Origin of the sequence: Micromonospora sp. CPCC 205561 (genome assembly GCF_036906775.1) — a bacterium.
Classification (GTDB): domain Bacteria; phylum Actinomycetota; class Actinomycetes; order Mycobacteriales; family Micromonosporaceae; genus Micromonospora.
Genome location: NZ_JBAKHV010000018.1, coordinates 1 through 56,432, shown reverse-complemented (window position 1 = coordinate 56,432; position 56,432 = coordinate 1). Strand labels below are relative to the sequence as shown.

The window sequence follows — 56,432 nt, the reverse complement described above, 5'->3', positions numbered from 1 at the left end:
TGCCCCGCGGCCAGCCCCTTCACGATCAACGTCGCACTCATCAACGCGCACCCTATCCGCCCCCACCCCCGCCCCCGCCCTCCGCCGTCCCCCGCGATCTTGCAGTTCGCGCCCGGGCAGATGGGATGAATGCCGCGGAGGCGGGGCCGAAGGTGCAAGATCGCGAACGGGGATCCGGGGGCACGCGGCACACTGCTCAGGTGGTGACGACTCTGGCGATCGACTGTGGCGGCGGCGGGATCAAGGCGTCCGTGCTGGACGGGGCGGGCACGATGCGGGCCCGGCCGCTGCGGGTGCCCACGCCGTACCCCCTGCCGCCGGCGCTCTTCGTCAAGACGCTGCTCGACCTGGGCGGCCGGCTGCCCACGGCGGACCGGCTCACCGTCGGCCTGCCCGGGATGATCCGGCACGGGGTGGTGGTGGCCACCCCGCACTACGTGACCCGCTCCGGCCCCCGCTCGAAGGTCGACCCGGACCTGGTCGGGCAGTGGTCCGGGTACGACGCGCGGACCGCGCTCGCCGAGGCGTTCGGGGTGCCGGCGCTGGTGCTCAACGACGCCGAGGTGCACGGGGCCGGGGTGGTGGCCGGGACCGGCTGCGAGCTGGTGCTGACCCTCGGCACCGGGCTGGGCAGCGCGCTCTTCGACGGCGGGGTGCTCGCACCGCACCTGGAGCTGTCGCACGCCCCGGTGCGCTGGGGCACCACCTACGACACGTACGTCGGCGAGCCGGAGCGGCGGCGGCTCGGCGACGCGTTCTGGTCCCGCCGGATCCGGCAGGTCGTGGACGGGCTGCGGCCGGTGTTCCGCTGGGACCGGCTCTACCTCGGCGGAGGCAACTCGCGGCTGATCCGCCCCGAACAGCTCGCGCGGATGGGCGACGACGTGGTGGTGGTGCCGAACACCGCCGGCATCGTCGGCGGCGTCCGCGCCTGGGAGCTGGCCGCCGGCCGGCACGACGCCTCCGCCTGACCCCGCGCGATTCCCGGCCGGGAACAGTCGCGGTACGGCGGGTGTTGTGCCAGCGTCGGTGAAGTGGCGACGGGACACGAGGGGGTGGGTCGAATGGATCTTCTGGCCGAGTACCGGCGGGCGACCATGTTCTTCGAGGCCGGAGACCCGAACGGAGCGGCCCGGCTGCTGGAGCCGATCGTCGAGGCCGAGCCCGGCAACGCCTCGGTACGGCAGCTGCTGGCCCGGGCGTACTTCCAGTCGGCCCAGCTCAACCGGGCCGAGGCGCAGCTGCGGGAGCTGATCGACCGGGACCCCGCCGACCACTACGCCCACCACGTGCTGGGCCGGACGTTGGAGCGGCTGAACCGGCACGCCGACGCGCTGCGGCACCTGCGTATCGCGGCGGCCATGCACAGCGGCAACGACGACTACCGCACCGCCCTGGACCGGGTGCGGACCCGGGTGGAGGGTGGTCGCTGACGGCACCCGGACACGCGGCGGGCGGGGCAGCTCTGTCGAGCCGCCCCGCCCGCCGCGTGTCCGCCGCCGGAGCGCGCGACGCGGGCCGTCGGGGGTGATCAGGACCCCATGGACCCTAAAACTGCCGCGTGACGTCCATGGCGTCCTGATCACCGGGGCGCACGTGCGGTGCCGTCGCAGGACGGCCCCGGCCGCGCGTTCGCGCGCGGCCGTGAGCCCGCGTTCCCGCGGGCGCGGCGTGGCTGGGCGGGCGCGTCCCGGCCGGGCGGGCGCGCGGGGGCGGGCGGCCTACCATCGGCGTCATGGGACGTGAGCCGCCGGCGGGTGCGCGATGAAGCTGAAGCTGGACCTGCACGAGATCTTCAACAAGGGCCAGGACATCGACCGGGCCCTGCGCGGGATCATGGACGAGGCGGTGGCGAAGAAGGCCACCCTCGTCGAGATCATCCCCGGCAAGGGCTCCGGCCAGCTCAAGAAGCGGGTGCTGCGCTTCCTCGACCAGAAGGACGTCAAGCAGCTCTACCACCGCGTCGAGAAGGACTCGAAGAACTTCGGCCGCCTCTTCGTCCACTTCCGGTGGAAGTAGTGACCCAGGACAGAGCTGACGACGACGCGCCGCTCTCGGCGGACGAGCTGCTGGACGTCGTGGACGAGCACGACCGGGTGGTGGGCCGGGCCCGGCGCGGCGACGCGTACGCCCGCAGGCTCCGGCACCGCTGCGCGTTCGTCCTGGTGCGCAACGCGGCGGGGGAGGTCTTCGTGCACCGGCGCACCGAACGGAAGCTGGTCTTCCCGTCGCGGTACGACATGTTCGTCGGCGGGGTGGTCGGCGCGGGCGAGTCGTACGACGAGGCGGCGCGGCGCGAGGCGCGGGAGGAGCTGGGCGTGCCGGGGCTGCCCGACCCCACGCCGCTGTTCACCTTCCTCTACGACGCGCCGGAGCACACCTGGTGGTCGGCAATCTACGAGGTCCGCTGCGACGTGCCGGTCGACCCGCAGGCCACCGAGGTCGCGTGGCACGCCTTCCTCAGCGAGGAGGAGCTGGGCCGGCGGCTCACCGAGTGGGACTGGGTGCCCGACGGCGTGGCGGCGTACCGCCGGCTCCTGGCGTGGCGGCGCGAGGAACCGCGCCCGGAGCGGTAGCGCCGCCGAGGGCGGCGGCGCGGGCCACGGAGGGAACGTCGGGCCCGCGCCGCCGCGCCGGCTACAGCGGGTAGGTGCGGGCCACGGCGAGCATCTCCGAGCTGTGCGAGCCCACGATCCCCACGCCGGGCGGGCGGGGCCGGAAGCCGGGCAGGGCGTCCAGGCCGTCGCTGGCGTCCATCGCGCGCAGCGCCACCGGCCCCGCCTTCGGCGCGACGGTCAGCGTCACCTCGATCCCCTCCGGCGGCGGGGCGTGGAAGACCAGGCCGAAGCCCCAGCGCCCCTCCCGGGCCTCCACCGGCACCGCCCGGCCGGCCACCTCCGCCCGCAGCACCGTCGCCGTCGCCGCGTCCACGTGCAGGGTGGTCAGGCGGACCTGGCGCTGGGGGACGAGCCGCAGGCGCAGGGTGCGCTCGGTGCCGGCGGTCGTCTCCGCGAGCACCTCCAGTTTCGGAGCGGGAAGGTCCGCCGCCTGCGCCGGGCCGGCGCGCAGCTCCGCGTCGCCCAGCCCGGGGAAGTCGGCGACCTCGGTCACCCCGTCGACGTAGCCGTCGGTCCAGGGCTGTGGGTCCTCCTCGTGGCTGAGCCAGCGGGCCTGGCCGGTGCCGGCGTCGAGGGCGTACATCAGGTGGGTGGGCGCGGGGTGCGCGGCGTCGAAGCGGTCGACGGCGAGCCCGACCCCGGCGAGCACCACGGCCGCCAGCGCGGCGGCGACGGCCGGCAGCGCGCCGAGCCGGCGTGCCCGGAGGGCGGCCAGGCCGCGCTGCCCGCCGGCCCGGGGGTGCAGCAGGTCGAGCACCGGCAGCGCGGCCAGGCCGAGCAGCACCGCCACCAGGGCCGCGACGCCGCCCATCGCCATGCCGAGCGCCGGGAAGAGCAGGACGACGGTGGGCAGCAGGATCACCACGGCCACCGCGGCGGCCAGGGTCGACGCGAGCACCGGCCACGGGCCGTCGATTCGCGCGTGCAGCGCGGCCAGCCCGGCCAGCGCGCCGGCCAGGGCCGGCAAGGTGACCAGGTACGCCCCGCCGGGCACCAGCACGGCGAGGAGTACGCCGAGCACGGCCAGCCAGCCCAGCCCGCCGATCGCGAGCGCGGCCGGGCCGACGCGGCGGCGGGTCAGCGCGTACCAGGCGGACAGGACGGCGGCGGCGAGCGCCACCACGGCCAGCCGGTACCAGGTCGGCCGGTACGGGTCGAGCAGCTCGGCGTAGCCGGGGCGCAGCGCGGTGATCCCCGCCCAGAGCAGCTGCGCGGCGAGCGGGGCCGCCACGAGGGGCAGCAGCGTCAGCCCGAATCCGACGGCCAGCCGCCGCCCGGTGACGCGACCCCGCCGCCGGGCGAGCCAGCCGAGAGCCGCCACGGCGGCGAGCGCGAGCAGCGCCAACGGCAGGACCAGCCAGCCGGGGTAGCGGACCAGCCCGCCCGGGACCGGGAAGTAGGTGGCGTCGTGGCCGGCGTCGAGCGCGGTCAGGTCGACCCGGCCGAACTCGCGGGCGAGGCCGAGAGCGTTGTCGCCGTGGTGCTGGAGGCTGGCCCGGTCCACGGCGGCCGGGGTGTCCAGCGGGGTGTGGTAGATCGCCGCGCCGTCGATGTATGCCGAGTTCAGCCCGACGAAGTCCGCGTCGAGGAACGCGGTGAAGTCGGTGTCGTTGGGCAGGGCGCGGTAGATCTCCACGGCGAACGAGGTGCCCACGGGGTGCGGCGCGGCCCGGCCGAACGCGGCCACCAGGGCGGCGTTCTCCCGCGAGGTCTCGAACATGATCACGGGGCCGGTCGAGCCGCGAGCCTCCAGGTTGAGCACCACGCCGCCGTCGGCGGCCAGCGGGTGACCGGACGCGAACGCCGCCGCGCCGCAGAGGCACGCCTCCTCGGCGTCGGTGAGCACGAAGACGATGTCGTTGCGCGGCCGGGGGCCGGTGGCCAGCGCGCGGGCCACCTCCAGGATCGCGGAGGTGCCGGCGGCGTCGTCGTTGCCGCCCGGCCCGGACTGCACGGAGTCGTAGTGCGAGACGAGGAAGACCTTGCCCGTGGGGTCGGTGCCGGGCAGCCGGGCCACCACGTTGCGCACCCGGGCCAGGGTGGTCCCGCCGGCCGCCCCGCTGAGCTGGCCGGCCTCGGGCGCGACGGTGTCCTGCACCTCGGTCTCCAGGCCGAGGCCGCGCAGCGTTCCCTCGACGTGCGCCCGGACCTGGTCGTTGGCGGGGCTGCCGGCCACGTGCGTCCGGGCGGCGACCACCTCGACGTGCTCGTACGCCCGGGTGGCGCTGAACTCGCCCGGCGGCGCGTCCGCCGGGCGCGGTGCCGGGGTGCGCAGGTCGAGCAGGGTGCCGGCGCCGACGGCGACGAGCGCGACGAGCGCCGCCGCGGCGGCGGCCGCCCGGCGACGTGGCCGGGCCAGCGCGTGGTCGGCGGCGCTGGTGGGGGATGCGCCCACGGGGTTCTCCTGGGGGACGGGACGGGGTGGGCACCCATCCTGCACCCCCGGTGGCCGGCGAGGAGAGTCGCGGGGGCGCCCCGGACGGAGCCGCACCCTTTTTGTCCCTTGCCGTGCAGTGATCCGGCCCATCTCCGCCGCGTCCGCGCCCGCGGTGTTGTGTGGGACCGTTGTCTAATACAGGATCAGCAGGGCACTCGGAAGGAGTCAGACATCACCAGCGACCTCCCGCGTCTCGCGGCGGTGGCCCGGCCGCACCGGGGGACCGGCATGGCTGGCTCCCCTGTCGTGCCGTACCCGCACGGCGGCATGGGGCGGCACCCCAACCTGCCTCCCGGCGAGCGGTTACGGGTGCTGCTGGTCGAGGACGACGAGGGCGACGCCTTCCTGGTCGGTGAGCTGCTCGCCGAGACCAATTCGATGATCGACCTGCTGGTGGCGACCAGCCTCAGCGAGGCGCGGCGGCGGGTGATGGGCGTGGACTGCGTCCTGCTCGACCTCGGCCTGCCCGACGCGCAGGGCCTCGACGGGCTGCGCCAGGTGCTGGAGATGTCCAGCGGCGCCGCGGTCTGCGTGCTGACCGGCCGCACCGACGAGCACCTCGGCATCGTCGCGGTCGCCGAGGGCGCCCAGGACTACCTGGTCAAGGGGCAGGTCGACGGGGTGCTGCTGACCCGGGCGCTGCGCTACGCGGTGGAGCGCAAGCGGGCCGACGAGAACGCCCGCCGGCTGCGCGAGGTCGAGCTGCGCCAGGCCGAGTCCGCGCGCCTCGAACGGGGCCTGCTGCCCCAGCCGCTGATGACCACCGACGTGGTCGCGGTGCACACCTTCTACCGGCCCGGCCGGCACGCCGCCCTGATCGGCGGGGACTTCTTCGACGTGGTGCAGACCCGGCCCGACCGGCTCGACCTGATCGTCGGCGACGTCTGCGGCCACGGCGTCGACGAGGCGGCGCTCGGGGTGGAACTGCGGGTCGCCTGGCGGGCGCTCATCCTGGCCGGCGTCCCCGACGACGAGGTGCTGCCCGCGCTGGAGCAGGTGCTGATGAGCGAGCGCCGGCTCCAGGAGATCTTCGCGACCGTCGCCACCGTGCGGCTGGACCTCGACGCCAACCGGGCCACCGTCCGGTTGGCCGGGCATCCGCCGCCGCTGCTGCTCGCCGGGGGCAAGGTGGTGCCGGTTCCGGCACCCGGCGGCCTGCTGCTCGGCGTACGACCCCGCCGGCCCGTGGCCTACGACCTGGAGTTCGACACCGATGACTGGTCCCTGCTGATGTACACCGACGGCCTGATCGAGGGCCGGGTCGGTGAGGGCGACGAGCGCCTCGACGTGCCCGGCCTCAGCGGTCTGCTCGCCGACCCGGCGACCCTCGCCGTGTCGCTCGCCGAGCTGCCGGCCTGGCTGGTCGGGCGCGCCGAGCAGATCAACGGCGGCCCCCTCGCGGACGACGTCGCCATGCTGCTGGTCAGCCGGGGCGGTGGCCGGTGACGGGCATCCGCGACTGGACCCTGCGCCAGCGCGTCGTCACGCTGCTCACCGTCGTCGCCGTCCTCCTGATCGCCCTGGCGGGTGGCGCGGTGGCCGTGGCGGCGAAGAACCGCGCGCACGTCGACGCGATCCTCGACAAGACCGGCCCGCTCCGGGTGCAGGTGCAGGAGGTGCTGAACGCGCTACTGGACCAGGAGACGGCGGTCCGCGGCTACGCGGTCAGCGGCAACGAGGCCGACCTGGCCCCGTACGAGGCCGGGCGGAAGCGGGAGCAGGACCTGGTCGTCTCGATGCAGCGGCTGCTCGGCGACTACCCGGAGATCCGGCAGGAGCTGAGGGTCGTCGAGGAGCGGGCCGAGGCCTGGCGCCAGGCTGTGGCGGTGCCGGTGATCACCACGACGCAGCGGAGCGGCACCGCCGCCGGGCAGGCGCTCGTCACCGGCGAGGCCCGGGAGCGGTTCGACGAGGTCCGCGCGTCGCTGGACCAGCTCGAGTACGAGATCTTCGAGGCCCGGCAGAAGAGCGCGGAGGACGTCCGGCGGACCAGCAACCTGCTGGTCGTACTGCTGATCGTGGCCGTCGCGGTGGTGGTCGTCGCCGGCAGCATGCTGCTGGTCTCCCTGGACAAGATGGTGATCCGCCCGTTGACCGGGCTCGCCGACCAGATCCGGGAGGTGGCCGAGGGCGACTACCAGCACGGCATCACCGGGTCCGGCCCGCCCGAGTTCCTCCGGCTCGCCGACGACGTGGACGCGATGCGGCGCAAGATCGCCAAGGACCTGACCGAGGTGCGGGAGGCCCGGGAGCGCATCGAGTGGGTCAACAGCCAGCTCCAGAAGCAGGCCGAGGAGCTGACCCGCTCCAACCGCGACCTGGAGCAGTTCGCGTACGTCGCCTCGCACGACCTGCAGGAACCGCTGCGCAAGGTGGCCAGCTTCTGCCAGCTCCTCCAGCGCCGCTACGCCGGGCAGCTGGACGAGCGGGCCGACCAGTACATCGCCTTCGCGGTCGACGGCGCGCAGCGGATGCAGCGCCTGATCAACGACCTGCTCGCCTTCTCCCGGATCGGCCGGCTCACCACCGGCTTCACCGAGGTCGACCTGAACAAGGTCATGGGCGACGTGGCCGGCCAGACCGAGGCCGCCCGGCAGTACGCGGACGCGGAGCTGACCTGGGACGAGCTGCCGGTCATCCGCGGCGAGGAGCCGTTGCTGACCAACCTGCTGGCGAACCTGGTCAGCAACTCGATCAAGTTCCGTCGCCCGGACGTGCCGCCGAAGGTGCACGTCTCGGCCCGCCTCGTGGGCGACGAGTGGGAGATCAGCTGCCAGGACAACGGCATCGGGATCGAGCCGGAGTTCGCCGACAAGATCTTCGTCATCTTCCAGCGGCTGCACGCCAAGGACGCGTACCCGGGCACCGGGATCGGCCTGGCCATCGTCAAGAAGATCGCGGAGTACCACGGCGGACGGGTCTGGGTGGACACCGACACCGAGGTGGGCACGGCTATCCGCTTCACCCTCCCGGCGCTGCCCGAGGACGTCGAGGCGGCGGCCGCGGCGGCCGACGAGCCGGCGCCCGGGCCGGACGCGGCCGGCGACGGCGGCGAGCCGACCGACGCGGCCGGAACGGACGTCCCGGAGCAGACCGGTGGACGCGCCGACGAGACGGACGCCACGGACGAGCCCGAACGGGCGCCGGCAGGCGGTAGAACGGGTGACATGAGGGAGACGGTGGGATGACCGCGCCGGCGGACGGCAAGAGCCCGATCGAGGTCCTGCTCGTGGAGGACGATCCGGGTGACGTGTTGATGACCCAGGAGGCGTTCGAGGAGCACAAGCTCCGCAACCGGTTGACCGTCGTCTCCGACGGTGCCGAGGCGCTGGCCTACCTGCGGCGCGAGGGCCAGTACGCCGACGTGGTGGCGCCGGACCTGATCCTGCTCGACCTCAACCTGCCCCGCCGAGACGGGCGGGAGGTGCTGGAGGAGATAAAGAAGGACGAGCAGCTCTGCCGGATCCCGGTCGTGGTGCTGACCACCTCCCAGGCCGACGAGGACATCCTGCGCAGCTACCAGCTGCACGCGAACGCGTACGTGACCAAACCGGTGGACTTCGAGCGCTTCATCTCGGTGGTACGGCAGATCGACGAGTTCTTCGTCAGCGTGGTGAAGCTGCCGCCGCGTGGCTGACACCCTCCTCGACGACGTCGCCGGTCTGCTGCGCGAGACCGCCGACCAGGTCGTGCTGCCGCTGTTCCGCAAGCTCGACGACGCCGACATCAGCGAGAAGGCACCGGGTGAGCTGGTCACCGTCGCCGATCGCCGCGCCGAGGAGATGATCTCGGCGACCCTGCGCCGGATGCGTCCCGGCTCGGTGGTGGTCGGCGAGGAGGCGGTCGCCGACGACCCCGCGCTGCTGGAGCACCTGCGCGGCTCCGGCGACGTCTGGCTGGTCGACCCGGTCGACGGCACCTCGAACTTCGCCGCCGGCCGGCGGCCGTTCGCGCTGATGGTGGCGTTGCTGACCGACGGGGAGCAGGTTGCCGCGTGGGTGCTCGACCCGCTCGCCGGGACGCTGGCCGTCGCGCGCGAGGGCGAGGGGAGCTGGCTCGACGGGCGGCCGGTGCGCACGGACGAGGCCGTGCCGGCGCTCGACACGCTGCGCGGCGCCGCGATGACCCGCTTCCTGCCGCCGGAGTCGAGGGCGCGGGCCGAGGCGGGCGGCGAGCGGCTCGGCGAGGTGCTCCCCGGCCAGCACTGCGCCGGCCGGGAATACCTGGACGTGCTGACCGGCGACCAGCAGTTCGTGCTCTTCTGGCGCACCCTGCCGTGGGACCACGCCCCGGGCACCCTGCTGGTGCGCGCGGCCGGCGGGACCGCCCGGCGCTTCGACGGCGCCGACTACCGCCCGGCCGACGACGGCCACGGCCTGCTGGTCGCCGCGAACGACGAGGTCTGGGCGGAGGTACGCGAGGCGCTGCTCGGCGCCGGGTGACGTCGGGGCGACACCGCGTCGAGGTTCTGCCGCCCGGGGGTTCGCGGGCCCGGGCGGGAGCGCCCGATCCGGTATCCTGACCGCCGGTCTCCGCCAGCAGGCCGCCGATGGGCGCCGGCGGAGGCCGCCGCCGCGCGGTGCTCTCGCCTCGGGGCCGGCGGCCGACGGAAGGATGCCTTCGTGCCCAGGACCGTGCCCGTCGGGCGGCGTGGCCGCCCGCTGATCACCCTGCCGGCCGGGCGTGGCCGCCCGCTGATCACCCTGCCGGCCGGGCGTGGCCGCCCGCTGATCACCCTGCTCATGGCCGTGACGCTGCTCCTGGTCGGCGGCGCGGTGCCCGCGTACGCCGAGCCCAACGAGGGCGGCACGAAGAAGCTCCGCGACGCGCTGGAGGCCACCGCCAAGGCGCACATCGAGGCCAAGGGGAAGCTGGACAACTCCAAGCGCCGGCAGAAGCAGCTGGTCGGGGAGCTGGCCACCGTGGAGGGCCGCCTGGGCGAGCTGACCGCCCGGGTCGGCGAGGTGGCCGCCCAGTCCTACCGGCTGGGCCGACTGACGCCCGTCTCGATGCTGCTCAACAGCGCCTCGCCGGAGGCGTTCCTGGAGCGGGCGGCCAGCCTCGACCTGATGGCGCAGCGCGACGGCAGGCGGCTGCGCGACCTGACCGAGGCACGCGAGCAGGCCCGGCAGGCCAAGATCGCCATCGACACCGAGGTCCGCGAGCAGCAGAAGCAGCTCGCCGTCATGGCGAAGAAGAAGAAGGAGGCCGAGGCGGCGCTCGCGGCGGTCAGCTCGGGCAGCAGCGGCGGCTTCAGCGGCGCCAGCTCCTCCTCGGCGAAGCCGGCCCCGCGCAACCCGGACGGCTCCTGGCCGTCGGAGTCCTGCTCGGTGAACGACCCGACCACCTCGGGCTGCATCACCCCGCGCACGCTCAACGCCCTCCGGCAGACCCAGAACGCCGGCTACAAGCGGCACGTCTCCTGCTACCGCAGCGGCGGCTCCGGCGAGCACCCCAAGGGCCGGGCCTGCGACTTCTCGGCCGCCGCCGGCGGGTTCGAGGACGAGACCGCCACCGGCGGGGACAAGGCGTACGGGGACAGCCTCGCCGCCTGGCACGTGCGCAACGCCAGCCGGCTCGGCGTGCTCTACGTGATCTGGTACCGGCAGATCTGGCACCCCGGCACCGGCTGGCGGGCGTACGGAGGCAGCGGCAGCCCCGCCGCCGACCACACGAACCACGTTCATCTCTCGATGTACTGACCCGCCGGCCCAGTTTCACTGCGTACCATCGCGCGGGTGAGCTCCCCATCCTCCGACGTCACGGTCCCGCCGGCCCCGCCGGCGGCCACCGGCGCCCGGGCCCTGCCCAACGGCCTCGCCGCGTTCCTGGTCTTCTTCTCCAGCGGCGCCGTCCTGGTGCTGGAGACGGTCGCGCTCCGGCTGGTCGGGCCGTACGTCGGCGTGACCCTCCAGGTGACCAGCTCGGTCATCGGCATCGCCCTGGCGGCCATCGCCTACGGCGCGTGGACGGGCGGCTGGCTGGCCGACCGGCGTGACCCGCGGGGCCTGCTGGCCCCGGCGCTGGTGCTGGCCGGCATCGCCACCGCGGTCACCCTGCCCGTCGTCCGGTACGCCGGCGAGGTGCTGCGCGGCGGGGCGGCCTCGGCCATCCTGCTGCTCGTGGCCCTCGCCGTCTTCGTGCCGGCGGCCCTGCTCGCCGCGGTCACCCCGCTGGTGGTCAAGCTCCAGCTCGCCGACCTGCGGCGCACCGGCCAGGTGGTCGGCCGGCTCTCGGGCATCGGCACGCTGGGCGGGATCACGGCCACCCTGGGCACCGGTTTCGTGCTCGTCGCCGCGCTGCCCAGCACGGTGATCCTGTTCGCGCTTGCGGCCTCGCTCGGGCTCACCGGGCTCGGCCTCGGGGTGTGGCTGCGCCGCCAGGCCTCCGCGGGGCTGCCGGGCCGGGCCCGCGCGAGGGCCGCCCTGGCCGTGCTCGGCCTGGTCGGTGCCGGGCTGACCACGGTCGCCCCGAACCCGTGCGACATCGAGACCGCCTACCACTGCGCCAGCGTGGAGGCCGACCCGGGCCGGGGCTCCGGCCGTACCCTGCTGCTCAACTCGGCCCAGCACTCGTACGTGGACCTGGCCGACCCCACCCACCTGGAGTACGCGTACACCCGGTGGATCGGGGCGGTGGCCGACGTGGTCGCACCGAAGGGGCGGCGGCTCGACGCGCTGCACCTGGGCGGCGGCGGGTTCACCGTGCCCCGCTACCTGACCGCCACCCGCCCGGGCACCGACAACGTCGTGTTCGAGATCGACGGCGGGCTGGTGGAGCTGGGCGAGCGGCAGCTCGGCGTACGCCAGGGGCCGGACCTGCGGGCGGTGGTGGGTGACGCCCGGATGCTGGTCGCCGGGGAGGCCACCGACAGCCGCGACCTGGTGGTCGGCGACGCGTTCGGGCACCTGGTGGTGCCGTGGCACCTGGCCACCCGGGAGATGGCCGCCGAGGTCCGCCGGGTGACCCGGCCGGGCGGCGTCTACGTGCAGAACGTCATCGACTACCCGCCGCTGCGCTTCATCCGCAGCGAGCTGGCCACCGTCGCCGCCGAGTTCCGGCACGTCGCGCTGATCGCCCCGCCGGCGGCGCTCGCCGGGCAGGAGGGCTCGAACTTCCTCATCGTCGCCTCCGACGCCCCGCTGCCGGCGGCGGCGGTCCGCGCCCGGCTCACCGAGCTGCGCGAGGGGGCCAGCCTGCTCGTCGGCGCCGACCTCACGGCTTTCGTGGGCGAGGCGCTGGTGCTGACCGACGACTACGCCCCGGTGGACCAGCTCCTCGCGACCGCCTGATCGGACGACACCGGTGACCGATTCCGACCGTCGAGGTGTAGCCGGGGTCGTCCGGGGCAACAAGGACCTTCATGGGTGGACCGATCCGGGACGGCGCACAACTGCTGGGTGAGCGGTACCGGCTGATCGAACAGCTGGGGGCGGGCGGAATGTCCGTGGTCTGGCGCGGCTACGACGAGGTGCTCGGCCGCCAGGTGGCGGTCAAGGTGCTCGCGTCCCGGCTGGCCAGCGACCGCGCGTTCCGGCACCGGATCCGGATCGAGGCGCAGGCCGCGGCGCGGCTGTGCCACCCCAACATCACGAACGTCTACGACTACGGCGAGTCCGAGCAGGTCGGCCTGACCGTGCCGTACGTCGTCATGGAGCTGGTCGACGGCGAGTCGCTGACCGGGCGGCTGCGCCGGGGGAGCCTGCCCTGGCGGGAGGCGGTGACGATCGGCGCGGAGGTGACCTCGGCGCTGGCCACCGCGCACGCCCGGGGGGTGGTGCACCGCGACGTCACGCCCGGCAACGTGATGCTCACCGCCAACGGGGTGAAGGTGGTCGACTTCGGCATCTCGGCGCTGGTGGGGGAGAAGGAGAAGGGGCCGGACGGGGCGCTGCTCGGCACGCCCGCGTACCTCGCCCCGGAGCGGCTCGACAACGGCCAGGTCTCGCCGGCCACCGACGTCTACGCGGTGGGGCTGCTGCTCTACCGGATGCTCACCGGCCGGCTGCCCTGGCAGGCGAGCACCACCACCCAGATGCTGCGCGCGCACATGTACAGCGACCCGGAGCCGATGCCGCCGCTGCCGGGGCTGCCCGACGAGGTCCGCGAGCTGGTGGGCCGCTGCCTGGCGAAGAGCCCCGGCGACCGGCCGGGCACCCCCGAGGTCGCCCGCACCCTCGCCGAGGCGGCCGGCATGCTGGCCGCGGTCCCGGTCTCCCCGGCGGCGGGGCCCGGGGACGCGGTCGCGCTGGCCGCCGCCGGCACCACGATCCTGCCCTGGTCCGCGGCCACGGACGCGCTGCCGTTCTCGGGCACCCGCCGACGGCGCGCGGTGACGCGGCGTCGGCGGATCGAGGCGGGGGTGGCCGCCGCCGGACTGGTGGCGGTGACCGCGGCGATGTGGGGGGTCACCTCGCACAGCCCCGCAACCGGCGGCGTCGAACAGCCGACGGAGGCGCGGATGGGCGCGGGCGACCCGACGTCCTGCCGGGTCGCGTACACCCTGCGCAAGGACTCCGGCCGGGACTGGGCCGCCGAGCTGACGCTGACCAACACCGGCGCGCGGGAGCTGCGCGACTGGCGGATGAGCTTCACCTTCCCCGGCCAGCAGACCGTGACGCAGGCGACGCCCGTGCCGGCGCGGCAGCAGGGGCGGACGGTGCTCGTGGAGCCGGCCGCGCAGCGTACCGCGCTCGCCCCCGGCGCGTCGGAGAAGCTCAGCCTGGCCGGCCGGCACCCGGGCGCCAACCCCCTGCCGGTGGAGTTCCGGGTGGGCGACGAGACCTGCGCGGTGCAGGTCTCCGGGGTGTCCGGTACGGCGCCGAGCACCGCGCCCACCAAGGCGCCCGCCACCAAGACACCGGACACGGGGGCGCCGGTGACCAAGTCCTCGACGAAGAGGACCGGGACCTCCGCCGGCAGTTCCGGCGGCGGCTCCGCGGGATCCAAGGCCAAGTCCGACAACTCCGGCAAGGGGAAAGGGTCGGGTGGTGGAAAAAAAGTAAGCCAGGAAAGGGAAAGGGACGAGGACGATGATGACGACGGCGGCGACGACGACGACTGAGCCCGCCGGGGTCAGCTGAGCGCCGCGAACCGCTGCACCTGCTCGATGTCCCCCTCGACGATGAGCATGCTGCCGGGGGCGATCACGGTGGCGTCGGTGGCGTACCGGAAGCGTTCGCCGGGCAGCTTCACACCCACGATCCGCACCCCGTAGCGCTCGGTGGGCGTCAGCTCCGCGAGCGGGTGCCCGGCCATCGCGTCGGGAGCGCACACCTTGGCGATGGCGAAGTCGTCGCCGAACTCGATGAAGTCGAGCATCCTGCTGACGATCAGGTGGGCCACCCGCTCCCCGGTTTCCGCCTCGGGAAAGATCACGTGGTGGGCGCCGACCGAGTGCAGGATCTGGGCGTGCTTCGTCGAGGTGGCCCGGGCCCAGACCTGCGGCACGCCCAGCTCGGTGAGGGCCAGCACCGTCAGCACGCTCGCCTCCAGCGAGGCGCCGATGGCGACCACCACCCGGTCGAAGTCCGCCACGCCCAGCTGGCGCAACGAGCCCTCCTCCGTGGCGTCGGCCTGCACGACGCGGTCGAGCTGGGCCGACCACCGCTGCACCTGGGCCGGGTTGCGGTCGATCGCCAGCACCTCGTGGTCGAGGCCGCCCAGCGCGCCGGCCAGGTGGCAACCGAACCGGCCCAGCCCGATCACGACGATGCCGCCGCCCGTCTTCCTAGCCGACAATGGGTTGCTCCTCCGGGTAGCGGTACAGGCGCCGGCGGGTGTTCAGGGCGAGCGCCGACCCGAGGGTCAGCGGGCCGATCCGGCCGACGAACATGAGGACGATGAGGGCGAGCTGGCCGCTCTCCGGCAGGTCGGCGGCGACCCCGACGCTGAGGCCGGTGGTGGTGAGCGCCGAGGTGACCTCGAACAGCGCCGCGTAGAGGGGCACCCCCTCGGTGAGCAGGATCAGCAGCACCGTGCCGCAGGCCGCCAGCGCGACGCTGAGCAGGGCGACGGTGATCGCCTGCCGCTGGCTGGCGGTGGCCACCCGGCGGTGCCCGACCGTCACGTCCGGCTCGCCCCGCAGCTCCGCCCGGATGACGAAGGCGAGCAGGAAGAAGGTGGTCACCTTGATCCCGCCGGCCGTGCTCGCGCTGCCGCCGCCGATGAACATCAACGCGATGACCAGCGGATAGCTCTCATATTCCAGCTCTTCGACGTCGAGGACGTTGAACCCGCCGGTGCGGATGAACGCGTCCTGGGCGAACGCCACGAGGAGCTTGTCCGGCCAGGCGTAGCTGCCCAGGGTGCGCGGGTTGGCCCACTCGATGGCGAGCAGGCCCAGGAAGCCCACCACCAGCAGCGTCAGGCTGCCCCAGACCGTCAGCTTGGTGGCGACCGCCCACCGGGAGGGCCTGCGCCACTCCCGCGCCGCCTCGAACAGCGCCGGGAAGCCGAGCCCGCCGACGATGGTGCCGATCGCCAGCGGCACCGTGACCCACGCGTCGGTGGAGAAGCCGACCAGGTTGTCGGTGTAGAGCGCGAAGCCGCCGTTGTTGAAGGCCTGGACCGCGTGGAAGACGCCGCTCCAGAGCGCCCGGCCGAACGGATAGTCGTAGGTGAGCCAGAGCCGGGCCGTCAGGACGGCGGTCATCACCGCCTCGCAGACCAGCGCGAGGCCCGCGATGCGCAGCAGCAGCCGGCGTACGTCGCCGATGCCGAACTCGGCGGTCTCGGCCTGCACCAGCAGCCGGCTGCGCAGCCCCAGCCGGCGGGCCACCACGAGGATCACCAGGGTCGCGCCGGTCACGATGCCGAGGCCGCCGACCTGGGTCAGCACGGTGATCATCGCGAGCCCGAACCCGTTCCAGTAGTTCGGGGTGTCCACCACCGCCATACCGGTCACGGAGACCGCCGAGGTCGCGGTGAAGAGGGCGGTCAGGAACGGGGTGTACCGGTACTCGCCGGTGGCCCAGGGCAGCATCAGCAGCCCGGTCCCGAGCAGGATCGTCACCAGGAAACCGAACGGCACGAGCCGTACGGGGTGACGAAGAAGCCGGCGCACCAGACAATCTTCCTTTTCTGCCACGTTCCGGGTGTGGAAACGGGCATCCCGAGGGTTCACCCGCCGGCCAGGCGCCGACCAACTCGCCGTCAACCCGGGCCTGTCTGCTGAGGCGGATTCCTCGACGAACAAGGAGACGGCGTTGCGACGTACCCTTTCCGCCCTGGCGCTGGCCGGCACCCTGCTCGCGGCCGCCGTGGCCGTGCCGACGGTGACCGCCTCGGCCGCCCCGACGCCCGCCGCGGAGCGCGCCCGGCCGACGGACCGCCCCCTCGTGATCGCCCACCGGGGCGCGAGCGGCTACCGGCCCGAGCACACCCTGGAGGCCTACCGGCTGGCGATCCGACAGGGGGCCGACTTCATCGAGCCGGACCTGGTCGCCACCCGCGACGGCGCGCTGGTCGCCCGGCACGAGAACGAGATCAGCGGTACGACCGACGTGGCGGCCCGCCCCGAGTTCGCCGGCCGTCGGGCCACGAAGACCATCGACGGGGTCGCGGTCACCGGCTGGTTCACGGAGGACTTCACCCTCGCGGAGCTGAAGACGCTGCGGGCCAAGGAACGGCTGCCCCAGGTGCGCGTCGCCAACACCGCCTTCGACGGCCGCTTCCAGGTGCCCACCCTCCAGGAGGTCATCGACCTGGCCCGCGCCGAGGGACGGACCCGGGGGCGGACGATCGGGGTCTACCCGGAGACCAAGCACCCGACCTACTTCGCCTCCATCGGTCTGCCGCTGGAGGAGCCGCTGGTCGAGGTGCTGCGACGCAACCGGCTGACCCACCGGAACTCGCCGGTGATCATCCAGTCCTTCGAGACGGCGAACCTGCGCAGGCTCGACCGGATGACCGACGTCCGGCTCGCGCAGCTGCTCGACGCCACCGGCCGCCCGTACGACTTCACCGTCGCCGGTGACACCCGCACCTACCGGGACCTGGCGCAGCCGGCCGGCCTGAAGTGGATCGCCCGGTACGCCGACGGCGTCGGCGCCCACAAGAACCTGATCGTCCCGCGCGACGCGGCCGGCAGGCTGCTCGCCCCGACCACCCTGGTACGCGACGCGCACCGCGAGCGCCTGCTCGTGCACGCCTGGACGTTCCGGGCGGAGAACCAGTTCCTCCCGGCCGACCTGCGCATCGGCACCGACCCGAACGCGCGCGGCGACATCCAGGCCGAGTACGAGCTGTTCCTGAGCCTCGGCCTGGACGGTGTCTTCACCGACCACCCGGACACGGCCGTCGCCGCCCGCGAGGGCCTCGCCCGGCGCTGACCCGGCGCTGACCCGCCCCCGCCGCCCCCGCCGCACCCGCCGGCCCGCCACCCCTCGTCCTGCGGGGGTGGCGGGCCGGCGGTGTCGTGAGCTCCGGTTGACGCCGGCACCGAGGCGGCGGCCCGGTGCCGGTCCTTTCGAGCTGATGTCGCAGACGATTCAGGGCATCGGCCCGGCCGGGGGTTCCCCGGTCGCGGGTGCCGGTGGCGCGCGGCGACACAGAAGCGCTTTCGTCGATGGCCGGCGCGGCCATCGGGGACCTCGGTCGTCACGGTCGCGGGCGCGCCGCTGTAACGCCCGGCCATCCCGCCCCGGTTACTTGTGTGTTTCGCCCACATAGCCCGTGGGTGACGTCACTTCTAGCGTGAGCCGACAAATGAGTTCCCTACCTCCGAGTCCTCACGTGGAGTCGCAATGACGGTCCGGACGACGCGGCGGGTGTTCCTCTCCGCCGCCACGATGATGGCCGCGGCGCTCGCCGCCACGGCCTGTGGCAGCCCGCAGGAAACCGCCTCGGGCGGTGGCGACGGCGCCGCCCCGGTGAAGGTTGGCCTGGTGTACTCCCAGTCGGGAGCCCTCGCCAGCTACGGCAAGCAGTACATCGAGGGCTTCAGGGCCGGCCTGGACTTCGCCACCAAGGGCACCAACAAGGTGGGCGACCGGGCCGTCGAGGTCACCGAGGTGGACGACGCGGGCGACCCGGCGAAGGCGGTCTCCGCGGCGAAGGACCTGATCGGCAAGGGCAACAAGATCATTGCCGGCTCGACGGCCTCCGGCGTCGCCCTCCAGGTCGCCCCGATCGCCGCGCAGAACAAGGTCCTCTTCATCTCCGGGCCGGCCGCCACCGACGCGGTGACCGGAGCGAACAAGTACACGTTCCGGTCCGGACGGCAGTCGTACCAGGACGTGGTCACCGCCAAGTCGTTCATCGGCGACCCGGCCGGCAAGAAGGTCGTGGTCTTCGCCCAGGACGGCGCCTTCGGCGACGCCAACGAGGCGGCCGTGAAGGCCGTCATCGGCGGTGCGGGCGCGACCGTCAGCAGCGTCCGGGCGCCGGCCAGTGCCACCGAGTTCACCCCGTTCGCCAGCCAGATCAAGTCCGCCAAGCCGGACCTGCTCTTCGTCGCCTGGGCCGGCACCACCGCCCCCGCGATGTGGCAGACGCTCGACCAGCAGGGCGTGCTCTCCTCCACCACGGTCGTCACCGGCCTGGACATCCGTGCCTCGTGGCCGACCTTCGGCGCCGCCGGCAGCAAGATCTCCTTCCTGTCGCACTACTTCGACGGGGCCTCCGACAACGAGGCCGTGAAGGCGCTGAAGGCCAAGGTCGGCACCGCCGACCTGTTCCACCCGGACGGCTTCGCCGCCGCACAGATGGTCGTCCGCGCCATCTCCGAGGGCGGCGACGACGTCGAGAAGATGGTCACGGCGCTGGAGGGCTGGAGCTTCGACGGGGTCAAGGGCAAGATGACCATCCGCGCCGAGGACCACGCGCTGCTCCAGCCGATGTTCCAGGCCAAGCTCTCCGGCAGCGGCACCGCGTTCACGGCCACCGCCCAGAAGGCGCTCACCGGGGACGAGTCCGCGCCGCCGGCCGTGGCGATGAAGGGCTGACATCAGATGCTCGCCACCCGCGGTCTGACCTGGCGGATCGGTGAGGTCGCCATCGTCGACAGCGTCTACCTCGATCTGGCGCCCGGGGAGTTCCTCGGCGTCATCGGGCCCAACGGCGCCGGCAAGACCTCGCTGTTCAACCTGATCACCGGCATCCGCCGGGCCACGGAAGGTCGGATCACCCTCGACGGGGAGGAGATCGGCTCCCTCCCGCCGCACCGGCGCGCCCGCCTCGGGCTCGGCCGTACCTTCCAGGCGTCCTCGGTCTTCGGTTCGCTCACCGTGCGGGAGAACGTCCGGCTCGCCGTGCAGGCGCACCGCGGGGGCTCGATGAAGCTGTGGCGGCGGGCGGCGGCCGACCGGGACGTCGCCGCCGCCGCCGACGCGGCGCTCGACCGGGTCGGCCTCGCCCACCGGGGTACGGCCCTGGCCGGCACCCTGGCCCACGGCGAGAAGCGGAAGCTGGAGATCGCCCTGCTGCTCGCCGGGGAGCCCCGGGTCATGCTGCTCGACGAGCCGATGGCCGGGGTCAGCGCCGAGGACGTGCCGGAGCTGGTCTCCGTGATCCGCTCGCTCACCGGCGACAGCGGCCGGTCGGTGCTGATGGTCGAGCACCACATGGACGTCATCCTGGAACTGGCCGACCGGATCGCCGTGATGCACCACGGCGCGCTGCTGGCCTGCGACACCCCGGAGACGGTGATGGCCAACCCCACCGTGCAAGAGGCCTACCTGGGGGAGTCGCTGTGAGCGCGAGGAATGAGCCGGGTCTGCGAGTCCCGCAGTCGCGAACGAAGGGCGGCTCTGTGAGCGCGAGGAATGAGCCGGGTCTGCGAGTCCCGCAGTCGCGAACGGAAGGCGGCTCGTGATGGAACCCGTTCTCAGCGTGGAGAACCTGTCGGTCCGCATCGCCGGGCTGCACATCCTCCAGGGGGTGTCCTTCACGGTCGCCCCGACCGGCGTCACGGTCCTGCTCGGGCGCAACGGCGTGGGCAAGACGACCACGCTGCGCGCGATCGTCGGCCTCACCCCGCCCGCCGGCGAGGTGCGGGGCGCCGTCCGGATGGGCGCGCAGAGCCTGCTGGCCCGACCCACCCACCGGCTGGTCCGCGGCGGGCTGGGCTACGTGCCGGAGGACCGGTGCGTCTTCGCCGGCCTCACCGTCGCGGAGAACCTCCGGCTCGCCGAGCGGCGCGGCAGCAGCCCGGCGTACGACAAGGTCTTCGCGCTCTTCCCGGAGCTGGACCGGCGCGGACGGCAACGGGCCGGCTCGCTCTCCGGCGGGCAGCAGCAGATGCTCGCGATCGGCCGGGTGCTGCTCAACGACAACCGGCTGCTGCTGGTGGACGAGCCGACCAAGGGGCTCGCGCCCAAGGTGGTGACCGAGGTGGCCGAGGTGCTGGAGCGGGTCGCCGAGTCCGTGCCGGTGCTGCTGGTCGAGCAGAACCTGGCCGTGGTCCGGCGGCTCGCCCGGGACGCGGTCGTGCTGGCCGCCGGGCGGGTCGCCTGGACCGGCGACGCGCAGGAACTGCTGCTGGAGACCGCCCTGACCAGGTCGCTGCTGGGCGTGGGCTCGGCGGAGGGGCACGCGCCGGTGCCGAAGAGTGAGCTCGCGGGCCCCGCGGGCGTGAGGAAGGACCGGCACTGATGGACACCGTCATCCTGTTGACGCTGACCGGGCTCGGCCTGGCGGCGCTCTACTTCCTGGTCGCCAGCGGTCTCTCCCTGGTCTTCGGCCTGGCGGACGTGCTCAACTTCGCGCACGGCGTCTTCCTCGGCGTGGGCGCCTACGGGACCTGGTGGGCGGCGGGCAACCTGCCCGGTGCCGGGTCGGACGGCTTCGGCTTCGTGGTCTCGGTCGCCTTCGGGGTGGCCGCCGGCACGCTGGTGGCGGTGCTGGTCGAGCTGGTGCTGATCCGCCCGCTCTACTCGCGCACCATCGAGCAGGTGCTGGTCACGGTCGGCCTCTCGCTGGCCGGCGTGGCGCTGCTCCAGGCCACCTGGGGCGCCGACGCCCGGCCGTTCCCGCGCCCCGAGTGGACCAGGCAGGTCACCTCGATCCTCGGCGCGAACGTGCCCAACGGTGGCCTGCTGCTGATCATCGCCGCGGTGCTGGTGCTCGGCGCGATCCTGGCCTTCCTCCGCTGGACCCGCTACGGCCTGGTGATCCGGGCCGGCGTGGAGAACCGGGAGATGGTCACCGCGCTCGGCATCGACGTGCGCAAGGCGTTCACCCTCGTGTTCGCGATCGGTGGGGCGGCCGCGGCGCTGGCCGGCGCGCTCGGCGGCGTCTACTTCGGCACCGTCTCGCCCGGCCAGGGCGGCTCGCTGCTGATCTTCGCGTTCATCGTGGTGGTCATCGGCGGCATGGGCTCGGTGGTCGGGTCCGCGTACGCGGCGGTCGCGGTCGGCCTGACCCAACAGTTCGTCAACTACTACGGCACCTCGGGGCTGGGCGACATCTGCGTGGTCGCGTTGCTGGCCGTGGTGCTGCTGCTGCGCCCGCAGGGCATCGCCGGAAAGGTGGCAACGGCATGACCGAGGTCAAGAGCCCCGAGGTTCCGCCGCCGCCCGCGGCGGTGCCCGACGAGCTGACCCCGGGGCGGGGACGCTGGCACGGGCTGCGCCCGTACCTGCCGCTGGCGGCGCTGGCGGTGGCGCTCATCCTGCCCTACTCCACGCTGCACCTGCCGGGGATCTTCGAGGGGGCGCTGAACTCCCCGGGCACCCTGCAACTGCTCGCCGTCTGCCTGGTCTTCGGCGGCCTGGCCGCCGGGTACGACCTCCTCTTCGGGCGCACCGGGATGCTCTCCTTCGGGCACGCCCTCTACTTCGCCGCCGGCGTCTACGGCACCGACATCCTCGTCACCAAGGCGGGACTGCCGCTGTGGCAGGCGGCGCTGCTCGCCGTCACCGGCGGGACGATCCTCGCCGCGCTGCTCGGCGCGGTGGCGCTGCGTACCGTCGGCATCGCGTTCGCCATGGTGACGCTGGCCTTCGCACAGGTCGGGGCGATCCTGGTGGCCCGCGACTTCGGCGGGCTCACCGGCGGCGAGGAGGGGCTCCCGCTGGACGTCTCCGGGCTGCCCGAGGGGCTGGTCGGGGTCACCAACACCGTCAACCTCTACTGGCTGGCGTTGGCGTACCTGGTGGTGGTGGTCTTCGTGGTGCACCGGGTCTCCGGCTCGCCGACCGGGCGGGTGCTCGCCGGCCTGCGCGACGACGAGCGGCGGATCGGGGTGCTGGGGCTCGACCCGTACCGGTTCAAGCTGGTGGCGTTCACCCTGGCCGGCGGGCTCGCGGCGGCCGGGGGAGTGGTCTACGTACTGATCGTCGGCGGCGCCTCGCCACACATCACCTCCTCGGAGTGGACCCTGGCGCTGCTGGTCATGGTGGTGCTCGGCGGGCCGGGCACCCGATGGGGTCCGGTGATCGGCGGGATCCTCTACATGTACCTGGACCACCGGCTGGTCGCGTTCGGCACGTCCGACGCGGTGGAGGCCCTGCCGGCGTTCCTGAGCAACCCGCTCTCCCAGCCGCTCTTCGTGCTCGGCACGCTCTTCATCCTGGCCGTCTACTTCTTCCCCGGCGGCCTGGCCAGCCTCGCCCCCCGCGTGGCGCTCCTGCGGCACTCCCTGCGCGCCCCGTCGCGCCGCCCCTGACGGCGCGGGCCCGGCCCCGTCGACGACGGTGGTCGGGCCGGCGGCCGGCAGCGGTCGGCCGGGCGCCGGCCGGCGGGGTCGCGGCCTCCCCCCCGGGGCCGCGACCCCGTCCCGCGCCTCAGCCGTTGAGCAGCTCGTACGCCGAGGCCGGCGCCTTCTGCGCCTGGCTGCCCGTCGGAGCGGTGATCTTCGGCGCCTTGCCGAAGTCGAAGTACCTCACGACGTACTTCGTGGCCTTGTTCTTGCCGGCCGCCGGGATCTCCAGGGTGAGCGAGGTGAGGTTCCCGTCCGCCCCGACGACGGCGGTGAACGGGACCTGCTTCGCCGCGGGGCCGAGCGCGTCGACGTCCAGGGCGTCCGCCACGGCCTGGCGCACGTGCTCGCCGTGGGTCAGGTCCACGGTCCCGGTGTAGGTCCCGCCGCCCTGGTCCGTCACGGTGTCTCCCGCCGCCCGGAGGATCGCGCCGGCGTTGCCCGGGTCGGCACCCTCGTAGTAGGGCACGCTGGCCGGGTCGGTCAGCTTCGCGTGGTCCAGTTCCATCCACTTCTTCGGCAGCTTCAGCATGCTGCTGAGCTCATCGGCGCCGTCGAAGCTCACCTTCATCCAGGAGCGCTGCTCGATCAGGCGGAAGGACAGCTTCATCGTGAAGCCGAGCTTCTCGTCCTTCTCGGTCAAGGTGAGGTCCATGCCCTTGCCCGCCGGATCCACCACGCCGGTGACGACGCCCGTCGGGTCGCTGCCGCTGAACCGGAAGGCCGGGTCCTCCTCGTCCGGCACCGCGGCCAGGAGCGTGCTCTTCGGGTTGGCCGACGGGGACGCCGACGGGACCGGCGAGGAGGCCGCCGGGGTGTCCTGGGCGTCGTCGTCGCCACATCCGGCCGCCAGGGAGGTCGCGGCCAGCAGGGCGGCCGCGGCCGTCGCGGCCCGCCGGACCCTTCCGCCGGTACCGGTTCGTTGCCTGATTCGCATTGTTCCCTTTCCTATTGGACTGTCGCCGCCGCAGATCTTGGCACGAGGCCACCGTCAGCCGCCCGCCTTCGCCCTGGAGCCGTACGTGCCCGGATCGCGGTTCACCACCGTCGGTCCGGTTTTCCGACCGACGGCCGTGCCGTTCCTCCCCGGGCGCCGGGTGCCCGTCCCACGCCGGACGCGGCCGTCGCCGGCCGGTGGACCGACGCGGCCGCGACGTCCCTGGCCGCCCGTCCGCTCTCGCCCGGCGGGAACGTCCGTCGTAGCTGGTAGAAATGCCGGATGAGCCAGGATCGGACGGCGGTACGGGAGCGGGCCGAGGCGGTGCTGCGGCGGTTGGCCGGCGAGCACGCCCGGCTCCGCGAGGACCAGTGGCGGGCGATCGAGGCGCTGGTGGTCGACCGCCGCCGGGTGCTCTGCGTGCAGCGCACCGGGTGGGGCAAGTCGGCGGTCTACTTCGTGGCCACCGCCCTGTTGCGCGAGCGCGACCAGGGCGGCGACTCCGCCCTGCCGGGGGCGCTCGGCGGTGACGCCGTCGCCGGCCCGACCGTGATCGTCTCGCCGCTGCTGGCGCTGATGCGCAACCAGGTCGAGTCGGCGGCCCGGGCCGGCATCCGGGCCCGCACCATCAACTCCGCCAACCTGGACGAGTGGGACGAGATCACCGCCGAGATCCACGCCGGCGGGGTGGACGTGCTGCTGATCAGCCCGGAGCGGCTCAACAACCCGGACTTCCGGGACACCGTGCTGCCGAAGCTGGCCGCCACCACCGGCCTGCTGGTGGTCGACGAGGCGCACTGCGTCTCCGACTGGGGGCACGACTTCCGGCCGGACTACCGCCGGCTGCGTACCTTCCTGGGCAACCTGCCGGAACGCACCCCGGTGCTGGCCACCACGGCCACCGCCAACGCCCGGGTCACCGCCGACGTGGCGGAACAGCTCGGCGACGCGCTCGTGCTGCGCGGCAGCCTGGACCGGGAGTCGCTGCGGCTCGGCGTGCTCGACCTGCCGAGCCCGGCACACCGGCTGGCCTGGCTCGCCGACCACCTGGACCGGCTGCCCGGCTCGGGCATCGTCTACACGCTCACCGTCGCCGCGGCGGGGGAGACCGCCGGGTTCCTCCGCTCCCGGGGCTACGCCGTCGCCTCCTACACCGGTCAGGCCGAGGACGCCGACCGGCGGGCCGCCGAGCAGGACCTGCTGGACAACAAGATCAAGGCGCTGGTCGCCACCAGCGCCCTCGGGATGGGCTTCGACAAGCCCGACCTCGGTTTCGTGGTGCACCTCGGCGCGCCGCCCTCCCCGATCGCGTACTACCAGCAGGTCGGCCGCGCCGGCCGGGCCGTGGCGCACGCCGAGGTGCTGCTGCTGCCCGGCACCGAGGACGCCGCGATCTGGCGCTACTTCGCCTCGCTCGCCTTCCCGCCGGAGGAGCAGGTGCGCGCCGTGCTGGCCGCCCTTCACACCGACCGGCCGCTCTCCACCCAGGCCCTCGAACCGATCGTCGACCTGCGCCGGGCCCGGCTGGAGCTGATGCTCAAGGTGCTCGACGTCGACGGCGCGGTCCGCCGGGTGCGCGGCGGCTGGCTCGCCACCGGCGAGCCCTGGGCCTACGACGGGGCCCGGTTGCGCCGCGTCGCCGAGGCGCGCACCGCCGAGCAGCAGGCCATGCGGGAGTACGCGGACACCCGCGACTGCCGGCTCCGCTACCTGCGCGAGTGCCTGGACGACGCCGGGGCCGCCGACTGCGGCCGGTGCGACCGTTGCGCCGGCCCGCTGTTCACGGCCGACGTGTCGGACGTGGCGCTGAGCGCCGCGCAGACCTTCCTCGGCCGACCGGGCGTGGAGATCACGCCGAAGAAGCTCTGGCCGACCGGGCTGGAGGCGGTGGGCGTACCGCTGAAGGGGCGCATCGCCCCGGCGGAGCAGGCGCTGGCCGGGCGTGCGGTGGGGCGCCTGTCCGACCTCGGGTGGGGCGGCCGGCTGCGCGACCTGGTCGGGCCGGAGGCGGCCGACGCGGCCGTCCCCGACGACGTGGTGGCCGCCGTGGTCGAGGTCCTCAAGGCATGGGCGCACGGCGACGAGAGGTGGCCGCGCCGCCCCGTCGGCGTGGTAGCGGTCGGCTCGCGCCGCCGACCCCGGCTGGTCGGCTCGCTCGCCGAGCGGATCGCCGCCGTCGGCCGGCTGCCGCTGCTCGGCCAGGTGACACCCACCGGCACGCCCGCCGGTGGTCCGCGCGGCAACAGCGCCCAGCGGGTACGCGCCCTGCACGGCGCCCTCGGCGTGCCGGACGAGCTGGCCGGCGCCCTGGCCGGGCTGGACGGGCCGGTGCTCCTCGTCGACGACCTGGTCGACTCGGGCTGGACGATGACGCTCGCCACCCGGGAACTGCGCCGGGCCGGCGCCCCCGACGTGCTTCCCCTCGCGCTGGCCGTGGCCGGCTGAGCCGCCTCCCACCGGGCCGGCCCGGCCCGGAAAGTTCCCGGCCGGGCGGGACTGCGATCGGCGCCACGCGGCACCACCGGCCGGCCGGCGCGGCCCCGCAGGGCGGTAGCGTGGGTGGCATGACCGATGAGCTGGCCGGCCGCGACCGGGACGGCGCCGGTGCCTGACCGGGTCCCGCCCGCCGACGGCGTGTCGCCCGCCGCCGACGGCGTGCCGACCGGCGGGCCGGACCGGGCGCCGGCCGTGGTCGACGGGGTGGCGCACGTGCCGGAGCGGGTGTCGGCCGTCCCGGACCGGAGCACTCTCCGGCTGGCGCTGGTCGTCGGCGGGCTGGTGCTCGCGGTCCTGCTCGGCTTCGGCCTCGGCCGGCTCGACGGTGGCGGGCCCTCCGCGGCGGCGGGGGCGGAGAGCGCCCTCAGCGGCCACAGCCACGCGCCGGGAACCGGCGCGCACGAGCACGGTGCCGACCAGGGCGCGGCGGCGCAGGCCGGTGGCCTCTCGGTCAGCTCGGCCGGTTACACGCTCGCCCCGCTGGCCGCGACGTTCACCGCCGGCCGACCCGGCGAGCTGCGCTTCCAGGTACGGGACGCGCAACGCCGCCCGGTGACCCGGTTCGCGGTCGTGCACGACAAGCCGATGCACCTGATCGTGGTCCGTCGGGACCTGACCGGCTACCAGCACCTGCACCCGACGATGGCGGCCGACGGCACCTGGTCGGTGCCGCTGACCCTGCCGCAGGCGGGGGTCTGGCGGGCGTACGCCGACTTCACCGCGCTCGCCGACGACGGCCGGCAGACCGCCGTGACCCTGGGCGTCGACCTGACCGCGCCGGGCGTCTACCGGCCGAGGCAACTGCCGACGCCGGCGTCCTCGGCCATGGTCGACGGGTTCGCCGTCGGCTACCAGGGCACCCCGCAGGCCGGCCTGACCGTGCCGCTGACCTTCCGCTTCGACTCGCCTGCCGGCCGCCCGGCGCTGGAGCGCCACCTCGGCGCGTACGGGCACCTGGTCGCCCTGCGCGAGGGGGATCTCGGCTACCTGCACGTCCACCCCGAGCCGCAACCGGTCGACGGGGCGGTGACGTTCTGGGTGACCACGCCCGACCCGGGCCGCTACCGGCTCTTCCTGGACTTCCAGGTCGCCGGGGTGGTGCGGACCGCCGAGTTCACGCTCGACGTGCCCTGATCCGCCGCCAGCCCCGAGTTCGGGCGGCGGCCGGAGCCAGGCTGAGCGGCGGCCGGAGCCCCGGGGCGGGGCGGTGGCCGTGGGTGGCTCAGCCGGCGCGGCGGATCGGGCGGCGGGCCAGGTAGCGCAGCAGGTCGCGGATGTGGTGCTTCTCCTCCGCCGGCACGGTCGGGTCGGCCAAGCGTTGCAGGATCACCCGGACGTCCGCCTCGACCGGGCCGTCGTCGACGCGTCGGCGGGGCGCGGGACCGGCGTCGGGCAGGCCGAGCGCGCGGAACGCGGCGGCGACGGGCAGGTCCAGCGCGGCGCAGAACCCGCGCACCTTGGCCAGCTCGGGGTAGTCCTGCCAGTCCCCGGCCAGCCAGCGGAACACGGTGGAGCGGCCGACGCCGGTGTGCGACGCCAGGTCGGTGACGGTCCAGCCGCGTTCCTCGCGGGCGTCGTCGATGGCGCGCCGCACGAAGCGTGCGAAGGCCATCTGCGGCGAAACCTCTACGGAGCCCATCCCTGCGGGTCTTCCCTCCCGACCGGCACCCGGCGGTGCGCCTACGAGGGTAGTACGGAAAGGTGCGGAAACAATTGACTGATCGACCAGACCGTCTCGTGGGCGGGACTTTCCGCACGTTGGAATGGCCCGGATCACCCCGGGGTAACCGGTCACCGTCACCGCGTCACCGCGCTCGTCCGTCGACCGACGAGCGGCCGTCCGACCCGCTACCGGAGCACCGCCGAGGAGCGCCATGGCCGTCCCCGACCGTCCGCTGCCGCACCGCCCGGGTGCCGTCAGCCTGTTCTTCGTGGCCAAGGCCGGCGTCTTCGCGCTCGGCTTCTGGCTCTGGCTGCTGACCCTGGTCCTGGGCGGCGGCGAGGTCTCCGGCGCGCACGCGCTGGCCGCGGCCGGGGCGGTCACCACCACGCTCGTCGGGGTGGTGCTGGGCGCGCGGCTGACCCTGCAACGCGACGCCGCCGACCGGCACGCCGAGCTCAAGCGGCTGCTGGTCGACATCTCCTGGAACGCCTTCGCCGCCGCCGGCAACGCCGACGCCCTGGGCAAGGTGCTGCCCTTTCCCGCCGCGCCGCCCGAGGACGGGCGGCCGGGGCAGAGGGTGCCCTCCCGCGAGCGGGGCGGTCGCGGCGACCGGCGCTAGCCGGTCCGCGCGACGTCACTCTCGGCAGGGTTCTCGGGCGTCGACGCGTCGTCCGGGGCGTCGTCCGGCAGCAGCGACTCCAGCCGTGGGGCGACCGACCACTGGCCGACCAGCTCCCGGTACTCCGCCCGCTGCGCGGCGGTCGGCGCGGCGCCGGTGCGCCGTGCCCGGATGAGCAGGTTGCGCGGGGTGTGCCGGGAGTCGACGAACTCCACCACCTCGGCCCGGTAGCCGTGCAGCCGGAGCAGCCCCGCCCGCAGCGCGTCGGTGAGGACGTCCGCGAAGCGCTCCCGCAGGATGCCCTGCCGGGTCAGCAGCTCGTACGGCGCCGGGGCCGGCCGGGCGCGGAGCTGGGTGGCGACGTCGTGGTGGCAGCACGGCGCGGCGAGCACCCAGCGGGCCCGCCAGCGCACCGCCCGGGCCAGTGCCTCGTCGGTGGCGGTGTCGCAGGCGTGCAGGGCCAGCACCAGGTCGGGGGCGGGTTCCACGACGGCGTCGGCGATCGTGCCGGCCACGAAGCTGACCCGGTCGGCCCAGCCGAGCCGCTCGGCCAGCTCGGTGTTGCGCCGCCGCTGGTCCTCCCGGACGTCCACGCCGACCAGTTCCACGTCGAGCCCCCGGCCGGTCAGCCAGCGGTACGCGGCGAAGGTCAGATAGGCGTTGCCGCAGCCGAGGTCGACCACCCGCAGCGGGCCGGTCAGCTCCTCCGGGAGGGTCGCCGCCAGGGCCCGCAGGAACGCGTCGACCTGCCGCCGCTTCGCCGCCGAGCCGCCGATCTCGGCGAAGATCGGGTCACCGGGGTCGAGCAGGTACTCCTTGGCCCGGTCGTGTCCGGCCGGCTCGGCGGCCGGACGGGCCGCCGCGGCCCGGTGCACCTGCGCCTCGCCGGACTTGGTGACCCGCAGTTGCAGCGTCGCGTCGGCCGTCTCCACGTGCCAGTTGCCGAACGGCTCCGCCAGCAGGGCGTCGACCGCCGCGTGCGCCTCCGGCCCGGGGGAGACGTTGCGGGTGTACGGGCGGGAGCCGTCGGAGGTGGAGATCTGCAACCGGGCACCCGCCTTGAGCGCGACGGGGCGCAGTTCGGCGCGGACCACCGAGGGCCGGGGCCCACGTCGGCGTCCGGCGGCCACCGCGCGGGTGAGCGCCGGGTCGAGCAGCAGTGCCCGGACCTCGGTCAGGGCGGCGTCCAGCGGTTCGGGCATTGCTTCCTCATCCTGATCGGGCGGATCCGGTCAGCTTCAGACGGACGTCCCCGCACCGGGGACCGGTACGGGGACGTCGGAACGTGCGTGTGTCAGTCGGCGGTCGCCTCGGCCGGCGTACCGGAGCCGCCGGCACGACGGCGCCGGCGGCGGCGCGGCTTCGCGGCCTCGCCCTCGGTGGCGGCCGGGGTGTCGGTGGCCTCGGCGGTGATCACCGTGGCCGGCTCCCCCGCGACGGTCTCGCCGGCACGGCGCCGACGGCGGCGCCGCGGGACGCGGGAGCCCTCCTCGGCGGTGTCGGCCGGGGCTTCCGCCTCGGGCGTGTCCGTGGCGCCGGTGGCGGCGCGGCGCGGACGGCGCTCGCCGCGACCGCGAACGTCGCCGCCGCGCGGGCCGCGGCCCTCGCCCCGGCGCGACCGGCCACCGCCGAGGTCCTCCTCGACCTCGGCCGACAGGCCGGCGCGGGTGCGCTCCGCGGTCGGCAGCGTACCGCTCACATCGGTGGGGATGTGCAGGTCGGTGTAGAGGTGCGGGGACGTGTGGTACGTCTCCGCAGGCTCCGGCATCTCCAGGCCCAGCGTCTTGTCGATGATCCGCCAGCGGGGCATGTCGTCCCAGTCGACGAAGGTCACCGCGACGCCCGTGGCCCCGGCCCGCCCGGTGCGACCGATGCGGTGGGTGTAGGTGTCCTGGTCCTCGGGGCAGTCGTAGTTGATGACGTGGGTCACGCCGCTGACGTCGAGCCCGCGCGCCGCCACGTCGGTGGCGACCAGAATGTCGATCTTGCCGGCGCGGAACGCCCGCAGCGCCCGCTCGCGCGCGCCCTGCCCGAGGTCACCGTGCACGGCGGCGACCGCGAAGCCCCGGAAGTCGAGATCCTCGGCGACCCGGTCGGCGGCCCGCTTGGTGCGGGTGAAGATCATGGTCAGGCCGCGCCCCTCCGCCTGGAGGATGCGGGCCACGATCTCGACCTTGTTCATCGAGTGCGTGCGGTAGACCAGCTGCTCGGTCTGCGGCGACGGCCCGGTCTCGGCGGTGTGCCCGGCGTGGATCGTCATCGGCTGGCGCAGGAAGCGCCGGGAGAGGGTGACGATCGGGTCCGGCATGGTCGCCGAGAAGAGCATGGTCTGCCGGTCCTCCGGCAGCATCGCCAGGATTTTCTCGACGTCGTCGAGGAAGCCCAGGTCGAGCATCCGGTCGGCCTCGTCCAGCACCAGCGCTCGGACCCGGTCCAGCCGCAGGTGCTTCTGCTTCTGCAGGTCCATCAGGCGGCCGGGGGTGCCGACCAGGATCTCCACGCCCTTGCGCAGCGCGTCGATCTGCGGCTCGTACGCCACGCCGCCGTAGATCGGCAGCACCCGGACGCCCCGGGTCCGGCCCGCGGCGGCGAGGTCCTTGGCCACCTGGATGCCCAGCTCGCGGGTGGGTACGACGACCAGCGCCTGCGGCACGCCGTCGCTGCCCTCGCCCGGCGCGAAGACCCGCTCCAGCAGCGGTACGCCGAAGCCGAGGGTCTTGCCGGTGCCGGTGGGCGCCTGGCCGATCATGTCGATGCCGCGCAGCGCGATCGGGATCGCGTACTCCTGGATCGCGAAGGCGCGGGTGATGCCGGCCGCGGCCAGCGCGTCGACGGTCTCCTGACGCGCGCCCAGCTCGGCGAAGGTGGGTGCCTCCGGACGCACCGGAGCGGTGGCGGCCAGTTCCTGGCCGTCCATGAGTTCTTGGGTCGGCTCGCTCATCTGGATTTGGGGGTGCCCTCTCGTGGGTGCGCCCCGTCATGTCCTCAGGGCGCGTTCTGGGTGTGGCGCGGGCCACACGGTCGGCGGCTGACTGCCTTGCCGGACCGGGCCGCACGCGCGCCGCGGGCTCACACTTCGACCGGGCCGGCTGATCGACTGGATCAACCTGGCCAGGTCGGCGCCTGCGGCAACTGCTCCATGCTACCTGAACCGGCCCGGGGGCGTCCTGATTCCGGACGCGCGCGCCACGCCGGGGCCGACGGATGTGATCTGAGCCACTCCCGCGGCGGCTTGCCGACGGGCGATAGCCTGCGTTCGTGCCCGCGCCCGAACCGTCCCACGCCGCCGTCGTCGACCTGCTCGGCCTGGTGGCCCTCGGTGAGCTGCTCGCCTTCGAGCGGATGGCGGTCGACGCCCGGCTCGCCCCCGACCTGCGTCGCCGGGCGGCACTCGGGGAGATGGCAGCCGCCGAGATCGCCAACTACCGGCGGCTGGCCGACCGGCTCACCGCGCTCGGCATGCGCCCCGACGAGGCCATGGCGCCGTACGTGGGGCCGTTGCAGGCGTACCACGACTCGACCGAGCCGAGGGACTGGGCGGAGGCGGTGACGAAGGCGTACGTGGGGGACGCCGTCACCGACGACTTCGTCCGCGAGATCGCCGGCGCGCTGGCCGAGCCGGACCGCCGGCTCGTCCTCGACGTGCTGCACGACTCGTCGTACGCCGACTTCGCCCTCGCCGAGATCCGGGCGGCCGTCGGGTCCGATCCGAGGGTGGCCGGCCGCCTCTCGATGTGGGCGCGGCGGCTGGTCGGCGAGGCGCTGTCACAGGCCGGCCGGGTGGCCGCCGCCGAGCGGGGGGCGTTCACCGCGCTCGGCGCGCGGGGTGGGCTGGACGTGCCCGGGCTGTTCCAGCGGCTGACCGTGGCGCACGCCGAGCGGATGACCGCCGCCGGGCTGAACAACTGACCGACGGGCCACGGGGGTGACCCGACGGGCCGGCCGGGGACGCGGTCCGCGACGGGCGACCGTCGGTCACCCGTCGCGGCCGACGGCCACTCAGCGGACGGTGAACCCGACCGCGCGCGGCGACGCCTCGGCGATCTCGACGTAGGCGACCTTGCTGACCGGCACGATCACCCGCCGGCCCTTCTCGTCGGTCAGGGAGAGGGTGCCCTCGTCCTTGCCGAAGGCGTCGGTCACGATCTGCTCGATCTCGGCCGGCGACTGCGCGCTCTCCAGGACGAGCTCGCGGGGCGCGTACTGCACGCCGATCTTGACCTCCACTGTGCCTCCTCATTCGGGCGAAAGAGCCGCCGATCGGAAGGCTATCCGATCCCGGGGCCGGATGTTCAGGCTGACTCACCCTGCAGCGGGAAGCTGGCGATGCCCCGCCAGGAGAGCGCGCCGACCAGCGCCTCCGCCTCGGCCTTCGGTAGTTGCCGGCCGCCGGCCAGCCAGAACTGCGCGGCGGTCTCGGCCGCGCCGACCAGGCCAGAGGCGAGCAGCTCGGCGTGCGCCCGGCTGATGCCGGTGTCGGAGATGATGGTGTCGGTGATCGCCGCGATGCAGCCCTGCTCGACCCGCTCCACGCGCTGCCGCACCGCCGGGTCGTTGCGCAGGTCCGACTCGAAGACGAGGCGGAACGCCTCGCTCTCGTGGTCGACGAAGTCGAAGTACGCGCGCACCGACGCGCCGACGCGTTCCTTGTTGTCGTTGGTGCCCCGCATGGCCTCGTCCACCTTCGCCAGTATCGCGTCGCAGTGCGTGTCGAGCAGGGCGAGGTAGAGCTCCATCTTGCCGGGGAAGTGCTGGTAGAGCACGGGCTTGGAGACTCCCGCCCGCTCGGCGATGTCGTCCATCGCGGCCGCGTGGTATCCCTGGGCGACGAACACCTCCTGGGCCGCCGCGAGCAGCTGCTTGCGGCGCGCGGAGCGGGGCAGGCGGGTGGGCCGGCCGGCGGTCTGGGCACCGTTCCCCACAGCGGTCATGGGAACCTCCGAGTCTCTTCGTACGAGCCGGCATTTCACCCGAACCGGTCGGGGCCCGGGGCCCGTCGCGGAATTGGCCCGCCGCTGTAACTTATCGCCACTGTCACCACACGGTAGCCTCAGCGAGGGCGACCAAGGAGCGCGCGGTGAGTGAAACAGGGCAACCCGGTGCCGCCACCCCGGGAGAGCACGGCGACGGGACGGGTCCGCAGGACGACCTGGCCCGTTCCGGCAGCGGGTGGGCGCCTGCGGCGGCCAGTTGGTCCCGGCGCGAGGAGGTCCCCGACCCCCGCGAGCAGGCGGCGCCGTGGGGTCCGTCCGAGCCGGCTCCCGGCTGGGCCGCCTCCTCGGCGCGGCACGGCGACCTGCCGCCGCCACTGCCCGACCCGACGACCGGGGCCGAGCCGCGGGCACGGGTCAACGGTCACCACGTCAACGGCGTCGACCACCCGGTCGACGACGTGCCTACCGACCGTCGCAGCCCGGTGAGCGCCCCGCCCGGCGTCCTCGGCGAGCAGCGGCGCGACCCGGGCAACGACCGGTTGGCGGTGCCCGCGCAACGTCCGGCGCCTCCGGCCGAGCAGCCGCCGGGGCCGCCGCGCGGGTTCGCCGAGCCCGAGGCCGGCGCGGCCCGCTACCCCTCCGACGACCCGCACCCGGGCGGCCCGCCCCGCTGGGCCGACCCCGGCCTGCCGAGCTCGGCACCGCCGGCCGTGCAGGTCCCGCCCGTGGGCACGGCGGCCAGCGGCTTCGAGGTGCCCCCCGGGCTCCGGGCGCCCGCCGCCGACCGCGCCGCCGCCGAGGAGACCCCGTCGGCGACCGGCCCGGCGAGCGGCTGGGGCGACTCCTTCCCCCCGGAGCCGCCGACCCACGACCCGCGGTCCTTCCCGCCACCCGCCGACGCGCCCGCCGGTGACCGGATCGCCGGCGCCGACCGCGTGCTGGGCACCGACCGGGCCCTGCGGGACGACTCCGGTGCCGGTCCGCCCGGCACCGACCGGGCGCCGGGCGGCTTCGCCCCCGACCGCGCGCCGGCCGCCTCCGGGCAGGGGCGCGCGATCCGTGCCGCCGGCGCCGCACCGGGGCCGGACGAGGACCGGCCGCCGCCCGCCGAGCGGGCACCCGGCACGGAGCACACGCCGGGCGGGCAGCGCGAGTCGCTCGAACCGGGTCCGGACGGCCCCCGGCCGCCGGGCGCGCAGTGGCCGCCGGCGACCGAACCGGACTGGAGCGGCCCGAGCTGGAACCGGCCGAGCTGGGGTGCCGCGTGGGCGCCGCCGTGGTCCCGCGAGGAGCCCGAGTCGGCCGGTCGCCGCTCCCGCGAGGGGTCCGAGCCGGTCGGCCGCCGCTCCCGCGACGAGTCCGAGCCGGTCGGTCGCCGGCCCCAGGAGGGGCCCGAGTCGGCCGGTCGCCGCTCCCGCGAGGGGTCCGAGCCGGTCGGCCGCCGCTCCCGCGACGAGTCCGAGCCGGTCGGTCGCCGGCCCCAGGAGGGGCCCGAGTCGGCCGGTCGCCGCTCCCGCGAGGGGTCCGAGCCGGTCGGCCGCCGCTCCCGCGACGAGTCCGAGCCGGTCGGTCGCCGCTCGCGCGAGGAGCCGGCGCCGGCCTGGGCCGGCGAGCCGCAGCGTCCGTACGAGCCGCCGCGTGCCGAGGCCGCCCCGCCGCCCTACGAGCCGGCGCGCCCCGAGCCGGGCCGCCCCTACGACGTCCCGCCCGCCGGGTCGGCGCCCCGGCCGCCGTACGAGCGACCGGTCGCCCCCGTCGAGCGGTCCACGGCACCGGCGGCCGGAACGCCGGCCCCGGCCCCGGCCGAGCGGTCCGCCTGGGCGCAGGGCGTGCCGGCCGCCGCGCCGCCGCTCGCGTACGCCCCGGCGAGCGCGCCGCCGCTCGCCCACCCCCCGGCCGCCGCGGAGGCGCCCGTCACGGCGGCCCGCGCCGAGGAGACCCCGGACCGGGTCACCCGGCCGTTCCGGCTCCGGCCGGAGAGCGGCGAGGCGCCCTCGAAGTCCCCGGTCGGTCCGCCGACCGCCCCCGCCGCCGAGGCCGCCGCGGGCGGGTACGGGTCGTTCGACCGCACCCCGCCCGCGCCCGGCCCGACGAGCGCACCCCCCTACGCGGCCCGCCGGTCCGCCCCCGAGCCGGCGGCCCCGCCGGCCGCCGAAGACCGGACGCCGGAGCCCGCGGCGGTGTTGCCGCAGCGCGTCCCCGCCGAGCCGGACGTGCCCGTCGTGCCGGAGCCGCCAGCCGTGGATCCCCCCGCCGAAACCCCGGAACTCGCCCGCATCGCCACCCACCTGCGCCGCGACGACGAGCCCGCCCCGCTGCGGGAGCGTCCGGAGGGCTTCGACGTCAACGCCATCCTCGACGCCGTCCGGGGCGTGGCCGGCGTCCGCGACGCGGCGTTGCGCCGCACCCCGGCCGGCGCGCACAGCCTGCGGCTCGACCTCGCCGACGGCGCCGACCCGGCCGAGGTGAGCCGGCAGGTCGCCCGCCTGCTCCAGGAGCGGATGGGGCTGGCCGCCGCCCCGCAGAACGTGCCCGGCATGCCGGCCGCGCCGGCCCCGCCGGTGCGCCGCCGGTCGGCCGAGCCGCGCGGTGCCGACACCAGGTCACCGGGCTCCGCCGGGGCGCGCGCCGCCGAGCCGTCGTCCGCCGAGGCGGGGGTGCCGGGCAGCCGGGTGGCCGGTGGTCCCGCCGAGGCCCGGCAGGCCCGCGCCGAGCAGCCGGCCGAGGCGGCACCGGAGACGCCGCGCCGCCGCCGGCAGTCCGTGGCCCCGCACCGGGGCCGGGCCACAGTGGAGGAGCCGGGTTCGGTCTCCGCCGCCCCGGCGGGCCCGCCGGCCGGCAACCCGGCGACCGTCGGCACGTCGTACTCCGGTGGCCAGGTGACGACGACGGAGAGCGCGCCGTCGCGGCCGCTGGACACCGGCGGGGCGGTGGGACCCCGGGTGGTGATCGACCACGTACAGGTGAGCACCTTCGGGCTCGACGCCACTGTGGAGGTGCGCCTGCTCGCCGGCGGGGAGAGCGCCGCGGGCTACTCGACCGGGCCGGCCGTCGACGGGTACGTGCTGCGGCTCTGCGCGGTGGCCGCCGCGGCGGCCGTGGACGAGCTGCTGCGCGGCGGCGAACCCGGCCCCGACCGGGGACGGTGCTTCGTGGAGCACGCCGCGGTGGTGCCGTTCGGCAACTGCGACGTGGCCACGGTCGTGGTGCTGCTGGTCTGCGACGGATGGGTGGAGCAGCTCGTCGGCTCCGCGCTTGTCGCCGGCGATCCCCGGCAGGCTGTCGTCCGGGCCACCCTGGCCGCGGTCAACCGCCGGATCGAGGCGCTGCTGGCCTGATGCCGGCAGGGTCGCCGGCCGCCCGGCCGGGGTGGGGCGCCGACGCGCGGCTCCGGGCAGACTGGAGTCATGAAGCGCGCCACCCTTCGGCCGGACCATCTCCTCCCCGAGCCCTCCGTCCCGCCGCCCTGGCCGGGCCGGGAGGTGCGGCTCGACGGTACGACGACCTACGTCCGGGAAACGCCGGCCACGGCACCGGGCGCGGAGCCGGCGCTCTACGTGCACGGCCTCGGCGGCTCGTCGCAGAACTGGACCGACCTGGCGGGGCTGCTCGCCGACCGCCTCGACGGGCAGGCCATCGACCTGCCCGGGTTCGGCCGCAGCGAGCCGGGTCGCCGCTACACGGTGCCGGCCTTCGCCGAGCGGGTGATCCGCTGGATCGAGCACTCCGACCGGGGGCCGGTGCACCTGTTCGGCAACTCCCTGGGCGGCGCGATCTCGGTGCAGGTGGCGGGGCTGCGGCCGGACCTGGTACGGACCCTGACGCTGATCTCACCGGCGCTGCCGTTCCTGGATTTCCGGCGCTCGTTGCAGGGCCGGATGCTGCCGCTGCTGGCGATCCCCCGGGGCGAGCGCCTGGCCGCCTGGCGGCTGGCCCAGGTCGCGCCCGAGGTGATGGCCCAGCAGGTGATGGAGGCGTGCGTCGCCGACCTGACCCGGATCTGCGACCAGCGGCGGCAGGAGGCGTTGGAGGAGATCCGGGTCCGGCACGAGGCCGCGCACTACGCCGCCGCGTACGTCCGGACGTTCCGTGGGCTGGTCTCCAGCTTCCTCCGCTCCTACCTGCCCGGTTCGGGGTCGTTGTGGCGGCTCGCCGCGGCGGTCCGGGCGCCGACGCTGGTCGTCGGCGGGCGGGCCGACCGGTTGGTGGACGTCCGGGTGGCGCCGCAGACGGCCCGCGTCATCCCGGACAGCCGGCTGCTGATGCTCGACGGGGTCGGCCACGTGGCGCAGCTGGAGGTGCCGCGCCTGGTCGCCCGGGCCGTGCTGGGCCTGCTCACCGAAACGGAGGACACCGCTCGGCGGTCCGACATGGCAGGCTGAGCGGGATGTCCTCCGCCCGCCGTTCCGTCCCGGCCCGCCGTGCCGCGGCCCCCGCCGAGCGCCGTCGCCGTGGCCGGGCCGGGAGCCCGGCGCCGGCCGGCGAACCGGACCTCACCCGCGCTCGGCACCGCCGTCCGGCGCGCCGGCTGCGACTCGTTCAGCTGGTGGCGCTCGTCCTCGCGGTGGGCGCGGCGGTGGCGGTGGTCGCCGACCGGCGCGGCGCCGGCGTCGGGACGGAGGTGCTCACCGCCGAGGAGTTGGCCCCCGGGCCGGCGCTCGGCCAGGCGGGCGCCTCGCCGCTCGCCTCGCCACCGGCCGCGACGGCCCCGTCGGTCGTGCTCCGGCTGCCCGGGCCCGTGCCCTCGGCGGGTCGGGGCCGCTTCGGCTACGACGACCGGACGGGCCCGGTGCTGGGTGACGCCGGCACGCTGCGCCGCTACCGGGTCGCCGTGGAGTCGGGTTCCGGCGAGGAGCCGGGCGAGTTCGCGGCGGCCGTCGAGCGGGCGCTCGCCGGGCCGGGGAGCTGGGTCGACGGCGGGCTGCGGTTGCAGCAGGTGCCCGCCGGCTCCCGGCACGACTTCACGGTCTACCTCGCCACCGCCGCGACGGCGGGCCGGATGTGTGCCGCCGGCGGGGTGAACATCCGGGTGGGCGGCCGGCCGTACACGTCGTGCCGCGCGCCGGGCAAGGTGATCATCAACCTGGACCGCTGGCGGCTCTCGGTGCCGCACTATGTCGGCGCGAAGGTGCCGCTCTCGGTCTACCGGACGTACGTGGTGAACCACGAGGTCGGCCACCAGCTGGGGCACCGGCACGAGCGCTGCCCCGGCAGGGGGCGGGCGGCGCCGGTGATGATGCAGCAGACGCTCTTCCTCAACGGCTGTGTGGCGAACCCCTGGCCGTACCGCGACGGCCGCCGCTATGCGGGCCCCCGGCTCTGAGCGGCGGGACCGGGGCGTCGGGCGCGGCGGGCGAGGAATCCGCGGGAGGGCCACCTCCGACGTGAGCGGGAATCACGTTAATTGCGCCTTGTGCCCGATTGGCGTGGGATGCTCTGTCCATGACGTCGTCGTCCCCGTGCGACCCGCCCGGTGCCTCGTCGTACGCCCCGCCCCCCGAGTCGCCCCGGGGGCGGTGGCCGGCACGGGTCCGCTGGCGACGGGTCCCGCTCCCGGACCGGCGGGCGGTGCGGCTCGGCGTGCTGCTGCTGCTCGCGGGGACCACCGCCGTGGCGCTGTCCCGGGCCGGCGTCCCGGCGACCGCCCCGACGGCGGACGACCGGGGCCGCGCCTCGTACGTGGCGGCGCCGGACGGGCCGGAGCGGCCCTCCGCCTACCCCCGGGTGGGGGCGGGCAGCTTCACCACCGCGCCCGGCGACTCCCCGGTGCGGGGCACGGACGGCCCGCTGCTGCGCTACCGGGTGGCCGTCGAGCAGGACGCGGGCCAGGACGCCGCCGCCTTCGCCGCCGCCGTCGACGGCGTGCTGGCCGACCCGCGTAGCTGGATCGCCTCGGAGTGGCTGCGGGTGCAGCGGGTGGCGGAGGCGGCCGACGCCGACTTCACCGTCTATCTGGCCACCCCGGACACCTCCGAGCGGATGTGCGCCGAGGGCGGGCTGAGCACCGACGGTTACACCTCCTGCCGGCTCCCCGGCCGGGTGGTCGTCAACCTGGCGCGCTGGCTGGAGGCGGTCCCGGACTACGGGGCGCCGCTGGAGGTCTACCGCGCCTACCTGGTCAACCACGAGGTGGGGCACGAGCTGGGCGAGGTGCACCAGGCCTGCCCTGGCCCCGGCGAACCGGCGCCGGTGATGCAGCAGCAGACGTACGGGCTCGACGGGTGCGCCGCCAACGCCTGGCCGTACGTCGACGGCTCCCGGTACGACGGCGAGGTCGTCCGCGGCATCTGAGTTATTCCCGGTCCCGCAGTGCGGGCGGCGTGTCACTCCTCATGGCCGATCGGCACGGATGCGAGCGACAATGGCCCGGTTCGCCTCCAGCCGATCCCGGGGAGTCCACCGTGTCGTTGCCCCCGCTCGTCGAGCCCGCCGCCGAGCTGACCGTAGACGAGATCCGCCGCTACTCCCGTCACCTGATCATCCCGGACGTGGGGGTCGAGGGGCAGAAGCGGCTGAAGAACGCCCGGGTGCTCTGTGTCGGCGCCGGCGGTCTCGGCTCGCCGGCCCTGATGTACCTGGCCGCCGCCGGGGTCGGCACCCTGGGCATCATCGACTTCGACACCGTGGACGAGTCCAACCTCCAGCGGCAGATCATCCACGGCGTCTCCGACGTGGGCCGCTCGAAGGCCGAGTCCGCCGCGGCCTCGATCCGCGAGATCAACCCGCTGGTGACCGTGGAGATCCACAACACCGCGCTGGACCGGGAGAACGTCCGCGACATCTTCTCCCGCTACGACCTGATCGTCGACGGCACCGACAACTTCGCCACCCGCTACATGGTCAACGACGCGGCCGTGCTGCTCGGCAAGCCGTACGTCTGGGGGTCGATCTACCGCTTCGACGGCCAGGCGTCGGTGTTCTGGGCCGAGCACGGCCCCTGCTACCGCTGCCTCTACCCGGAGCCCCCGCCGCCCGGCATGGTCCCCTCGTGCGCCGAGGGTGGTGTGCTCGGCGTGCTCTGCGCGTCGATCGGATCCATCCAGGTCAACGAGGCGATCAAGCTGCTCGCCGGCATCGGCGAGCCGCTGGTCGGCCGGCTGATGGTCTACGACGCCCTGGAGATGGAGTACCGCAAGATCAAGGTCCGCAAGGACCCGAACTGCGCGCTCTGCGGCGAGAACCCCACGGTCACCGACCTGCTGGAGGACTACGAGGACTTCTGCGGCGCTGTGTCGGTGGAGGCACAGGAGGCGGTGGTCGACGCGACCATCACCGCGCTGGAGCTCAAGGAGTGGCAGGACGCGGGGAAGGACGTCTTCCTCGTCGACGTCCGCGAGCCGGCCGAGTACGAGATCGTCCGCATCCCCGGCGCGACGCTGATCCCCAAGGGCGAGATCATCTCGGGCGACGCGCTCGCCAGGCTGCCGCAGGACCGGCAGATCGTGCTGCACTGCAAGTCCGGGGTCCGCTCCGCGGAGGCGCTCGCCGCCATCAAGGCGGCCGGGTTCCGCGACGCGGTGCACGTGCAGGGCGGCGTGCTCTCCTGGATCAAGCAGGTCGATCCGTCGCTGCCCGCGTACTGACCGGTCGGCGAGGTCGCGGCGGGCCGTACCGACCCCGCGACCCCGGCCGATTCCCGGAGGCGGAATCGCGTTCGCGCAGGTAGCGTTGCCGCCGTGGTCGACATCGATGCCGCGGTGGGGTTCATCGTGGCGCACGGGGACGCGGTGGACCGCGCCCGGCTGTCCCGGTTGCGCACCGGTGCCCCGCCCCCGCCCGAGCTGCTCGACGACGCGGAGGTCGGCCAGACGCCCGGCGGCGGCTGGCCGGCGACGCTCGGCGCCGAGATCGCCTCGGTGGACGCCACCTGCTTCCGCCTGTCCGAGCTGGACGACCTGGGCGCGATCGGGCGTCCGGCCGCCCGCCGGGCCCTGGACTGGCTGGCTGCCCGGCAGTTGCCGCACGGCGGCTGGGAGGAGGACCCGGCGCTGGCCGGCGTCGCCCCCGAGTGGGCCCGGCCGGGCGACCCCGAGGCGGGGTTCTACCTGACCGCCAACGCCGGGTTCTGGCTGACCGTCGCGGGCCTGGACGCCCGGGCCGCCGGGCCGCTCGACCACCGGGTCGGCGGGGCGTACGCGCGTGTCGTGCACGCCGCCGCGCGGTCGCTGGCCGCCCGGCTGGGCCCGGACGGCGGCTGGCCGTCCTTCCTGCCCGCCGGCTGGCTCGCCGCGGCGGTGCTGCACCGGCAGGAGATGTTCCACGAGGCGGCCCGGATGCAGGTGATCCTCGCCGAGCGGATGCCGGAGCTGTCCCCGGGCGACGTGGCCTGGCTGGCCGCGACGCTGCGCCGCGTCGGCATCGACGGGCAGGACTGGATCCTGACCCGGGCGCGTCGACGGCTGACCGAGACCCAGCGCAGCGACGGCGGGTGGGAGAGCGACGACGGGCACCAGTTCGACGTGCACACGACGCTGAGCGTGATCCGCGCCTGGCGCTGAGGCTCCGCCCGCCCCCGCCCCCGCCCCCGCCCGAAGCGGCCGGCCTCGCCCGGGCCCGTCGGCCGCGGGCTCACCTGAGCTGGCTGATCACCAGGGGCCACCAGGCGTCCGGCGCGAAGGCCGGGCGGTCGATGCTCTCCAGGACGGTACGCAGCGTCTCCGCCCGTTCGGCCCGGCCCGGCTTGCCCTCGTCGGCCTCCACGAAGAGGGCGAACTGGAAGAGGAACTCGACGAAGGCGCGGAAGGTGCTGTTGACGGCCTGGACGTCCTGCTGCTCCAGGTCGTACTGGAGGATCTCGCCGGTCCTCGGGTCGAGCACGTAGAGCAGGTCGGGGTTGTCGGCGACCGTGCCGACCACGATCAGCCGGATGTCCAGCGACCCGTCCTCGGTGCTCAACTGGATCGTGTCGAACAGCTCGATGTCACCTTCGAGGAAGGCGGTGTAGACGACCGCCACGTCCAGCGGGATCTCGTCGCCGTCCGGCAGCATGTCGGGGGCGAATCCCCCCTCCAGCCAGGCCTCGCGCGGGTACGGGATGAGCTCGTCCTCGCTCCACAGTGAGCGGAACCGGGGGTCAGCGGCCATCGGTGGTCCTTCGCGTCTGGGGTGCGGGCGGGCGCCGGAGGCGGGTGGCGTCGGTGCGGCGCGGGCGGGTGGCGTCAGGACGCCAGGTCGGCGGCGACCAGCAGGCGCCGCCAGTTGTCGGCGTACTCGCCGGCGTGCCGGCCCGAGCGGAGCCGCTGGTCGCGGACGCCGGGACCGAGGACGAGGGCGACCAGCTCCGGGTAGCCGGGGCCGAGGACGTGCTCGTCGAAGAACGTGGCCACGTCGGGCGCGACGACCGTGAACTCCACGTCCTCGTCGGGGTGCTCGTACTGGAAGACGTAGTCGTCCGGCTCCATCCAGTAGACGTCGAGATCCTCGGTGTCGAGGTAGATCGGCGCGCCGGCCCCGATCTCGCCGTGCAGCCGGGGCGGGATGCTGTGCACCTCGTGGCCGACGGCCAGCGGGCTGCCCATCGGGTCGTCCTCGTCGACGGTGCGGGCCGCCCAGGCCGCCGGGCTGAGGATCGCCTCCGGCGGGGCGAAGCGGAAGTTGTCGCCCGCCAGCCGGCCGAAGAGGCCGTAGACCTCGGCCACCCCGGGCAGGTCGGGGAGCGGCTCCAGCGGGGTCGGCTCGCCGACGACGACGCCGAAGCCGCGTTCGGCCTCCAGGCTTCGCAGCAGCGCGAGCTTCTCCCGGATCCGGTCCAGTCGCGCCGGGTCCGGCGGGCCGGTCACGGGATCACCCTGACGATGACCGGGGTGCCCTCGGGAACGTCCCGCAGCGCGACCGAGATGTCGCTGCCGAGCTGGCGATTCGTCCACGCGTCCATCGGTCTGAGGTTATCGTACGTGTCCGTTCCGTCCAGTTGCAGCTCCTGGATGTGGTCGGGGTCGTAGCCCTGGCCCCGGCCCGTGATCGGCCCCTTGCCGGCGTAGAGGCGCTCCACCACGTTCTTGTTGGCCAGGTACTTGTTCGTCGCGGGGGTGCCCATGTCCTGGGTGAGGCGACCGTCCTTGGTCAGGTTGCGGATCATCCGGTCCCGGTAGACGTTGGTGCGGGTGCGCCGCCTGCCGGTCGCGGGGTCGTAGACCTTGTTGCTGTCCCGGTCCGACGCCGCCTTCTTCAGCCGGCCCTCCTGCCCGAGCCGTCGCAGGTCCCTGGCCTTGCGGTCGAAGTCGCGCCGGTCGAAGTCCGGCCGGTTCTTCAGCACCAGCACCGCCGGGCCCTTCGGCTTCGTGCCGGCGGACTTGGCCGTACGGAAGACGTCGGCGTTCTCCAGGTAGGCCGAGACGACGCGAGCGCCCCTGGCCTGGGTCTGCCGGGGCGGGTTGGTGCGCTTCCTAGCCATTGAGCACCGTCTCCACCGCCATGCCGATGAGCTGGTCGATGATGAGGCCGGTGATCATCTTGAAGATCGGGATCTGGAGGAGGGACGCCCCGAACGTGACCGTCGCCGTCACGATGGCCTGCGCGATCTGGATCGCCAACAGCGCCAGCTGGATGATCACCTGGATCTTCAGGGCCAGCACCACGCCCGCCGCGACCATCAACCCGACGCCGATGACGGTGGCCGGGCGGGCGACGTCGGCGATGTTGCGCGCGGCCGACTCGCCGTCGTTCCACTCGCCGGCGAAGGCGGTGAAGCTCGCGCCCCGGTTGTTGTCGAGCACCGTGCGCGCCGCCGACTCCAGCTGCGCGACCGATCCGGAGATCTGGCCGGCCATGCCGGTCCACTCCCCGGCGAGCTGGAAGATCGCCGTCTCGTCGGACTGCGGCCACTCGTAGCCGAGCATCGAGAGCAGGGCGGCGAGCTCACCCGGGAGTGTCAGGCCCACCGTGGCTCCTTTCGTGGTCGGAGCGGCTCAGGCGCCCAGCGAGCCGAGGATCGAGCGGAAGGAGGCGGCGGCGTTCTCCTCGGCGGCGCGGTAACCGTCGGCCATCTCGCGCAGCCCGTCGACATAGCTCTCCAGCTCGGTGATGTTGGTGCCGAGGCACTCGGCGAGCGCGTCCACGCACGCCTGGTGGGCGACGCCCAGCAGCGAGCCGATGTCGTCGCCGCCGAAGGCCGCGGCGTAGCCGCCGACCGCCGCCTGGAAGCCCTCGAAGACCTGGCGGACGGACTCCTTGGCCTGTTCGAGTTCGTCCGCGCCGCGACCCAGCGCGTCGAGGTCGACGTCGAGGCTCTCCACGCTCAGCTCCCGTGCAGCTTCCGCATCGTCTCGCTGACGGCCTGGCTGATCTCCCGCATCTGCCGCAGGCCCTGGTCCTGGAGGCGTTCGATGGTGGCGGTCATCGCGGCGAGGTCGGGCATCGGCTCGGCGGCGCCGGTCCCGTCGTCCTGGCCGTCGAGCGCCGCGTTGACCGCCTGCCGAAGCTCGGCGGCGAGGTATTCCGAGCCCTCCCGGAGCACCCGCGGGTCGAGGTCGACGGCGCTGACCCGGCCGTCGGTGCCGAGGGTGACCCGGATCCGGCCGTCGGCGGCCTCGGCCACCGACTCGATGCGCTCCCGGGGCGCGGCGGTGCCGCCCACCTCGCGCAGCGCGGCCCGCGCCTGCGCCAGTTGCTGCTCCAGGGCACTCTCGCCCAGCATGCCGCCTCCCCAGGACAAGCCGCGCCGAACCCGCACCAGCCTAACGGTCACCCGCAACGGACCGGCGTCCCCGCGGGCGGGGCACAGGCGGGACGGCTCCTGCCGGACGCCGCCGCCGGCGGCGCTCAGCCCCGCAGGTGACCGTCCCCGGTCACCACGTACTTGGTGGAGGTCAGCTCGGGCAGGCCCATCGGCCCGCGCGCGTGCAGCTTCTGGGTGGAGATGCCGATCTCGGCACCGAAGCCGAACTCGCCGCCGTCGGTGAAGCGGGTCGAGGCGTTGACCATCACCGCCGCGGCGTCCACCCGGGCCACGAACTCCCGGGCCGCGGTGGCCGAGTCGGTGACGATCGCCTCGGTGTGCCCGGTGCCGTACCGCCGGATGTGCGCGACCGCCGCGTCGAGCGAGTCGACGACGGCGACCGAGATGTCGGCGGAGAGGTACTCGGTGGCGAAGTCCTCGTCGGTGGCCGGCAGCACCGCGTCGGCGTGGGCGGCGACCCGCTCGTCGCCGTGCACGGTCACGCCCGCCTCGGCGAAGGCGGCCAGCACCGCCGGTAGGAAGGCGTCCGCGACCGCCGCGTGCACCAGCAGCGACTCGGCGGTGTTGCAGGTGGAGAGTCGCTGGGTCTTCGCGTTCAGCGCGATCGCGACGGCCTTGGCGAGGTCGGCGGCCGCGTCGACGTAGACGTGGCAGTTGCCCACGCCGGTCTCGATCACCGGCACGGTCGACTCCTCCACCACCGTGCGGATCAGCGACGCGCCGCCGCGCGGGATCAGCACGTCGACCAGGCCCCGGGCGCGCATCAGCTCCTTGACCGAGTCGCGGCTGGTGGCGTCGAGCAGCTGCACCGCGTCCGCCGGCAGGCCGGCGCCGGCCACCGCGTCGCGCAGCACGGCGACCAGGGCGGCGTTGGAGTGGGCCGCCGACGACGAGCCGCGCAGCAGCGCCGCGTTGCCGGACTTCAGACAGATGCCGGCGGCGTCGACCGTCACGTTGGGCCGGGCCTCGTAGATGATGCCCACCACGCCGAACGGCACCCGGATCTGGCGCAGCTCCAGCCCGTTGGGCAGGGTCGAACCCCGGACCACCTCGCCCACCGGGTCCGGCAGCGCGGCCATCTGCCGCAGCGCGTCGGCGATGCCGGCCACCCGCCCCGCGTCGAGGGCCAGCCGGTCCAGCACGGCCGCGCTCAGCCCGGCGTCGCGCCCGGCCGCCAGGTCCGTCGCGTTCGCGGCCAGGATCTCGGGCGTACGCGCCACCAGCGCGTCGGCCATCGCCACCAGTGCCGCGTCCTTGGCGGTACGCGTGGCCACGGCCAACGCCTCCGCCGCCGTACGCGCCCGCCGGGCCTGCTCGTTCACGCTCATCGCCGCACTCCTCACAGCAGTACCAGGTCGTCGCGGTGGACGACCTCGCGTTCGTACGCCGGGCCGAGCGCCGCGGCGAGTTCCGTGGTGGAGCGGCCGAGCAGCCCGGGCAGCTCGACCGCGTCGTAGTTGACCAGCCCTCGGGCGACCGGCGCGCCCCCGGCGTCGACCAGGTCGACCGGGTCGCCGGCGGTGAACGCGCCGTCCACGGCCGTGATGCCGGCGGGCAGCAGCGACTTGCGCCGGTCCACCACCGCCGCGACCGCGCCCGGGTCGAGGTGCAGCCGTCCCCGGGGCGACGTGGCGTGGGCCAGCCAGAAGAGCCGGGCGGTCGGCCGCCGGCGGCTCGGGTGGAACAGGGTGCCGACCGGCTCGCCGGCCACCGCCGCGGCGGCCAGCGGCGCGGCGGTGAGCACCACCGGGATGCCGAAGCCGGTGGCGATCCGGGCCGCCTCCACCTTGGTCACCATGCCGCCCGTGCCGACCCCGGCCCGACCGGCGCCGCCGATCTCGACCCCGGTGAGGTCCCGCTCGTCGTGCACCTCGCTGATCCGGCAGGAGCCCGGCCGGGCGGGGTCGCCGGTCCAGAGGGCGTCCACGTCGGAGAGGAGCACCAGCAGGTCGGCGTGGACCAGGGCGGCGACGAGGGCGGCCAGCCGGTCGTTGTCGCCGAACCGGATCTCCTCGGTGGCGACCGTGTCGTTCTCGTTGACGATCGGCACCGCCCGCAGGTCGAGCAGCTTGCGCAGGGTGCGGTACGCGTTGCGGTAGTGCGCCCGCCGGGTCACGTCGTCGACGGTGAGCAGGACCTGCCCGACGGTCAGCCCGTGCCGGGCGAAGGCGGCGGCGTACCGGCCGATCAGCAGGCCCTGGCCGACGCTGGCGGCGGCCTGCTGGGTGGCCAAATCGCGGGGGCGCCGGGGCAGCCCCAGTGGGGCGAGGCCGGCGGCGATCGCGCCGGAGCTGACCAGCACCACCTCGCGGCCCTGCGCGGCGAGCGAGCCCAGCGTGCCGACGAGCGCGTCGACCCGCTCGTCGTCCAGCCCGCCGCCGGCGGTGGTCAGCGAGGAGGATCCGATCTTGACGACGACCCGCCGGGCCGTCGTGACTGTCTCGCGCACCCGCCCATTCTGCGCGGTCGCTCCCCGCACGCCTCGGCGCGTTCTCATATCGTGGCCGGTCGTGAGACCTGACGAGTACGTCGAGGCGGTGCTGGAACTGGTCGAGCGGATCCCGCCCGGCCGGGTGATGTCGTACGGGGCGGTCGCCGACGCGCTGGCGGAGCGCTCGGGCCGGGCGTCCGCCCGGCTGGTCGGCTCGATCATGGCCCGGCACGGCGGCGGGGTGCCCTGGCACCGGGTGGTGAACGCGGCCGGCCGCCTGCCGCCCGGCCACGAGCGGGAGGCACGGGCCCGGCTGCGCGCCGAGGGGACGCCGCTGCGCGGCACCGGGGTGGACATGGCGGCGAGCTGGTCGCCGGGGGAGGGGATGTGACGCGGACCATAACGTGAGTAACATTCGGGCTCATGGACGCGCCGTCGGGTGGAGCTGGTCCGGTCGCTGGCGTGCTGCCGCGGCGGGTGCACGCCGGTTACGCGCTGGGGTCGCTGGCCACCGGCGCGTTCGGCACCGTGCCCGGCCTGCTCCTGCTGCCCTACCTCACCGACACGCTGGGCGTCGCGGCGGGCGCGGCCGCCCTGCTGGTGCTCCTGCCGAAGGCGTGGGACGTGCTGGTCAACCCGGTCGCCGGCCGGATCTCGGACCGCACCCGGTCGCGCTGGGGCGCCCGCCGGCCGTACCTGCTCGGAGCCGGGCTCGCGCTGGCCGCGTTCTTCGCCGCCATCTTCGCCGCGCCCTTCGGCGCCGGCGCGGCCGCCGGGGCGTACGTGGCGGTCGCCTTCCTCGCCGCCGCCACCGCGTTCGCCTTCTTCCAGGTGCCGTACGTGGCGATGCCGGCGGAGCTGACCGGCGACTACGCCGAACGTACCCGGCTGATGACCTGGCGGATCGCGGTGCTGGCGCTGGCCATCCTGGTCTCCGGCGCGGTGGCCCCACTGGTGCGCGACGCCGGCGGCGGAGGCGTCGCGGGGCACCGCTGGATGGGGCTCTTCGTCGCCGGACTGATCGTGCTCGGCGCGGTCGGCGCGTTCCTCGGGACCCGCGCCGCGCCCGGCGGCGCGGTGGGGGAGAGCGAGCCGACGCTGCGCGCCCAGCTCGCCGTCGCCGCCCGGAACCGCCCGTTCCGGGCGCTGCTGCTCTGCTTCGTCGTGCAGTCCGCCGGGGTGGCCACCGTCCTCGCCGGGGTCAACTACTTCGCCGACCAGATCCTGCGCGACCCCGAGGGCGGGGCGACCGTGCTGTTCGCCTGCTTCGTCGGGCCGGCGCTGCTGGTGATGCCGCTCTGGACCCGGGTCGGGGCGCGGGTCGGCAAGCTGGCCGCCCTGGTCGCCGCGTCGCTGATCTTCGCGGCGGGTGCGCTGGCCCTGGTCGCCGCCCCGGTGCTGCCCGCGCTCGCGACCTACCCCCTGGTCGCGCTCATCGGCGTCGGGTACGCCGGGCAGCAGGTCTTCGCCCTCGCCATGCTCCCGGACTGCATCGCGTACGACACGGCGCGCACCGGGCGGCGGCAGGCCGGCGTCTTCACCGGGCTCTGGACGGCCGGCGAGACCTTCGGGCTGGCCCTCGGGCCGGGCATCTTCGGCCTGGTGCTCCAGCTCACCGGCTACGTCTCCTCCGACACCGGCACGGCGGCGGCCCAGTCCGACACCGCCCGGCTCGGCATCCTGCTCGGCTTCACCGTCCTGCCCGCCCTCCTCGTCGGCCTGGCGGTCCTCCTGCTGCGTCCCTACGACCTCACCCCGGCCCGGCTGGCCGAGGCCGCGTCCCGCACCGCCCCCCGACCGGTTGTGCTGGGGAACGAGAGCCGCTGAACCTCCACGGAAAGGGCACCACGACTCCATGATCGACGAGGAAACCGGCCGGCGGGCGCTGCCCGGGAACGGGTTGCCTGCCGAGCGGGTACTGGCCGAGGTGCGGGCCCTGCGGGCCGCCGACCGGCCCACCCACGGGGGGCGGCTGTTCGCGTACGTCTACGACCCGGCGGTGCCGGGGCTGGACGAGCTGGCCGCCGCCGCGCACGCCGGCAGCGCACACGTCAACGGGCTCGACCCGACCGCCTTCCCGTCGCTGCTGGCGATGGAGAACGCGCTGGTCGGCGCGGCGGCCCGGCTGCTCGGCGGCGGGCCCGGCAGCGCCGCCCCGGACGTCGTCGGCAGCGTCACCAGCGGCGGCACCGAGTCGCTGATCCTGGCCGTGAAGGCCGCCCGGGACGCCCACCCGGAGATCGCGGCGCCCCGGATCGTGGTCCCGGCCAGCGCGCACGCCGCGTTCGCCAAGGCGGCGCACTACCTGCGGGTGGCGGTGGACCTCGTGCCCGTGTCGGCGCGGACGCTGCGACCGGCCGCCGCCGACGTGGCCGCCGCCATCGGTCCGGAGACGGTGCTGGTGGCCTGCTCCGCCCCCTCGTACGCGCACGGCGTCGTCGACCCGGTCGCCGAGATCGCCGGGGCGGCCGCCGCGGCCGGGGTGCGCTGCCACGTGGACGCCTGCTTCGGCGGCTGGACCCTGCCGTACCTGCGCCGGCTCGGGGCGGACGTGCCGCCGTTCGACTTCGCCGTCGCGGGGGTCACCTCGATCTCGGTGGACCTGCACAAGTACGCGTACGCCCCGAAGGGCGTGTCGGTGCTGCTGCACCGCGACGCGGCGCTGCGCGCCCCGCAGTACTTCGCGTACGCCGACTGGCCCGGCTACACGATGGTCAACCCCGTCATCGCCTCCACCCGCTCCGGCGGCCCGATCGCCGCCGCGTACGCCACCGTCCGGCACCTCGGCGACGACGGCTACCTGCGGCTCGCGGCGACGACGCGGGACGCCGTCGCCGGTCTGGCCGACGCCGTGCGGGCGGTCGACGGCCTGCGGCTGATGGCCGAGCCGGAGTCGACCGTGGTCTGCTTCACCGCCACCGATGCGGGGCTCGACCTCTTCGTCCTGGTCGACGAGCTGGCCGCCCGGGGCTGGCACACCCAGCCCCAGCTGTCGTACGCCGACCTGCCGCCGAGCGTGCACCTGACGGTGACCGCCGCGGTGGCGCCCCGGGTGGCGGAGTTCGGCCCGGACCTGGCCGACGCGGTGGCCGCCGCGCGGGCGGCCGGGCCGGTCGGGCTCCCCGCCGAGCTGCTCGCCCTCGCTTCCACACTGACCGCCGACGCGCTCACCCCCGAGCTGGTCGCGGGGCTGGCCGCCGGGCTGGGCCTGGGCGGCCCGGCCGGGGCCACCGCCCCCGACCCGGACGCCGCCGCCCCCGGCCGGTCGGACGGCACGGCGCCGGGCGGGCCGCTGCCGGGGCGGATGGCGCCGGTGAACGCGCTGCTCGACGCCGCGCCCCCCGCGCTGCGGGAACGACTGCTGGTGGAGTTCGTCGGCCTGCTGCAACGCCCGACGTACTGAGACCCGGTGCGGCGTCGGGCGCGCCGCACCGGGATCCCGGTCACCGCCAGCTGACCGTGGCGCTGTTGTTGTCGAGGTCCGGTTGGTCGTCAGCCACCTTCGGCGGCGACGCCGAGGGCGACGGTGTCACCGCCTGCCCGCGCGGAGCGACCGGACGTCCCCGCCGGTGGCTGTGGTTGACTGGTGGCCGGGCTCGGGAAGGGGGCGGTCGTGCAGGTGCCGGGAGTGCTCGGCGAGCCGATCCGGTTCGTGCTGAACTGGGGCCGCCGCTACTCGCTCTGGGTCTTCAACTTCGGCCTGGCCTGCTGCGCGATCGAGTTCATCGCCACCAGCATGGGCCGGCACGACTTCATGCGCCTCGGCGTGATCCCGTTCGCGCACGGTCCCCGGCAGGCCGACCTGATGGTGGTCTCCGGGACGGTCACCGACAAGATGGCGCCGGCCATCAAGCGGCTCTACGACCAGATGCCCGAGCCGAAGTACGTCATCTCGTTCGGCGCCTGCTCCAACTGCGGCGGCCCCTACTGGGACTCCTACTCGGTGACCAAGGGCGTCGACCAGCTCATCCCCGTCGACGTCTACGTGCCCGGCTGCCCGCCCCGGCCCGAGGCGCTGCTGCACGGCATCCTGCGGCTCCAGGAGAAGATCGCCGCCGAGCAGTCCGGGATCGGCGGGGTGCCCCGCCCGGACGCGCTCGCCGCGCCGCTCGACGCCGCGCCGGCCGACGGGAGGCCCACCGGCGCGCCCCCGCGCTCGGCGGAGTCGCTGACCGCCCCGCCGGTCCGCCCGCCCACCCCCTGAGCGGTACGGTCCGCTCGGACGAGCCCCCGGGTTGGCGGTCGAGGCTAGCCTGCGCACCATGAACCACTCCGCCGACCAGCGTTCCGCCCACATCGTCGACGTGCTCACCGAGGAGTTCGGCGCGTCGATGGCACTCGACCCGGCCGCCTTCCGGCGCAAGTTCCGCAAGATGGCCGCGTCACCGTTCGCGTTCTACCGGGGTAGCGCCTCGCTCTTCTACGCCGACCAGGTCGGCGACTTCGCCGACGACCGGTTCCTCGACGAGCGCACCAGCCGGGTGTGGATCCACGGCGACCTGCACGCGGAGAACTTCGGCACGTACATGAACGCCTCCGGGCAGCTCGTGTTCAACGTCAACGACTTCGACGAGGCGTACGTCGGGCCGTTCAGCTGGGACCTCAAGCGCCTGGCGGCCAGCGTGGCGCTGCTCGGCTACGCCAAGGCGCTCTCCGACCGGGCGATCAGCGACCTGGTCGCCGGATTCGCCGGGTCCTACCTGACCGAGCTGCGGGCCATCGCGGCGGGCGGCGACGACGCCATCGGCTCGATCACCCTCGACAACGCCGACGGGGTGCTGCGCCGGGTGCTCCAGCAGGCGCGGCTCAACACCCGGGTCGACCTGCTCGCCACGCAGACCACCGTCGACAACTACGAGCGGCGGTTCTCGCTGGGCGACGGCGTGTTCGAGGTCGACGACGAGACCCGGGCACGGGTCTGCGCCGCGTTCGAGGAGTACCTGGGCACGCTGCCGGCCTTCTCCGCCCAGCTCCGCCCGGTGGCCACGCACATCAAGGACGTGGTGCTGCGCAAGGGCGTGGGCATCGGCTCGGCCGGGCTGCCATCGTACAACCTGCTGCTGGAGGGGCACACCCAGGCGCTGGAGAACGACGTCGTCATCTACATGAAGCAGGCCCAGGTGCCGGCGGTGGCCCGGCACATCCGGGACGACTCGGTGGCGGGCTACTTCCAGCACCAGGGGCACCGCACCGCCGAGTCCCAGCGCGCACTCCAGGCGCACGCGGACCCGTGGCTGGGCTTCACCGAACTGGACGGGGCCGGCCAGCTCGTCGCCGAGGTCTCCCCGTACGCGGCCGACCTGGACTGGGCCGACGTGAACGAGCCGGAGGAGCTGGCCGGCGTGCTGGCCGACCTGGGCCGGGCGGTCGCCCGGATGCACTCGGTGGCCGACGACGAGTCCAGCCACGACCTGGTCGACTACTCCACCGAGGAGGCGATCGTGGCGGCGGTGGACGCCGACGAGGCGGGGTTCGTGGCCCACCTGGTCGACTTCGCCCACGCGTACGGCGTCCGCGCCCGGCAGGACCACCAGCTCTTCGTCGACCTGTTCCGCAACGGCCGGCTGCCCGGCCTCTGAGCGGGGTCAGGAGGCGAACTCCAGCACCACCTTGATGTCGTTCGGTCCGGGGGTGTACGCCTCGGCGTACGCCTCCACCGGCACCCGGCGGGTGATCAGCGCGGCGAGCCACGACGCGTCGGCGCGGGCCAGCGCGGCGGCGGCGAGCTCCCAGTGCCGGCGGTTGGCGTTCACCGAGCCGAACACCACGTTGTTCTCCAGCACGAGGGCGCGGTTGAGCGCCCCGGCGTCGAGGTCGATGGTCCGCCCGCCGCTGGAGACGCCGGTCAGGCAGACGATGCCGGTCGGCGCGACCTTGTACATGACGTCGAGGACCACGACCGGCGCCCCGGTGCACTCCAGCACCACGTCCGGCTCGAAGTCCAGATCGCAGACGGACACGGTGTGGTATGTCGCCCCGAGCGCCCGGACCAACTCCGGCTTGGGCCCCGTCGTGTTGCGGTCCAGCACGTGCACGGCGAGCCCGCGCTGGGTGGCCAGCAGCGCCGCCAGCAGGCCGATCGGCCCGGCCCCCGTCACCAGCACGGTCCGCGGCTGCCACTCGGCCCGGGCGCCGATGCGCTCGATGTGCTCCCACGCCTTCGCCACCACGCTGGTCGGCTCCAGCAGCATGCCGACCGGGGCGAGGGCCCGGTCCAGGCCGACGGCGAAGCGGGGTTGCAGCCGCCAGCGGTCCCGGGCGAAGCCGGGCAGGGCCTTGATGCCGTGCTCGGTGAAGCGGCCGTTGCGGCACATGTCCCACTCGCCGACCGCGCAGTTCGGGCAGGGGACCGGGTCGGGGTGCCGGACGACCCCCGCCACCAGGTCGCCGGGCCGCAGGGTGCCCGACGGGTCCTCCAGCACCCGGCCCAGCGACTCGTGCCCGAGCACCAGCCGGTCCGCGCCGGGCGGCGCCTCGCCGTACTCGCCTGCGATGATCTCGTGGTCGGTGCCGCAGATCCCCACCGCCAGCGCCTCGACCAGGATCGCGCCCTCCTCGGGCGGCGGCTCCGGATGGTCCTCGACCAGCCGCAGGGAATCGGCGACACCCGGGTTGACAGTCACAGCGCGCACGGCCTCATCCTTCCCCGCCGACCGGCCGGCCGCCGGGCGAAGCGACCAGATCGCCCCGGATCGGGGCCGCCCCGCCGGCGCCGCCGGCCGACCGGGCGGGTCCGGGGGCACCGCTCGCTCCGGCGGGGGCCGCGGGGCAGGCCCTAGGATCAGCGGCATGACTCCGGAAGAGGTCGGCCAGCGGGTCGTCGCGCTGCTCGCGCCCGCCGAGGTGACCCCGTCGGTCTCCGGCGGTCAGGCGTACGCCCGCGCCACCGTCGACGTACCGGCGGCGAACTGGCCGGAGGCGCTCCGCGCGGCCCGCGACGACGCCGAGCTGGCCTGCGACTACTTCGACTGGCTCTCCGCCGTCGACGAGCTGGCCGGTGGCTTCGACGTGGTGGCGCACCTCTGGTCCACCACCCGCCGGCACGGCCTCCTGCTGCGCACCCGGGTGCCCCGCGAGGCCCCGGCGGTCGCCTCGGTGGTCGACGTCTACCCGGGTGCCGCCTGGCACGAGCGCGAGACGCACGAGATGTTCGGCATCGACTTCCCCGGCCACGAGGGACTGGCGCCGCTGCTGCTGCCGCCGGAGTTCGAGGGCCACCCGCTGCGCAAGGAGTTCGTGCTCGCCTCCCGGGTGGCGAAGCCCTGGCCGGGCGCCAAGGAACCGGGCGAGTCCGAGGCCGGCGGCGGGCGCCGGCCGATCCGCCCGCCGGGCGTGCCCGCGCCGGGGGAGTGGGGGACGACGCCGACTCCGGCCGGCGCGGGCGGGGTCGGTGAGGGCCCGCGCGGCGGCACCCCGGCCCGTCCGGCCCGGGAGCGGCCCGCCCGCCCGGCCCCGGGGACCCGCCCGGCCCGTACCGCCCGCCCCGCCCCCGACGATCCGCCGTCCGCGGTGCCGTCCGACGGCCCTTCGTCCGCCCCGGGAGGCGACGGTCCGGCGTCCGCCCCGACGGCCACCACCGCCGGCACCGGTTCGCCGCCCGGCGCGCCCGGCGGCGGGGTCGCCCGCTCCGGTCCACCGGCGGACCGGCCGGCTCCGGCGGGACCGGCCGCGACGGAACGATCCGGCGACGACGGAGGTACGCCCTGATGCCGCTGTGGTTGGAGCTGGTGATCCGGGTGGGCGGGGTGCTGGCCGCCTTCCTCGTCCTGCCGCTGCTGGTCGGTCAGGCCGAGCACAAGGTGATGGCGCACATGCAGGGCCGGCTCGGTCCGATGTACGCCGGCGGCTTCCACGGCTGGGCCCAACTGGTCGCCGACGGAATCAAGTTCGTGCAGAAGGAGGACGTCACGCCCCGGGAGGCCGACCGGGCGGTCTTCCGGCTCGCGCCTGCCGTCGCCCTGGTGCCCTACCTGCTGGTGCTGCTCGTGATCCCGCTCGGCCCGGACGACCTGGTCGGGCAGCCGCTGGGCATCGGCCTCTTCTTCGTGCTGGCCGTCGTGGGCGTGGGCGTACTGGCGGTGCTGATGTCGGCGTGGGCGTCGGCGAACAAGTACAGCCTGCTCGGCGGGCTGCGCGGGGCGGCCCAGCTGCTCGGCTACGAGCTGCCGCTGGTGCTGGCCGCCGCGTCGGTGGCGATGGCGGCCGGCACGCTCAGCCTCTCCGGCATCGTCGAGGCGTGGCAGCCGTGGTGGCTGCTCTGGCAGGCCCCGGCCATGGTCGTCTTCTTCCTCGCCGGGCTCGCTGAGATCCGCCGCCCGCCGTTCGACATGCCGGTCGCCGACTCGGAGCTGGTCTTCGGCTACATGACCGAGTACACGGGCCTGCGGTTCGCCTTCTTTTTGCTCGCCGAGTACGTCGGGATCGTGGTCATCGCCGCGCTCACCACCGTGCTCTTCCTCGGCGGCTGGCAGGGCCCGTTCGCCGACGCGCAGCTCGGCTGGCTGTGGACCCTGCTGAAGGTCTTCGCCGTCTCGTTCGTGATCATCTGGCTCCGGGTGTCCTACCCCCGGCTGCGCGAGGACCAGCTCCAGCGCCTCTGCTGGCTCGTCCTGGTCCCCGTCTCCCTCGGCCAGCTCGTCCTGACGGCTGCCGTCCGCATAGCGCTGTAACCCCCACCCGCCCCGCCCCGCGCCCCCCGCGCCCCTCGTCCTCGTCCCCCGCGCCCCTCGTCCTCCGCGCCCCTCGTCCTCCGCGCCCCTCGTCCTCCGCGCCCCTCGTCCTCCGCGCCCCTCGTCCTCCGCGCCCCTCGTCCTCCGCGCCCCTCGTCCTCCGCGCCCCTCGTCCTCCGCGCCGATCTTGCACTTTCGGCCCGGGCATATCCCTCCCGAGCGGACACCGGACGGGCGTGAAGTGCATGATCGCTGGGGCGTGGGGCGTGGGGCGTGGGGCGTGGGGCGTGGGGCGTGGGGCGTGGGGCGT

The 56,432-nt window shown here is 74.8% G+C and carries 52 protein-coding genes and 1 pseudogene (1 of these 53 running past the window's edge); 34 read left to right on the top strand and 19 right to left on the bottom strand.

Translation table 11 applies throughout. The features are described from left to right. Nucleotides 1-41, bottom strand: partial view of an ABC-F family ATP-binding cassette domain-containing protein gene (locus tag V6V16_RS12465; RefSeq protein ID WP_334562154.1) — the beginning only. It extends 1,597 nt beyond the left edge of the window; 41 of the gene's 1,638 nt are visible here — the first part of the coding sequence; the start codon lies at nt 39-41; its stop codon lies beyond the left edge, outside the window. A gap of 159 nt (nt 42-200) precedes the next feature. Between V6V16_RS12465 and V6V16_RS12460 the strand changes: the two genes are divergently transcribed. The 4 genes from V6V16_RS12460 (at nt 201) to V6V16_RS12445 (ending at nt 2,576) form a co-directional block, all read left to right on the top strand. Next, nucleotides 201-971: an ROK family protein gene (locus V6V16_RS12460; protein ID WP_334562153.1), complete on the top strand. Its 771-nt coding sequence runs from the start codon at nt 201-203 to the stop codon at nt 969-971. A gap of 93 nt (nt 972-1,064) precedes the next feature. Next, nucleotides 1,065-1,433: a tetratricopeptide repeat protein gene (locus tag V6V16_RS12455; protein WP_334562152.1), complete on the top strand. Its 369-nt coding sequence runs from the start codon at nt 1,065-1,067 to the stop codon at nt 1,431-1,433. A gap of 331 nt (nt 1,434-1,764) precedes the next feature. Then, nucleotides 1,765-2,019 (top strand): Smr/MutS family protein, encoded by a 255-nt coding sequence (locus tag V6V16_RS12450; protein WP_007465523.1) that lies wholly within the window; start codon nt 1,765-1,767, stop codon nt 2,017-2,019. Continuing rightward, on the top strand, nt 2,019-2,576 hold the full coding sequence (locus V6V16_RS12445) for an NUDIX hydrolase (RefSeq protein ID WP_334562150.1): 558 nt from the start codon (nt 2,019-2,021) through the stop codon (nt 2,574-2,576). The genes V6V16_RS12450 and V6V16_RS12445 overlap by 1 nt, the downstream gene beginning before the upstream one ends. Nucleotides 2,577-2,637: 61 nt before the next feature. On the opposite strand, the gene V6V16_RS12440 is transcribed toward V6V16_RS12445, so the two are convergent. Beyond that, complete coding sequence (locus V6V16_RS12440) at nt 2,638-5,013, bottom strand: M28 family peptidase (protein ID WP_334562149.1); 2,376 nt, start codon at nt 5,011-5,013, stop codon at nt 2,638-2,640. A gap of 270 nt (nt 5,014-5,283) precedes the next feature. On the opposite strand from V6V16_RS12440, the gene V6V16_RS12435 reads away from it, so the two are divergent. From V6V16_RS12435 to V6V16_RS12405, 7 genes are all read left to right on the top strand, one after another. After that, nucleotides 5,284-6,501, top strand: a complete 1,218-nt coding sequence (locus V6V16_RS12435) for a PP2C family protein-serine/threonine phosphatase (protein WP_334562148.1) — start codon at nt 5,284-5,286, stop codon at nt 6,499-6,501. Continuing rightward, the gene (locus V6V16_RS12430) at nt 6,498-8,243 is read left to right on the top strand and encodes a sensor histidine kinase (protein ID WP_334562147.1); all 1,746 of its coding nucleotides are present in this window, start codon (nt 6,498-6,500) and stop codon (nt 8,241-8,243) included. The genes V6V16_RS12435 and V6V16_RS12430 overlap by 4 nt, the downstream gene beginning before the upstream one ends. Next, entirely contained in the window at nt 8,240-8,692 is a 453-nt protein-coding gene (locus tag V6V16_RS12425; protein WP_334562146.1) for a response regulator, read from the top strand. Before V6V16_RS12430 ends, V6V16_RS12425 begins: the two co-directional genes overlap by 4 nt. Then, on the top strand, nt 8,685-9,497 hold the full coding sequence (locus V6V16_RS12420) for an inositol monophosphatase family protein (protein WP_334562145.1): 813 nt from the start codon (nt 8,685-8,687) through the stop codon (nt 9,495-9,497). The genes V6V16_RS12425 and V6V16_RS12420 overlap by 8 nt, the downstream gene beginning before the upstream one ends. Nucleotides 9,498-9,797: 300 nt before the next feature. Next, complete coding sequence (locus V6V16_RS12415) at nt 9,798-10,757, top strand: coiled-coil domain-containing protein (RefSeq protein WP_334562184.1); 960 nt, start codon at nt 9,798-9,800, stop codon at nt 10,755-10,757. A gap of 36 nt (nt 10,758-10,793) precedes the next feature. Then, nucleotides 10,794-12,347: a fused MFS/spermidine synthase gene (locus V6V16_RS12410; protein ID WP_334562144.1), complete on the top strand. Its 1,554-nt coding sequence runs from the start codon at nt 10,794-10,796 to the stop codon at nt 12,345-12,347. A gap of 71 nt (nt 12,348-12,418) precedes the next feature. Then, nucleotides 12,419-14,119, top strand: a complete 1,701-nt coding sequence (locus V6V16_RS12405) for a serine/threonine-protein kinase (protein ID WP_334562143.1) — start codon at nt 12,419-12,421, stop codon at nt 14,117-14,119. Nucleotides 14,120-14,130: 11 nt separating this feature from the next. Here the strand turns inward: V6V16_RS12405 and V6V16_RS12400 are convergent, their stop codons facing one another. Both V6V16_RS12400 and V6V16_RS12395 read right to left on the bottom strand, forming a co-directional pair. Next, nucleotides 14,131-14,796 (bottom strand): potassium channel family protein, encoded by a 666-nt coding sequence (locus V6V16_RS12400; protein WP_334562142.1) that lies wholly within the window; start codon nt 14,794-14,796, stop codon nt 14,131-14,133. Next, on the bottom strand, nt 14,786-16,120 hold the full coding sequence (locus V6V16_RS12395) for a TrkH family potassium uptake protein (protein WP_334562141.1): 1,335 nt from the start codon (nt 16,118-16,120) through the stop codon (nt 14,786-14,788). Before V6V16_RS12395 ends, V6V16_RS12400 begins: the two co-directional genes overlap by 11 nt. A 142-nt stretch (nt 16,121-16,262) precedes the next feature. Here V6V16_RS12395 and V6V16_RS12390 point away from each other — a divergent pair, with 142 nt between their 5' ends. The 6 genes from V6V16_RS12390 (at nt 16,263) to V6V16_RS12365 (ending at nt 22,663) form a co-directional block, all read left to right on the top strand. Then, nucleotides 16,263-17,387, top strand: coding sequence for a glycerophosphodiester phosphodiesterase (locus tag V6V16_RS12390; RefSeq protein WP_334562140.1), 1,125 nt, complete (start codon nt 16,263-16,265; stop codon nt 17,385-17,387). Between the two features lie 414 nt (nt 17,388-17,801). Further along, the gene (locus V6V16_RS12385) at nt 17,802-19,001 is read left to right on the top strand and encodes a substrate-binding domain-containing protein (protein ID WP_334562139.1); all 1,200 of its coding nucleotides are present in this window, start codon (nt 17,802-17,804) and stop codon (nt 18,999-19,001) included. 6 nt (nt 19,002-19,007) lie between these two features. After that, nucleotides 19,008-19,751, top strand: coding sequence for an ABC transporter ATP-binding protein (locus tag V6V16_RS12380; protein WP_334562138.1), 744 nt, complete (start codon nt 19,008-19,010; stop codon nt 19,749-19,751). A gap of 118 nt (nt 19,752-19,869) precedes the next feature. Then, nucleotides 19,870-20,649: an ABC transporter ATP-binding protein gene (locus tag V6V16_RS12375; RefSeq protein WP_334562137.1), complete on the top strand. Its 780-nt coding sequence runs from the start codon at nt 19,870-19,872 to the stop codon at nt 20,647-20,649. Beyond that, nucleotides 20,649-21,539: a branched-chain amino acid ABC transporter permease gene (locus tag V6V16_RS12370; protein WP_334562136.1), complete on the top strand. Its 891-nt coding sequence runs from the start codon at nt 20,649-20,651 to the stop codon at nt 21,537-21,539. Before V6V16_RS12375 ends, V6V16_RS12370 begins: the two co-directional genes overlap by 1 nt. Next, entirely contained in the window at nt 21,536-22,663 is a 1,128-nt protein-coding gene (locus V6V16_RS12365) for a branched-chain amino acid ABC transporter permease (RefSeq protein ID WP_334562135.1), read from the top strand. Before V6V16_RS12370 ends, V6V16_RS12365 begins: the two co-directional genes overlap by 4 nt. 118 nt (nt 22,664-22,781) lie before the next feature. Here the strand turns inward: V6V16_RS12365 and V6V16_RS12360 are convergent, their stop codons facing one another. After that, nucleotides 22,782-23,627: a hypothetical protein gene (locus V6V16_RS12360; RefSeq protein ID WP_442934074.1), complete on the bottom strand. Its 846-nt coding sequence runs from the start codon at nt 23,625-23,627 to the stop codon at nt 22,782-22,784. Nucleotides 23,628-23,915: 288 nt separating this feature from the next. Between V6V16_RS12360 and V6V16_RS12355 the strand changes: the two genes are divergently transcribed. After that, on the top strand, nt 23,916-26,078 hold the full coding sequence (locus V6V16_RS12355) for a RecQ family ATP-dependent DNA helicase (RefSeq protein WP_334562133.1): 2,163 nt from the start codon (nt 23,916-23,918) through the stop codon (nt 26,076-26,078). 159 nt (nt 26,079-26,237) lie between these two features. Beyond that, nucleotides 26,238-27,263 (top strand): hypothetical protein, encoded by a 1,026-nt coding sequence (locus V6V16_RS12350; protein ID WP_442934070.1) that lies wholly within the window; start codon nt 26,238-26,240, stop codon nt 27,261-27,263. A gap of 88 nt (nt 27,264-27,351) precedes the next feature. On the opposite strand, the gene V6V16_RS12345 is transcribed toward V6V16_RS12350, so the two are convergent. Continuing rightward, entirely contained in the window at nt 27,352-27,768 is a 417-nt protein-coding gene (locus tag V6V16_RS12345; RefSeq protein ID WP_091627481.1) for a helix-turn-helix domain-containing protein, read from the bottom strand. A 235-nt stretch (nt 27,769-28,003) separates the two neighbouring features. Between V6V16_RS12345 and V6V16_RS12340 the strand changes: the two genes are divergently transcribed. Next, nucleotides 28,004-28,411 carry a hypothetical protein gene (locus V6V16_RS12340; RefSeq protein ID WP_334562131.1) on the top strand — a complete coding sequence of 136 codons (408 nt, stop codon included), beginning with the start codon at nt 28,004-28,006 and terminating at the stop codon, nt 28,409-28,411. Here V6V16_RS12340 and V6V16_RS12335 read toward each other — a convergent pair. Both V6V16_RS12335 and V6V16_RS12330 read right to left on the bottom strand, forming a co-directional pair. Continuing rightward, a complete protein-coding gene (locus tag V6V16_RS12335; protein WP_334562130.1) occupies nt 28,408-29,613 on the bottom strand; it encodes a class I SAM-dependent methyltransferase in 1,206 nt (401 codons plus the stop codon). The genes V6V16_RS12340 and V6V16_RS12335 overlap by 4 nt on opposite strands. Nucleotides 29,614-29,705: 92 nt before the next feature. Then, the gene (locus V6V16_RS12330; protein ID WP_334562128.1) at nt 29,706-31,352 is read right to left on the bottom strand and encodes a DEAD/DEAH box helicase; all 1,647 of its coding nucleotides are present in this window, start codon (nt 31,350-31,352) and stop codon (nt 29,706-29,708) included. A gap of 317 nt (nt 31,353-31,669) precedes the next feature. Between V6V16_RS12330 and V6V16_RS12325 the strand changes: the two genes are divergently transcribed. Then, nucleotides 31,670-32,320 (top strand): ferritin-like fold-containing protein, encoded by a 651-nt coding sequence (locus V6V16_RS12325; RefSeq protein ID WP_334562127.1) that lies wholly within the window; start codon nt 31,670-31,672, stop codon nt 32,318-32,320. 90 nt (nt 32,321-32,410) lie between these two features. Here the strand turns inward: V6V16_RS12325 and V6V16_RS12320 are convergent, their stop codons facing one another. Both V6V16_RS12320 and V6V16_RS12315 read right to left on the bottom strand, forming a co-directional pair. Continuing rightward, nucleotides 32,411-32,638, bottom strand: a complete 228-nt coding sequence (locus V6V16_RS12320; RefSeq protein ID WP_334449574.1) for a DUF3107 domain-containing protein — start codon at nt 32,636-32,638, stop codon at nt 32,411-32,413. Between the two features lie 65 nt (nt 32,639-32,703). Next, nucleotides 32,704-33,342: a TetR/AcrR family transcriptional regulator gene (locus V6V16_RS12315; protein WP_334562126.1), complete on the bottom strand. Its 639-nt coding sequence runs from the start codon at nt 33,340-33,342 to the stop codon at nt 32,704-32,706. Nucleotides 33,343-34,400: 1,058 nt separating this feature from the next. Between V6V16_RS12315 and V6V16_RS12310 the strand changes: the two genes are divergently transcribed. The 6 genes from V6V16_RS12310 to V6V16_RS12285 all read left to right on the top strand — a co-directional run bounded on the left by V6V16_RS12310 (nt 34,401) and on the right by V6V16_RS12285 (nt 41,843). Continuing rightward, nucleotides 34,401-36,683, top strand: coding sequence for a hypothetical protein (locus V6V16_RS12310; protein ID WP_442934073.1), 2,283 nt, complete (start codon nt 34,401-34,403; stop codon nt 36,681-36,683). A gap of 69 nt (nt 36,684-36,752) precedes the next feature. Beyond that, the gene (locus V6V16_RS12305) at nt 36,753-37,727 is read left to right on the top strand and encodes an alpha/beta fold hydrolase (protein ID WP_334562125.1); all 975 of its coding nucleotides are present in this window, start codon (nt 36,753-36,755) and stop codon (nt 37,725-37,727) included. Nucleotides 37,728-37,891: 164 nt separating this feature from the next. After that, complete coding sequence (locus V6V16_RS12300; protein WP_334562123.1) at nt 37,892-38,668, top strand: DUF3152 domain-containing protein; 777 nt, start codon at nt 37,892-37,894, stop codon at nt 38,666-38,668. A 119-nt stretch (nt 38,669-38,787) separates the two neighbouring features. After that, entirely contained in the window at nt 38,788-39,636 is an 849-nt protein-coding gene (locus V6V16_RS12295; protein WP_334562122.1) for a DUF3152 domain-containing protein, read from the top strand. A gap of 110 nt (nt 39,637-39,746) precedes the next feature. Further along, a complete protein-coding gene (gene moeZ, locus V6V16_RS12290; protein WP_442934069.1) occupies nt 39,747-40,928 on the top strand; it encodes an adenylyltransferase/sulfurtransferase MoeZ in 1,182 nt (393 codons plus the stop codon). Nucleotides 40,929-41,021: 93 nt separating this feature from the next. Beyond that, a complete protein-coding gene (locus V6V16_RS12285; RefSeq protein WP_334562119.1) occupies nt 41,022-41,843 on the top strand; it encodes a prenyltransferase/squalene oxidase repeat-containing protein in 822 nt (273 codons plus the stop codon). Nucleotides 41,844-41,913: 70 nt separating this feature from the next. Here V6V16_RS12285 and V6V16_RS12280 read toward each other — a convergent pair whose 3' ends face one another. From V6V16_RS12280 to proB, 8 genes are all read right to left on the bottom strand, one after another. Then, entirely contained in the window at nt 41,914-42,429 is a 516-nt protein-coding gene (locus V6V16_RS12280) for an SUKH-4 family immunity protein (RefSeq protein WP_334562118.1), read from the bottom strand. Between the two features lie 74 nt (nt 42,430-42,503). Continuing rightward, on the bottom strand, nt 42,504-43,124 hold the full coding sequence (locus V6V16_RS12275) for a hypothetical protein (protein WP_334562117.1): 621 nt from the start codon (nt 43,122-43,124) through the stop codon (nt 42,504-42,506). Further along, nucleotides 43,121-43,738: a hypothetical protein gene (locus V6V16_RS12270; protein WP_334562116.1), complete on the bottom strand. Its 618-nt coding sequence runs from the start codon at nt 43,736-43,738 to the stop codon at nt 43,121-43,123. The genes V6V16_RS12275 and V6V16_RS12270 overlap by 4 nt, the downstream gene beginning before the upstream one ends. Next, the gene (locus V6V16_RS12265; RefSeq protein WP_334562115.1) at nt 43,731-44,225 is read right to left on the bottom strand and encodes a WXG100-like domain-containing protein; all 495 of its coding nucleotides are present in this window, start codon (nt 44,223-44,225) and stop codon (nt 43,731-43,733) included. The genes V6V16_RS12270 and V6V16_RS12265 overlap by 8 nt, the downstream gene beginning before the upstream one ends. 27 nt (nt 44,226-44,252) lie before the next feature. Beyond that, complete coding sequence (locus tag V6V16_RS12260) at nt 44,253-44,579, bottom strand: WXG100 family type VII secretion target (RefSeq protein ID WP_334562114.1); 327 nt, start codon at nt 44,577-44,579, stop codon at nt 44,253-44,255. 2 nt (nt 44,580-44,581) lie between these two features. Further along, nucleotides 44,582-44,980, bottom strand: coding sequence for a YbaB/EbfC family nucleoid-associated protein (locus V6V16_RS12255; RefSeq protein WP_334562113.1), 399 nt, complete (start codon nt 44,978-44,980; stop codon nt 44,582-44,584). Nucleotides 44,981-45,105: 125 nt separating this feature from the next. Continuing rightward, entirely contained in the window at nt 45,106-46,350 is a 1,245-nt protein-coding gene (locus V6V16_RS12250) for a glutamate-5-semialdehyde dehydrogenase (RefSeq protein WP_334562112.1), read from the bottom strand. Between the two features lie 11 nt (nt 46,351-46,361). Next, nucleotides 46,362-47,471, bottom strand: a complete 1,110-nt coding sequence (gene proB / locus V6V16_RS12245) for a glutamate 5-kinase (protein ID WP_334562111.1) — start codon at nt 47,469-47,471, stop codon at nt 46,362-46,364. A gap of 61 nt (nt 47,472-47,532) precedes the next feature. On the opposite strand from proB, the gene V6V16_RS12240 reads away from it, so the two are divergent. The 5 genes from V6V16_RS12240 (at nt 47,533) to V6V16_RS12220 (ending at nt 53,032) form a co-directional block, all read left to right on the top strand. Beyond that, nucleotides 47,533-47,844 carry an MGMT family protein gene (locus V6V16_RS12240; protein WP_334562110.1) on the top strand — a complete coding sequence of 104 codons (312 nt, stop codon included), beginning with the start codon at nt 47,533-47,535 and terminating at the stop codon, nt 47,842-47,844. A gap of 32 nt (nt 47,845-47,876) precedes the next feature. Next, complete coding sequence (locus V6V16_RS12235; protein WP_334562109.1) at nt 47,877-49,280, top strand: MFS transporter; 1,404 nt, start codon at nt 47,877-47,879, stop codon at nt 49,278-49,280. Nucleotides 49,281-49,308: 28 nt separating this feature from the next. Then, complete coding sequence (locus tag V6V16_RS12230) at nt 49,309-50,856, top strand: pyridoxal phosphate-dependent decarboxylase family protein (protein WP_334562108.1); 1,548 nt, start codon at nt 49,309-49,311, stop codon at nt 50,854-50,856. Nucleotides 50,857-51,066: 210 nt separating this feature from the next. Next, nucleotides 51,067-51,657 carry an NADH-quinone oxidoreductase subunit B gene (locus V6V16_RS12225; protein WP_334562181.1) on the top strand — a complete coding sequence of 197 codons (591 nt, stop codon included), beginning with the start codon at nt 51,067-51,069 and terminating at the stop codon, nt 51,655-51,657. A 58-nt stretch (nt 51,658-51,715) separates the two neighbouring features. After that, the gene (locus V6V16_RS12220; protein ID WP_334562107.1) at nt 51,716-53,032 is read left to right on the top strand and encodes a DUF2252 domain-containing protein; all 1,317 of its coding nucleotides are present in this window, start codon (nt 51,716-51,718) and stop codon (nt 53,030-53,032) included. Between the two features lie 6 nt (nt 53,033-53,038). On the opposite strand, the gene V6V16_RS12215 is transcribed toward V6V16_RS12220, so the two are convergent. Then, nucleotides 53,039-54,085: a glucose 1-dehydrogenase gene (locus V6V16_RS12215; RefSeq protein ID WP_334562106.1), complete on the bottom strand. Its 1,047-nt coding sequence runs from the start codon at nt 54,083-54,085 to the stop codon at nt 53,039-53,041. A 157-nt stretch (nt 54,086-54,242) separates the two neighbouring features. Here V6V16_RS12215 and V6V16_RS12210 point away from each other — a divergent pair. Then, nucleotides 54,243-54,866, top strand: a pseudogene (locus V6V16_RS12210) (NADH-quinone oxidoreductase subunit C); the annotation flags it as partial. Nucleotides 54,867-55,159: 293 nt separating this feature from the next. Continuing rightward, on the top strand, nt 55,160-56,122 hold the full coding sequence (locus tag V6V16_RS12205; RefSeq protein ID WP_334562105.1) for a complex I subunit 1/NuoH family protein: 963 nt from the start codon (nt 55,160-55,162) through the stop codon (nt 56,120-56,122). The last annotated feature ends 310 nt before the right edge of the window (nt 56,123-56,432 follow it).

What these genes read in the sequence shown, in the direction of transcription:
- V6V16_RS12455 (WP_334562152.1), top strand. Translation starts at nt 1,065, where the DNA reads ATGGATCTTCTGGCCGAGTACCGGCGGGCGACCATGTTCTTCGAGGCC.
- V6V16_RS12450 (WP_007465523.1), top strand. Translation starts at nt 1,765, where the DNA reads ATGAAGCTGAAGCTGGACCTGCACGAGATCTTCAACAAGGGCCAGGAC.
- V6V16_RS12435 (WP_334562148.1), top strand. Translation starts at nt 5,284, where the DNA reads ATGGCTGGCTCCCCTGTCGTGCCGTACCCGCACGGCGGCATGGGGCGG.
- V6V16_RS12425 (WP_334562146.1), top strand. Translation starts at nt 8,240, where the DNA reads ATGACCGCGCCGGCGGACGGCAAGAGCCCGATCGAGGTCCTGCTCGTG.
- V6V16_RS12415 (WP_334562184.1), top strand. Translation starts at nt 9,798, where the DNA reads ATGGCCGTGACGCTGCTCCTGGTCGGCGGCGCGGTGCCCGCGTACGCC.
- V6V16_RS12405 (WP_334562143.1), top strand. Translation starts at nt 12,419, where the DNA reads ATGGGTGGACCGATCCGGGACGGCGCACAACTGCTGGGTGAGCGGTAC.
- V6V16_RS12385 (WP_334562139.1), top strand. Translation starts at nt 17,802, where the DNA reads ATGACGGTCCGGACGACGCGGCGGGTGTTCCTCTCCGCCGCCACGATG.
- V6V16_RS12380 (WP_334562138.1), top strand. Translation starts at nt 19,008, where the DNA reads ATGCTCGCCACCCGCGGTCTGACCTGGCGGATCGGTGAGGTCGCCATC.
- V6V16_RS12375 (WP_334562137.1), top strand. Translation starts at nt 19,870, where the DNA reads ATGGAACCCGTTCTCAGCGTGGAGAACCTGTCGGTCCGCATCGCCGGG.
- V6V16_RS12370 (WP_334562136.1), top strand. Translation starts at nt 20,649, where the DNA reads ATGGACACCGTCATCCTGTTGACGCTGACCGGGCTCGGCCTGGCGGCG.
- V6V16_RS12365 (WP_334562135.1), top strand. Translation starts at nt 21,536, where the DNA reads ATGACCGAGGTCAAGAGCCCCGAGGTTCCGCCGCCGCCCGCGGCGGTG.
- V6V16_RS12355 (WP_334562133.1), top strand. Translation starts at nt 23,916, where the DNA reads ATGAGCCAGGATCGGACGGCGGTACGGGAGCGGGCCGAGGCGGTGCTG.
- V6V16_RS12345 (WP_091627481.1), bottom strand. Translation starts at nt 27,768, where the DNA reads ATGGGCTCCGTAGAGGTTTCGCCGCAGATGGCCTTCGCACGCTTCGTG.
- V6V16_RS12340 (WP_334562131.1), top strand. Translation starts at nt 28,004, where the DNA reads ATGGCCGTCCCCGACCGTCCGCTGCCGCACCGCCCGGGTGCCGTCAGC.
- V6V16_RS12335 (WP_334562130.1), bottom strand. Translation starts at nt 29,613, where the DNA reads ATGCCCGAACCGCTGGACGCCGCCCTGACCGAGGTCCGGGCACTGCTG.
- V6V16_RS12330 (WP_334562128.1), bottom strand. Translation starts at nt 31,352, where the DNA reads ATGAGCGAGCCGACCCAAGAACTCATGGACGGCCAGGAACTGGCCGCC.
- V6V16_RS12315 (WP_334562126.1), bottom strand. Translation starts at nt 33,342, where the DNA reads ATGACCGCTGTGGGGAACGGTGCCCAGACCGCCGGCCGGCCCACCCGC.
- V6V16_RS12305 (WP_334562125.1), top strand. Translation starts at nt 36,753, where the DNA reads ATGAAGCGCGCCACCCTTCGGCCGGACCATCTCCTCCCCGAGCCCTCC.
- V6V16_RS12295 (WP_334562122.1), top strand. Translation starts at nt 38,788, where the DNA reads ATGACGTCGTCGTCCCCGTGCGACCCGCCCGGTGCCTCGTCGTACGCC.
- V6V16_RS12280 (WP_334562118.1), bottom strand. Translation starts at nt 42,429, where the DNA reads ATGGCCGCTGACCCCCGGTTCCGCTCACTGTGGAGCGAGGACGAGCTC.
- V6V16_RS12270 (WP_334562116.1), bottom strand. Translation starts at nt 43,738, where the DNA reads ATGGCTAGGAAGCGCACCAACCCGCCCCGGCAGACCCAGGCCAGGGGC.
- V6V16_RS12255 (WP_334562113.1), bottom strand. Translation starts at nt 44,980, where the DNA reads ATGCTGGGCGAGAGTGCCCTGGAGCAGCAACTGGCGCAGGCGCGGGCC.
- V6V16_RS12250 (WP_334562112.1), bottom strand. Translation starts at nt 46,350, where the DNA reads ATGAGCGTGAACGAGCAGGCCCGGCGGGCGCGTACGGCGGCGGAGGCG.
- V6V16_RS12235 (WP_334562109.1), top strand. Translation starts at nt 47,877, where the DNA reads ATGGACGCGCCGTCGGGTGGAGCTGGTCCGGTCGCTGGCGTGCTGCCG.
- V6V16_RS12230 (WP_334562108.1), top strand. Translation starts at nt 49,309, where the DNA reads ATGATCGACGAGGAAACCGGCCGGCGGGCGCTGCCCGGGAACGGGTTG.
- V6V16_RS12220 (WP_334562107.1), top strand. Translation starts at nt 51,716, where the DNA reads ATGAACCACTCCGCCGACCAGCGTTCCGCCCACATCGTCGACGTGCTC.
- V6V16_RS12205 (WP_334562105.1), top strand. Translation starts at nt 55,160, where the DNA reads ATGCCGCTGTGGTTGGAGCTGGTGATCCGGGTGGGCGGGGTGCTGGCC.